Origin of the sequence: Nodularia sp. UHCC 0506, assembly GCF_034931045.1 — a bacterium.
Lineage (GTDB): Bacteria > Cyanobacteriota > Cyanobacteriia > Cyanobacteriales > Nostocaceae > Nodularia.
In genome coordinates this window covers 63,370-121,040 of the sequence record NZ_JAYGHH010000007.1, presented here as the reverse complement: position 1 = coordinate 121,040, position 57,671 = coordinate 63,370, and the positions used below count along the sequence as shown (strand labels likewise).

General features: G+C 41.4%; 49 protein-coding genes and 1 pseudogene (1 of these 50 running past the window's edge). 21 read left to right on the top strand and 29 right to left on the bottom strand.

The window, feature by feature from the left end:
- The 3 genes from polA to VB654_RS07525 form a co-directional block, all read left to right on the top strand.
- On the top strand, positions 1 to 2,754 hold the 3' portion of the coding sequence (polA, locus tag VB654_RS07535; protein WP_323213049.1) for a DNA polymerase I. 162 nt of this gene lie to the left of the window's left edge; only the last 2,754 of its 2,916 coding nucleotides appear in the window; its start codon lies off the left edge, out of view; it ends in the stop codon at positions 2,752 to 2,754.
- Positions 2,755 to 2,894: 140 nt separating this feature from the next.
- A complete protein-coding gene (locus VB654_RS07530; protein WP_323213048.1) occupies positions 2,895 to 3,101 on the top strand; it encodes a hypothetical protein in 207 nt (68 codons plus the stop codon).
- Between the two features lie 135 nt (positions 3,102 to 3,236).
- On the top strand, positions 3,237 to 3,404 hold the full coding sequence (locus tag VB654_RS07525; protein ID WP_323213047.1) for a hypothetical protein: 168 nt from the start codon (positions 3,237 to 3,239) through the stop codon (positions 3,402 to 3,404).
- Here VB654_RS07525 and psb27 read toward each other — a convergent pair.
- Both psb27 and cofH read right to left on the bottom strand, forming a co-directional pair.
- On the bottom strand, positions 3,401 to 3,799 hold the full coding sequence (gene psb27 / locus VB654_RS07520; RefSeq protein WP_323213046.1) for a photosystem II protein Psb27: 399 nt from the start codon (positions 3,797 to 3,799) through the stop codon (positions 3,401 to 3,403). The genes VB654_RS07525 and psb27 overlap by 4 nt on opposite strands.
- 113 nt (positions 3,800 to 3,912) lie before the next feature.
- Positions 3,913 to 5,070, bottom strand: coding sequence for a 7,8-didemethyl-8-hydroxy-5-deazariboflavin synthase subunit CofH (cofH, locus tag VB654_RS07515; protein ID WP_323213045.1), 1,158 nt, complete (start codon positions 5,068 to 5,070; stop codon positions 3,913 to 3,915).
- A 119-nt stretch (positions 5,071 to 5,189) separates the two neighbouring features.
- Between cofH and VB654_RS07510 the strand changes: the two genes are divergently transcribed.
- The 3 genes from VB654_RS07510 (at position 5,190) to VB654_RS07500 (ending at position 8,659) form a co-directional block, all read left to right on the top strand.
- The gene (locus tag VB654_RS07510; protein ID WP_323213044.1) at positions 5,190 to 6,431 is read left to right on the top strand and encodes a glycosyltransferase; all 1,242 of its coding nucleotides are present in this window, start codon (positions 5,190 to 5,192) and stop codon (positions 6,429 to 6,431) included.
- Between the two features lie 193 nt (positions 6,432 to 6,624).
- Positions 6,625 to 6,861 (top strand): hypothetical protein, encoded by a 237-nt coding sequence (locus VB654_RS07505; RefSeq protein WP_323213043.1) that lies wholly within the window; start codon positions 6,625 to 6,627, stop codon positions 6,859 to 6,861.
- An 82-nt stretch (positions 6,862 to 6,943) separates the two neighbouring features.
- A complete protein-coding gene (locus VB654_RS07500; RefSeq protein ID WP_323213042.1) occupies positions 6,944 to 8,659 on the top strand; it encodes a glycosyltransferase in 1,716 nt (571 codons plus the stop codon).
- Here VB654_RS07500 and VB654_RS07495 read toward each other — a convergent pair whose 3' ends face one another.
- Positions 8,660 to 9,265 (bottom strand): DUF3318 domain-containing protein, encoded by a 606-nt coding sequence (locus VB654_RS07495; protein ID WP_323213097.1) that lies wholly within the window; start codon positions 9,263 to 9,265, stop codon positions 8,660 to 8,662.
- A gap of 179 nt (positions 9,266 to 9,444) precedes the next feature.
- Between VB654_RS07495 and VB654_RS07490 the strand changes: the two genes are divergently transcribed.
- The gene (locus VB654_RS07490) at positions 9,445 to 9,705 is read left to right on the top strand and encodes a hypothetical protein (RefSeq protein WP_323213041.1); all 261 of its coding nucleotides are present in this window, start codon (positions 9,445 to 9,447) and stop codon (positions 9,703 to 9,705) included.
- A gap of 65 nt (positions 9,706 to 9,770) precedes the next feature.
- Here VB654_RS07490 and VB654_RS07485 read toward each other — a convergent pair whose 3' ends face one another.
- The 7 genes from VB654_RS07485 to VB654_RS07455 all read right to left on the bottom strand — a co-directional run bounded on the left by VB654_RS07485 (position 9,771) and on the right by VB654_RS07455 (position 17,632).
- Entirely contained in the window at positions 9,771 to 11,369 is a 1,599-nt protein-coding gene (locus VB654_RS07485; RefSeq protein ID WP_323213040.1) for an iron uptake porin, read from the bottom strand.
- Positions 11,370 to 11,506: 137 nt separating this feature from the next.
- Positions 11,507 to 12,112: a Crp/Fnr family transcriptional regulator gene (locus tag VB654_RS07480; RefSeq protein ID WP_323213039.1), complete on the bottom strand. Its 606-nt coding sequence runs from the start codon at positions 12,110 to 12,112 to the stop codon at positions 11,507 to 11,509.
- A gap of 556 nt (positions 12,113 to 12,668) precedes the next feature.
- Positions 12,669 to 13,343, bottom strand: a complete 675-nt coding sequence (gene phoU / locus VB654_RS07475) for a phosphate signaling complex protein PhoU (protein ID WP_323213038.1) — start codon at positions 13,341 to 13,343, stop codon at positions 12,669 to 12,671.
- A 28-nt stretch (positions 13,344 to 13,371) separates the two neighbouring features.
- A complete protein-coding gene (locus tag VB654_RS07470) occupies positions 13,372 to 14,751 on the bottom strand; it encodes a PAS domain-containing sensor histidine kinase (protein WP_323213037.1) in 1,380 nt (459 codons plus the stop codon).
- A 59-nt stretch (positions 14,752 to 14,810) separates the two neighbouring features.
- The gene (locus VB654_RS07465; RefSeq protein WP_323213036.1) at positions 14,811 to 15,563 is read right to left on the bottom strand and encodes a response regulator transcription factor; all 753 of its coding nucleotides are present in this window, start codon (positions 15,561 to 15,563) and stop codon (positions 14,811 to 14,813) included.
- Positions 15,564 to 16,673: 1,110 nt separating this feature from the next.
- A complete protein-coding gene (locus tag VB654_RS07460; protein WP_323213035.1) occupies positions 16,674 to 17,135 on the bottom strand; it encodes a DUF4079 domain-containing protein in 462 nt (153 codons plus the stop codon).
- A 119-nt stretch (positions 17,136 to 17,254) separates the two neighbouring features.
- Positions 17,255 to 17,632 (bottom strand): DUF1830 domain-containing protein, encoded by a 378-nt coding sequence (locus VB654_RS07455; protein WP_323213034.1) that lies wholly within the window; start codon positions 17,630 to 17,632, stop codon positions 17,255 to 17,257.
- A gap of 598 nt (positions 17,633 to 18,230) precedes the next feature.
- Here VB654_RS07455 and VB654_RS07450 point away from each other — a divergent pair.
- The 3 genes from VB654_RS07450 to VB654_RS07440 all read left to right on the top strand — a co-directional run bounded on the left by VB654_RS07450 (position 18,231) and on the right by VB654_RS07440 (position 22,180).
- On the top strand, positions 18,231 to 19,805 hold the full coding sequence (locus VB654_RS07450; protein WP_416235668.1) for a photosystem II high light acclimation radical SAM protein: 1,575 nt from the start codon (positions 18,231 to 18,233) through the stop codon (positions 19,803 to 19,805).
- Positions 19,806 to 19,911: 106 nt separating this feature from the next.
- Positions 19,912 to 21,288 (top strand): DICT sensory domain-containing protein, encoded by a 1,377-nt coding sequence (locus VB654_RS07445; protein WP_323213031.1) that lies wholly within the window; start codon positions 19,912 to 19,914, stop codon positions 21,286 to 21,288.
- Between the two features lie 256 nt (positions 21,289 to 21,544).
- Positions 21,545 to 22,180 carry a pentapeptide repeat-containing protein gene (locus VB654_RS07440; RefSeq protein WP_323213030.1) on the top strand — a complete coding sequence of 212 codons (636 nt, stop codon included), beginning with the start codon at positions 21,545 to 21,547 and terminating at the stop codon, positions 22,178 to 22,180.
- On the opposite strand, the gene VB654_RS07435 is transcribed toward VB654_RS07440, so the two are convergent.
- The gene (locus VB654_RS07435) at positions 22,177 to 23,109 is read right to left on the bottom strand and encodes an AraC family transcriptional regulator (RefSeq protein ID WP_323213028.1); all 933 of its coding nucleotides are present in this window, start codon (positions 23,107 to 23,109) and stop codon (positions 22,177 to 22,179) included. The genes VB654_RS07440 and VB654_RS07435 overlap by 4 nt on opposite strands.
- Before the next feature lie 281 nt (positions 23,110 to 23,390).
- Between VB654_RS07435 and VB654_RS07430 the strand changes: the two genes are divergently transcribed.
- Positions 23,391 to 24,104, top strand: a complete 714-nt coding sequence (locus tag VB654_RS07430; protein ID WP_323213027.1) for a DUF4336 domain-containing protein — start codon at positions 23,391 to 23,393, stop codon at positions 24,102 to 24,104.
- A 24-nt stretch (positions 24,105 to 24,128) separates the two neighbouring features.
- Here VB654_RS07430 and VB654_RS07425 read toward each other — a convergent pair whose 3' ends face one another.
- Both VB654_RS07425 and clpS read right to left on the bottom strand, forming a co-directional pair.
- On the bottom strand, positions 24,129 to 24,965 hold the full coding sequence (locus tag VB654_RS07425) for a type II CAAX endopeptidase family protein (protein ID WP_323213025.1): 837 nt from the start codon (positions 24,963 to 24,965) through the stop codon (positions 24,129 to 24,131).
- 80 nt (positions 24,966 to 25,045) lie between these two features.
- Positions 25,046 to 25,327 (bottom strand): ATP-dependent Clp protease adapter ClpS, encoded by a 282-nt coding sequence (clpS, locus tag VB654_RS07420; protein ID WP_323213023.1) that lies wholly within the window; start codon positions 25,325 to 25,327, stop codon positions 25,046 to 25,048.
- 274 nt (positions 25,328 to 25,601) lie between these two features.
- Between clpS and VB654_RS07415 the strand changes: the two genes are divergently transcribed.
- Positions 25,602 to 25,949, top strand: a complete 348-nt coding sequence (locus VB654_RS07415; RefSeq protein WP_323213022.1) for a hypothetical protein — start codon at positions 25,602 to 25,604, stop codon at positions 25,947 to 25,949.
- Between the two features lie 51 nt (positions 25,950 to 26,000).
- On the opposite strand, the pseudogene VB654_RS07410 reads toward VB654_RS07415, so the two are convergent.
- Together VB654_RS07410 and VB654_RS07405 are read right to left on the bottom strand one after the other, a co-directional pair.
- Positions 26,001 to 26,477, bottom strand: a pseudogene (locus VB654_RS07410) (aminotransferase class I/II-fold pyridoxal phosphate-dependent enzyme); the annotation flags it as partial.
- A 292-nt stretch (positions 26,478 to 26,769) separates the two neighbouring features.
- A complete protein-coding gene (locus tag VB654_RS07405) occupies positions 26,770 to 26,970 on the bottom strand; it encodes a hypothetical protein (RefSeq protein WP_323213021.1) in 201 nt (66 codons plus the stop codon).
- A gap of 328 nt (positions 26,971 to 27,298) precedes the next feature.
- Here VB654_RS07405 and VB654_RS07400 point away from each other — a divergent pair, with 328 nt between their 5' ends.
- Entirely contained in the window at positions 27,299 to 27,475 is a 177-nt protein-coding gene (locus tag VB654_RS07400; protein ID WP_323213020.1) for a hypothetical protein, read from the top strand.
- Positions 27,476 to 27,628: 153 nt separating this feature from the next.
- Positions 27,629 to 30,250 (top strand): TIGR03960 family B12-binding radical SAM protein, encoded by a 2,622-nt coding sequence (locus VB654_RS07395; RefSeq protein ID WP_323213018.1) that lies wholly within the window; start codon positions 27,629 to 27,631, stop codon positions 30,248 to 30,250.
- A 203-nt stretch (positions 30,251 to 30,453) separates the two neighbouring features.
- On the opposite strand, the gene VB654_RS07390 is transcribed toward VB654_RS07395, so the two are convergent.
- Positions 30,454 to 30,630, bottom strand: a complete 177-nt coding sequence (locus tag VB654_RS07390; RefSeq protein ID WP_323213016.1) for a hypothetical protein — start codon at positions 30,628 to 30,630, stop codon at positions 30,454 to 30,456.
- A gap of 353 nt (positions 30,631 to 30,983) precedes the next feature.
- Here VB654_RS07390 and VB654_RS07385 point away from each other — a divergent pair, with 353 nt between their 5' ends.
- Positions 30,984 to 33,146 carry an Rne/Rng family ribonuclease gene (locus tag VB654_RS07385; protein ID WP_323213014.1) on the top strand — a complete coding sequence of 721 codons (2,163 nt, stop codon included), beginning with the start codon at positions 30,984 to 30,986 and terminating at the stop codon, positions 33,144 to 33,146.
- A gap of 7 nt (positions 33,147 to 33,153) precedes the next feature.
- Entirely contained in the window at positions 33,154 to 33,849 is a 696-nt protein-coding gene (locus VB654_RS07380; RefSeq protein ID WP_323213012.1) for a ribonuclease HII, read from the top strand.
- 166 nt (positions 33,850 to 34,015) lie between these two features.
- On the opposite strand, the gene VB654_RS07375 is transcribed toward VB654_RS07380, so the two are convergent.
- The gene (locus VB654_RS07375) at positions 34,016 to 34,615 is read right to left on the bottom strand and encodes a DUF1997 domain-containing protein (protein ID WP_323213010.1); all 600 of its coding nucleotides are present in this window, start codon (positions 34,613 to 34,615) and stop codon (positions 34,016 to 34,018) included.
- Between the two features lie 130 nt (positions 34,616 to 34,745).
- Here VB654_RS07375 and pheA point away from each other — a divergent pair, with 130 nt between their 5' ends.
- Complete coding sequence (gene pheA, locus VB654_RS07370) at positions 34,746 to 35,615, top strand: prephenate dehydratase (protein ID WP_323213009.1); 870 nt, start codon at positions 34,746 to 34,748, stop codon at positions 35,613 to 35,615.
- A 178-nt stretch (positions 35,616 to 35,793) separates the two neighbouring features.
- Here the strand turns inward: pheA and VB654_RS07365 are convergent, their stop codons facing one another.
- The 10 genes from VB654_RS07365 to VB654_RS07320 all read right to left on the bottom strand — a co-directional run bounded on the left by VB654_RS07365 (position 35,794) and on the right by VB654_RS07320 (position 45,571).
- Positions 35,794 to 36,441, bottom strand: a complete 648-nt coding sequence (locus VB654_RS07365) for an LON peptidase substrate-binding domain-containing protein (protein ID WP_323213008.1) — start codon at positions 36,439 to 36,441, stop codon at positions 35,794 to 35,796.
- 24 nt (positions 36,442 to 36,465) lie between these two features.
- Entirely contained in the window at positions 36,466 to 36,654 is a 189-nt protein-coding gene (locus tag VB654_RS07360; protein ID WP_323213007.1) for a hypothetical protein, read from the bottom strand.
- Between the two features lie 220 nt (positions 36,655 to 36,874).
- Complete coding sequence (rpsJ, locus tag VB654_RS07355) at positions 36,875 to 37,192, bottom strand: 30S ribosomal protein S10 (RefSeq protein ID WP_006196404.1); 318 nt, start codon at positions 37,190 to 37,192, stop codon at positions 36,875 to 36,877.
- A gap of 175 nt (positions 37,193 to 37,367) precedes the next feature.
- The gene (gene tuf / locus VB654_RS07350) at positions 37,368 to 38,597 is read right to left on the bottom strand and encodes an elongation factor Tu (protein WP_323213005.1); all 1,230 of its coding nucleotides are present in this window, start codon (positions 38,595 to 38,597) and stop codon (positions 37,368 to 37,370) included.
- 22 nt (positions 38,598 to 38,619) lie between these two features.
- Complete coding sequence (gene fusA / locus VB654_RS07345) at positions 38,620 to 40,698, bottom strand: elongation factor G (protein ID WP_323213004.1); 2,079 nt, start codon at positions 40,696 to 40,698, stop codon at positions 38,620 to 38,622.
- A 143-nt stretch (positions 40,699 to 40,841) separates the two neighbouring features.
- The gene (gene rpsG / locus VB654_RS07340) at positions 40,842 to 41,312 is read right to left on the bottom strand and encodes a 30S ribosomal protein S7 (RefSeq protein WP_089091537.1); all 471 of its coding nucleotides are present in this window, start codon (positions 41,310 to 41,312) and stop codon (positions 40,842 to 40,844) included.
- Between the two features lie 350 nt (positions 41,313 to 41,662).
- Positions 41,663 to 42,046, bottom strand: coding sequence for a 30S ribosomal protein S12 (gene rpsL, locus VB654_RS07335; RefSeq protein WP_006196398.1), 384 nt, complete (start codon positions 42,044 to 42,046; stop codon positions 41,663 to 41,665).
- 99 nt (positions 42,047 to 42,145) lie between these two features.
- A complete protein-coding gene (locus VB654_RS07330) occupies positions 42,146 to 42,484 on the bottom strand; it encodes an iron-sulfur cluster assembly accessory protein (RefSeq protein WP_323213002.1) in 339 nt (112 codons plus the stop codon).
- Between the two features lie 438 nt (positions 42,485 to 42,922).
- Positions 42,923 to 43,342 carry a cupin domain-containing protein gene (locus VB654_RS07325; protein WP_323213000.1) on the bottom strand — a complete coding sequence of 140 codons (420 nt, stop codon included), beginning with the start codon at positions 43,340 to 43,342 and terminating at the stop codon, positions 42,923 to 42,925.
- Between the two features lie 255 nt (positions 43,343 to 43,597).
- A complete protein-coding gene (locus tag VB654_RS07320; RefSeq protein WP_323212999.1) occupies positions 43,598 to 45,571 on the bottom strand; it encodes a phosphodiester glycosidase family protein in 1,974 nt (657 codons plus the stop codon).
- 1,076 nt (positions 45,572 to 46,647) lie between these two features.
- Here VB654_RS07320 and VB654_RS07315 point away from each other — a divergent pair.
- Entirely contained in the window at positions 46,648 to 51,327 is a 4,680-nt protein-coding gene (locus tag VB654_RS07315; protein WP_323212997.1) for a glutamate synthase-related protein, read from the top strand.
- A gap of 77 nt (positions 51,328 to 51,404) precedes the next feature.
- Here the strand turns inward: VB654_RS07315 and VB654_RS07310 are convergent, their stop codons facing one another.
- Complete coding sequence (locus tag VB654_RS07310; protein ID WP_323212996.1) at positions 51,405 to 52,316, bottom strand: polysaccharide deacetylase family protein; 912 nt, start codon at positions 52,314 to 52,316, stop codon at positions 51,405 to 51,407.
- A gap of 1,202 nt (positions 52,317 to 53,518) precedes the next feature.
- Between VB654_RS07310 and VB654_RS07305 the strand changes: the two genes are divergently transcribed.
- The 3 genes from VB654_RS07305 to VB654_RS07295 all read left to right on the top strand — a co-directional run bounded on the left by VB654_RS07305 (position 53,519) and on the right by VB654_RS07295 (position 56,984).
- On the top strand, positions 53,519 to 55,072 hold the full coding sequence (locus VB654_RS07305; protein WP_323212994.1) for a glycosyltransferase family 39 protein: 1,554 nt from the start codon (positions 53,519 to 53,521) through the stop codon (positions 55,070 to 55,072).
- A gap of 123 nt (positions 55,073 to 55,195) precedes the next feature.
- On the top strand, positions 55,196 to 56,404 hold the full coding sequence (gene dxr, locus VB654_RS07300) for a 1-deoxy-D-xylulose-5-phosphate reductoisomerase (protein WP_323212993.1): 1,209 nt from the start codon (positions 55,196 to 55,198) through the stop codon (positions 56,402 to 56,404).
- 394 nt (positions 56,405 to 56,798) lie between these two features.
- On the top strand, positions 56,799 to 56,984 hold the full coding sequence (locus tag VB654_RS07295) for a hypothetical protein (protein ID WP_323212991.1): 186 nt from the start codon (positions 56,799 to 56,801) through the stop codon (positions 56,982 to 56,984).
- A gap of 261 nt (positions 56,985 to 57,245) precedes the next feature.
- Here the strand turns inward: VB654_RS07295 and VB654_RS07290 are convergent.
- Positions 57,246 to 57,671 (bottom strand): thioesterase family protein (locus VB654_RS07290; protein WP_323212989.1); only part of this gene is annotated, 426 nt, incomplete at its 5' end.

The following is a 57,671-nucleotide window of genomic DNA, read 5'->3' as shown; positions in this document are numbered from 1 at the left end:
AAATGTCTGTTAGAAGTCATGGCCACAGAAAAGCCAGAAGCGATCGCGATCGCCTTTGACTTAAATTTGCCTACTTTTCGCCACGAAGCTGACGACACTTATAAAGCTGATCGTCCGGGAACACCAGAAGATTTTGTTCCTGATTTAAAAAATCTCCAAGAATTACTCGCAGGCCTTAACTTACCCATTTTCACAGCCCCAGGTTATGAAGCCGATGATGTTTTAGGAACCCTAGCACAAAAAGCCACTGCCGCAGGGTATAAAGTTAAAATTTTAACAGGCGATAAAGATTTATTTCAACTCATCAACCCTGAGCAAGAAATCACCGTTTTAAATTTTAGTCCCGATGCTTTGAAACGCTCTACAAACAGCATCACTGAATTTAGTACAGAAGAAGTTAAAGCAAAATTAGGTGTATTTCCCACGCAAATTGTTGACTATAAAGCTCTTTGTGGTGATAAATCAGATAATATTCCTGGTGTTAAGGGAATTGGCGAAAAAACAGCCGTACAGCTACTGAATACCTACCCTTCTTTAGCTGATATTTATGCAGCCTTAGATGAAATTAAAGGCGCAATTCAGAAAAAATTACAAGCAGGTAAAGAAGACGCGGAAAAATCCCAATATTTAGCCAGAATTATTGTAGATGTTCCTCTAGAAATTAATTTAGAAAACTGTAAATTAACAGGATTTGATACCAGCCTTCTCATACCTATTTTAGAAAAGTTAGAATTCAATCATTTCTTGGGCAAAATAGACGAACTTCAGCAACGTTTTGGGGGAGAAATTGCTGAAACTTCAACAGTCACAAACATCTCCCACCATGACCAAGATGATGATCTATGGTTTTTCAGTGCTGCTGATACAGCCGCATTACCACAACAACCCGCTTCACCAATTCAACCACAGATTATTAACACCCCGGATAAACTCGCCGAATTAGTGAAACTGTTGCAAACATTCACTAACCCGGACATTCCCGTGGCTTGGGACACAGAAACTACTGATTTAGAACCACGGGATGCGACCTTAGTGGGAATTGGCTGTTGTTGGGGAACCAAACCAGATGAATCAGCTTATATTCCTCTGGCGCATAAATTTGGGGAAAATTTGAGTCAAGATGCGGTTTTCACCGCACTGAGTCCAATTCTTACAAGTGCGGATTATCCCAAGACTTTCCAAAATAGTAAATTTGACCGCTTAGTTTTTCGTTGTCAAGGGATTAAGTTGGCAGGAGTGGTTTTCGACCCCATGTTAGCTAGTTATGTTCTGAATCCAGATACTAGCCATAACCTGAATGATATATCACTGCGTTATTTAGGATTAACCCTCAAAAATTATCTAGATTTAGTTCCCAAAGGCCAAACCATTGCCGATATTAGTATTGCATCTGTAGCATATTATTGCTGTTTACAAGTTTACGCCACGTTTCAACTTGTGCTGAAAATACGTGAGGAACTAGAAAAGTTTCCCGCTTTGCATAAGTTATTAGTGGAAGTAGAACAGCCGCTAGAAAAAGTTTTAGCGGAGATGGAATATACAGGTGTCCGCATTAATTCAGTGTATTTACACGAATTATCGCAGCAATTAGAGATAGATTTAGCCAAGTTACAAGAAACGGCAATCACAATAGCCGGAGAAACATTTAATTTGGGTTCTCCTAAACAATTGAGCCTGATATTATTTGAAAAGTTGGGATTAAGTACCAAATATTCTCGGAAAATGCAAACAGGCTATTCTACAGATGCGGCGACATTAGAAAAACTCCAAGAAGTTGATCAAACTGGGTTTGTTGATGCCATTATTGAGTACCGGACTTTATCTAAATTAAAGTCTACTTATGTCGATGCGTTACCAGCATTAGTTCGTCCAGATACTCAGCGAGTTCATACTAATTTTAATCAAACCGTAACAGCCACGGGTAGATTATCTTCGTCTAATCCCAACTTACAAAATATTCCCATTCGCACAGCTTTTAGTCGTCAGATTCGCAAAGCATTTTTGCCAGAATCAGGGTTTTTAATGGTGGCGGCTGATTACTCACAAATAGAGTTGCGAATTTTGGCTCATTTAAGTCAAGAGCCGATATTATTACAAGCATATCAGCAGAATGAAGATATTCACACCGTTACAGCCCGTTTGGTGTTTGAAAAATCAGATATTACATCAGATGAACGCAGGATAGCCAAAACCATTAATTTTGGTGTGATTTATGGTATGGGTTCACTGAAGTTTTCCCGTTCCACTGGGATAGATAAAACTATTGCTAACGAGTTTATTAAACGGTTTAATGAACGTTACCCGCAAGTTTTTGCATATTTAGAAGGGGTTAAAAAACAAGCAATTTCACAAGGTTATGTAGAAACTATTCTCGGTCGTCGGCGTTATGTTGAGTTTACCAATAATAGTTTACGTAAATTAAAAGACAGCAACCCAGAAGACATTGACTTAAATAAGTTGAAAAATTTAGGCCCTTACGATGCGGGTTTATTACGTTCTGCGGCTAATGCCCCAATTCAAGGTTCAAGTGCTGATATTATCAAAATTGCCATGATTAAACTGCATGAGGTTTTGCAGAACTATCAAGCAAGATTGTTATTACAAGTTCACGATGAATTGGTGTTTGAAGTTCCGCCCCAAGAGTGGGAAGAATTACAACCACAAATTAAGTCTGTCATGGAGAATGCTGTAGATTTGAGTGTACCGTTACTGGTAGATGTTCGTGCTGGTGATAATTGGATGGATGCGAAATAATTACGCAGTTTGTAGTCAGGGCTTTAGCCCTTTGTCAATTGCATACTGTTTGCTGAAAAAGTCATATAAGCTGGTTTTTTTGAGGACTAAAGTCCTCACTACAAACTTTACAAAGTTATTTTACAATTTAACTGGCAAAAATGAACATTGCACCAGCAGAACGCTGTCAAGTTAAGTTTGAATGTTTGCGTCTGTTGGCGACGTTAAAATTAGACCCAGCTAGAATGTGGTTAATTTCCGGTTTTATTGATACTTATTTCCGCCTCAGTCCACAAGAGCAAAAACTTTTACAAGCTGATATTGTTACCAGAGAACCAAGAGAACAGGGGGCAATACGGTTCAGTTAAGGTTCGCACTCTTCGTTTAGGTCATTTTTTTTAACGTTCGCGTAGCGTGCGCGCAGCGCATACCGCCAAGGACACCAAGTTAGGAATGAGAAGAAAGCAATGCTTAATTGAACTGTATTGGAACAGGAGGAAGTTATGCAAATAGTGACAAGTTGGCAGAATTTGCGATCGCTATCATGTTCTGGATTTTGTACTCAGCACGTTGCTATATCTGTAAACAAAGCAGTCAAGAGTCAACGGTCGAGAGTGAATATTGAGGACTCTAGACTTTTGACTCTTAACAATCGAATTGCCAATAGTTAAGCCCCACGCCTCAACGCAGTTTCTACCCGTTGTAACTCTTGCTCTAGACGATTTCTGAGCTTTTGGGGTACAGGACGATTTGGGTAAGAGCTGTAGTGTCCGGCTAGGGAGTTCAGAGCTGTTCGCATGGTTGTAAAGGAACTCAGATTGGAAACAGAGTTATCCCGTTGGTAGCGAGCTGAAAAATCGTTGATTTTTTGACGTGCCTCTGCTTGAATTGCGGCTCTGTCGGGTGAATCTGGTGTCAAATCCAGGGCTTCTTTCATAACATTGACTACAGCCAAGGTGTCTTGACGGTAATCGCCTGTTAAGCTGTCTAGACTGCCAGAACAGCCCATGAGTCCAAAGGCGACAACCAAAACCAAGGCAAGTAGACGCGACCAATAGCGCTTCATATGTCTTCAGTAAATAATACATAAATCAAGGTCTATCCTATCCTGGATTGGTATCCTGGGGATCATTTAGAGTATTGAGAGGTGTTGCGCAAGGGGGCAGGGGGGAGAAGACGTTAACTTCCCAATGACTCATGATTAATGACTTTTTGATATAGAGTATCTCTTTGTTGGTATGGTCTTCCTAAAGAAGCGATCGCACTTTGTAGAGTTTCGACTTCCATACAAGTACCACCCAAGGCTCCTGCCATTGTGGTAATGTGTTCCTCCATTAACGTGCCGCCAATATCGTTGCAACCCCACAATAAAGCTTCAGTAGCACCAGCCAGCCCCAGTTTGACCCAACTTGGTTGATGATTGGGGATGTAATTTCCCAAATAAATTCGCGCTACAGCTGTGAGTAATAAGGCATCATTTAACACTGGTTGATCACGTCCGACACGACGGCGTAATGATTTAGGTGCTTCTTGTCCGACAAATGGCAATGCAATAAATTCGGTAATGCGAGCCGGATATCCGCGATCAATGGCAGTTTTTTGCAGCGATCGCAATTTTTCTAAATGCCCAATTTGTTGTTCTGGCGTTTCAATATGCCCTGATAATATGGTGCTAGTGGTGGGTAAACCTAATTTATGAGCTGTACTCACAATTTCTAACCAAGTGGCTGTATTGATTTTCTCTGGACACAGTACCCGTCTGACTTGATCATCTAAGACCTCAGCTGCTGTTCCTGGCATTGAGCCTACACCAGCATCCCGCAAAGCAGCAATTACATCAGCATATTCAATGCCGTCTATTCTGGCGATAAATTGCACTTCTTGGGGCGAAAAAGCGTGTAAATGTATCTGGGGAAATTCTTGTTTAATGGTTTCTACGAGCTTTAAGTAATAATCTAAAGACTTGCCGTTGATCTGCGCTTGTGGATTTAACCCCCCCTGCATACAGATTTCAGTTGCATCTCTTCGCATCGCATCTGTAGATTTTTCTAAGATTTGCGCCCAATCTAACCAATAAGCACCAGTATCACCATCATCCCGGCGGAAAGCACAAAAACTACAATGTTGCTCGCAAATATTAGTAAAGTTGATATTGCGGTTAATGACATAAGTTACCGTATTGCCTGCTTGACTGTAGCGGAGTTTGTCAGCTGTAGTCCGAATGGCTGCGATCGCCTCTGGGTCAGTTTGTTTTAACAATACCACTCCATCGGCGGGAGATAGATCATACCCCAAAAGGGCATGATCCAAAATACTATCAACAGTTTTACAGGGCATCAGTCATAACCAAGTTACTTTTACTATTTTGGCAGAAATAATCATTAATTTTTCGACTATCATAATTGATGAAATTAATATTAATTAAAAAAAATCATGTATAATTTTTTTCGTCCAATATGAGTGAAAAAGTTCATGTTTTGTTATCTGAAATAACTACCTCATTACAAATTCCAGAACTCCCCCCTCCAAACTCCGGATTTAATCATCAAGCAATTTATTTTTCATTGATAATTCCCACTTATCAAGAGCGTGATAATATTCCAAATCTGCTCAAAATCTTAAGTGAACTGCTCAATGAATTTATACCAGGACAATATGAATTAATTGTAGTTGATGATGACAGTCCTGATCGCACTTGGGAAATAGCAAAATCCCTCATGGGAGAATACCCGCAATTACGAGTAATGCGACGCAAAAAAGAACGAGGGCTGTCTTCAGCCGTAATTCGGGGATGGCAAGTGGCAAAGGGCAATATTTTAGGGGTAATTGATGGAGATTTACAGCATCCACCCGAAATATTAATCCAATTATTGTTGACAATTAAACAAGGTGCAGATTTAGCAGTAGCTAGTCGTCATGTCAAAGGAGGTGGTGTTAGTAGTTGGAATATAATTAGGCGTTTTTTGTCCCGTGGCGCTCAGGTATTAGGGTTGATTTTGTTACCAGGGGTAGTTGGTAGAGTTTCTGACCCTATGAGTGGTTATTTCATAGTGCGACGTACTTGTATTGCAGGTGTCACACTTCATCCAGTGGGATACAAAATACTTTTGGAAGTGATTGGCCGGGGAAATGTCAATCAAATTGCTGAAGTTGGTTATGTATTTTCTGAGCGTCAACAAGGTGAAAGTAAGGTGACATGGAAGCAATATGTAGAATATTTACAGCATTTATTTCGCTTACGATTGTCTACGGGTGTGCTGGGACGAGTCAAGCAAAAAATCAATTTACCCATTGGTAAATTCCTGCGGTTTGGATTAGTGGGACTGAGTGGGGTGTTTGTGGATATGGCTATACTTTATTTACTCAGTGACTCAACTACTTTGGCTTTACCTTTAACTTTGAGTAAAATTATTGCTGGCGAAATTGCCATTTTCAATAATTTCTTGTGGAATGATACTTGGACGTTTGCTGATGTCAGTAGCAAGCAACAGAAATGGCATCAGCGCCTCAAGCGATTTTTGAAATTTAATTTAATTTGCCTGGGTGGATTAGGGTTAAATGTCTTAGTTTTGAATTTGATATTTAGTTTTTTGATTCGTAACAAATACATTGCTAATTTAATCGCGATCGCCATTGTGACTATTTGGAATTTCTGGGTGAATTTAAAACTCAGTTGGCGCGTCACTGACGTGAAATAGCTGCAATTTAAATCAGGAATTATGTAAATTTTTGAAAAAACGTATCGCTAAAGCGAAAGCTCCTCTAAAGCATAGCGCATACAGCCAAGGACACAAAGGACAATAATTCCAGTTTGCATAAGTCCTATAAATCTCAATTTGAGTAAAAAAATAAATATTTTACAACATTAAAAAATTAGATTAATTATCTTTCATGAACTACTATACAAATATAGTCAGTGAATATTTATGGCGTGTTATACAAAGTTTAGCTGTTAATATAAATCTAGAATTGCTCAAAATTTTGCAACAAAAACCTAACTTTATTGTTAAGAAAGAAAATGTATGGTATTTACAAGATCATCCCGAAGCGATCGCTTTACCGGAAACCAAACTAGAAACACAGTATACGCTGTTAAAAAAACATAGAAGCAACGCAAGTTTATCGTAAAATATCTAGTGTTACACAATAATAGAAGCACAAAATAGTTTACTTTCTAGCTTCTGCCAGGAAAAACTCTACTTAAAAATAGATGTACTTATATAAAAATTGGCGCTCTACCGTTTCGGCTCGCTGGTTTCATCCTGTACTATTGCTAATTTGGTTAATCATTGGTATTGGCTTACGTTTAGCTAATTTGACTGGAAAACCTCCTTGGACTGATGAGTTTTCTACCTTAGTATTTAGTTTGGGAAATAGTTTTTTAGCAGTTCCTTTAGATCAAGCGATCGCACCTGATATTTTATTACAACCACTGCAACCACAAGCAACTGCTAATATCCAAGACGTATGGACACACCTAAGTCAAGAAACTAACCATCCTCCGCTTTACTTTTTTCTCGCTCATTGGTGGATGCAGTTATTTCCGACACCAGGGGGTTTAGTTTCTGTATGGGGAGCGCGATCGCTTGCGGCTATTTTGGGTACAGTCTCTATTCCCGCTATCTATACTTTGGGGTGGCTAACTTTTCGCTCTCGATTGGTGAGTCACTTAGCTGCGGCCATGATGACAGTATCACCCTTTGGGATCTTTCTCGCACAGGAAGCGCGTCATTACACTTTGGCTATTTTGTGGGTAATTGCTTCCTTCGCTTGTTTGGTAATTGCTACACGTTATCTTCTAAATTATACTCAATTACCCATTTATCTAGTCATCTCCTGGGTAGTCATTAATGCTTTGGGTATTGCGACTCATTATTTTTTTGCCCTTACCCTGATTACAGAAGCTTTAGTAATAATTTTTTTAGTTAGGCATCAAATCTCGAATCAGGCGAAATGGTCTGTTCTCTTTTCTCCTCTCTGGCAGCGTATTTATATCGTTGCTGCTGCTACTTGTGTGGCAGGATTAGTTTGGCTACCTGTATTTCTACAGAATAGCTATGGAAGTAAATTAACTGAATGGATACAGGAACCACGAGTTGGTTTAGCTTGGATTAGTCCACTTTTTCAAGCTTTTGCAGCCTGGATTACCATGCTTTATTTATTACCAGTAGAATCACCACAGATAGCAATTGTGATTGCATCTGGAGTAGTCATGCTGATATTTTTGATTTGGGCATTACCAATACTCATTCATGGCTTTAAAGTACAACTACAACAACCAGAGAGCCGGTTTATCACTCAGATATTAACTGTTTTAGTTGTGGGAGCGATCGCTTTATTCTTCTTTTTTACTTATTTCTTGGGCATTGATTTGACAAGGGGCGCTCGTTACAACTTTGTCTACTTTCCCGCAGTCATAGTTTTATTAGGAGCCAGCCTCGCAGTTTGTTGGCAGAATGAAAGTATAGGTAGATGGAAAATAACAGGCAAAAAAGCCGTAATTCTGATTTGGCTGATGGGATTTTTTAGTGCTGTGACAGTTGTTTGTAATCTCGGTTATCAAAAATACTACCGCCCTGACCTTTTTGTACAACTGATTCAACAAACATCTCAAGTGCCAGTCCTCATTGCTACTAGCCAAATAACTCATGTACACATTGGCGAAATGATGGGGGTAGCAAGGGAATTTAAAATGCAAAACTTACCCTCTCCTTCCCCTCTGTTTCTTTTAGCGCATCAAGACCAAGACCCCAATACTTCTACTACAGCCCTAAATAAAACCTTACAAGAATTACCAAGACCCTTTGATTTATGGTTAGTCAATTTTCATGCGCCCATAGCAGAAGAAGTTAAATTATGTGACGCAGAAAACCAAAATTTACCAGCAATCAACGGTTATGTGTATGAACTTTATCACTGTAAATAATCATTTTTTATCACCTTTTGGTACACCCACAGGAGATAAACCAGCGATCGCGCGGAGATTTTGACAACGAATTAACTCGCTAAAATTTAGGGTAGAATATTTTTCAATCTGAGCGATCGCTTCAATAGCAGATAATAAATGCTCGGCTGCTTCAGTTTCCGAATAACTCCGACGTTGAGCGATCCGCAGCGCTGCTAAATCGGCGTTTAACTCTGATTCAGAAGATTTGTTAGTTCGCCAAATCCGCACCAAAGCGATCGCACTTAAACCCCCAGCCACAGCTACACCCACCACATCTGACTGTGCTGATTCTAATAATCCCGCCAATAAACCCAGTAAAACCACACCTTGATAAATATCAGGTTTAAACCACTTCACCCCCATCAACCAGCTAACTTTCTGTAATAGCAATAAATCCCGTTGTGGTTTAGTCAACCGTAACCACAAATCAAAATTAATATATATTGGTCGATCCTGATTCCAAGGTAGAGGAAAAGCAGCGTAAATCACCTTTGACTGCTCCGGCTTGCTGACAATTTTAGTAGTCATTCGACTAGAAGCAGGCATTACATCTAACAACCGACGAATTTCAACCCTTGGCTCCATTGGAATAATTCGTAATTCGTAATTCGTAATTCGTAATTCGTAATTCGTAGTTATCATCTAAAATTCTGACTCAGCGTACCTTTGCGCTAACTTAGCGTTCCTCTGCGTTGAAAAATGTATTCTATTACATGAGATAATACTACTTAAATGCTTCAGTACGAAATACGAATTAATACTAAATGGATGCATTTGCTCCCATTCCGCCTAAATGGACAGATCAGGCAGTTCACGCTTATGAGTTTTGCTGTCCTAGTTGTAACGCCAGTAGCCGAGAAGCTTTAGAAGTTTGGATCAATAGGCGATCGCCTGTCATGACAGCAGATCACCGACGCAAATGGCAGGAGTTTTACAATTGTCAATGTGGTTATGTTTGGTGGGCGTGGAGTAGCGATCGCCCAGCAGTCGATATCCCAAATCAACAAGATTATCATTCCACATAATTATTATCCACCAAAAAGCCCGCACTAAGGCGGGCTTCTTATTTAACTTCTAACTAACACCAGTTTTAGAAACTGAAGGTAGTACGTAAAGTACCTACATAAATGGTGTCGTTATTGCTATTGTGTTCAGGGTTAAAAATCACCAATAAACCAGGGGTGACAGCGATATTCTCAGTGAGGCGCATCCTGTAGAGGCCTTCTAAATGATAAGAGGTATCGGATTCGGAATTTACAGAACCACCAGTTACTTTCGGGGGTTGACCAAAGATCACGCCGAGTAAGTTCCCTTCTCTACCAAAGTCTCTGATACCTATATTAGCAGCCCAGTAAAAAATGTCTGCATCAGCATTGGCAACTTCAGATTCTGCTGTGGTGTAACCAACCCAACCGCCTACTGACAATGCCGAACTTGCTTTGAAGTTGGCTTGTATACTATAATTGTTGGCTGAGGTAGCAGTGTTACCAAAAGGTCTATTAGCAAAAGCACTACCTTGGCTACCGAACAGATTTACACCGTTGGCAGGGTTCTGATAAGTACGAGAGTAGGTAAAACCTAAGTTTAAAGCTTGGCTGGGTTTGAAGTCTATTTGACCAAAAAATGCGTTAGCGCCATTCAATAGACCATTATCATCGGTAGGGTCATCAGCGCTGGGTGCCATATAAGCCCCCGTGAAGCTAATAGCTCCTTTGGGATTCAATGTCACAGTTAAACCAGCACCACCAGGAGAGGATGCCCGATATATGGGGCTGAAACGACCGTAGCGAGAGATAGCGCCTGAACCACTACTACTGAAGTTTGGGTTGAATACATTAGTGTTATTCCATATTTCAGCACCAGAAGCATCAACCTTGACTCGGACTGCATCACTCAAGTTGAATTGGTAGTTAACTTTAGAAATTTCAACGTTGTTACCATTGTCACCATCAAAGCCCAAGCGGGTCATGTTGGTACCAGTGACATTTGGTCTTGAGGAGCTTCCGCCGTCTAATTGGGCAATGTTACGAGCTTGCAAACGAATATGCAACCTATCGTTTCCTGTGAAGCTGCTTTCCAAGTTCAAACGAACCCGATTAGCAAAGACAGTGTTATCTTGTATGTCGCCACCGCCTACTCTTTCGTCACCAAAAGCACCAGCTAGAGCAAAAATAGCTTCACCCTTCAACTTGGTGGTGGTAGAAAATTGATTCGCTTCTAATTCAGCAGTCCGGGCTTCTAAGGAATCTACACGACCACGCAGGGTAGCCAATTCAGCCGAAAATTCTTCTTGCAAGCGCTGTAATGTAGCTAGGTCTTGTCTAGTGATTAAATCGGCGGTTGCTGTAGCAATCAGTTCATTAACTCTGTCTAAACAAGCGTTTAAACCAGCCGCAAATTCGTAACGAGTTAAGGCACGATTACCACGGTAAGTAGCGTTGGGATAACCTGCAATACAACCATAACGCTCAACCAAAGACTGTAAAGCTTGAAACGCCCAGTCTGTGGGTTGTACATCCGAGAACTGAGAAACAGATGTTACCTGACCGATGCTGTTAGCCTCTTGGGATAATTGAGCAACGGTTGTTACTTGTTCATTCACTTCAACCGCAAAAGCACTATTAGCAGTCAATAATGTTGCAGCGATCGCTGGGCTAACCTTCAGAGCATTCCAAATTATGTTTTTCATGTCTGTTTTTAATTTCACTCACACCTAAATAATGAAAACCATGAAAGAACTTTTAGTTTTTTCTGGCGGTTTACTTAAACCTTCCGTAATGAATATAGCAAAGTCCAATAATTAGTACAAGTCAATTATCATTTTTTTTATACTATAGATTTAATTAGTTTATTTGATGCCAGAAGAATAATTCGACGCTTGTAGCGTAATAAAGCCCCTTGTTCTTCAAATTGCTGTAGCAGCCGTGTAACTGTAACACGAGTAGTATTTAAGACCTCAGATATTTCCTGGTGAGTAACATTTAGGTCAATTAATTTACCCTGTTCTACATCACGTCCAAATTTTTCACCTAACCACAGCAAGAATTTCCCCAAACGTAACGACATTGGTTTAAGATGCACAATGCTTAAAAGCTCTTCTGAATGTTTAATATGGGACAAAAAAGCATCAATATCTCTATACCAAAGGTGCTGCGGTATGATGCTGGCTTCTACACTAGTTAGGCATTCAATCTGGTAAGGTTGAACTTTCGATAAAGAATAGCCAATCAGATCACCAGCACCCCAATAACCGAGAGTAATAAATATTCCTTCTTCACTCCAGGTTAAGGTACGAACTGCTCCACGCTCAATGCGCCACAGGACATCATTATCAGGAGGAATTAATTCTCTACGAGTAAATAATCTTTGTGGTAAATCTCCACCAAGGGTAGATTCATTTGATACATTTGGGGTAAAACTTGTGAAGGACATTGTGCAAGTACTAATAAGAGTGCAAAATTTAAATTTGTCTGTTGATCAGTCAATGATAAAAGCGTCGAAAAAATTGTCACCTCACAGTGAATATACTTACATATTTAAAATGAAAATTCTTTAGCTAAAGCCATAGTATTTTGCATTTAATAAATCAATGCGGTGAATGTTTAATTTCATGTTTTACATAAACTTTGACAAAAAGTTCAATTTTTATACTTGTAATATTTCCAGATAAATTACAACTACAAATTCCGGTTTTTTATACTGGTTACTTTAGTTACATAAATTGTATTAGTAGGTGAAATAAAAGTAGCTTGTTTACCGCTTGTACGTACTCTAATTGAGAAAGTTTAAGAAGAGGTAAACATTTGGTAAATTGTATGTTAGTTAACAAAATTTAAATTTTTATTCAACCCAAAATTCACACTTTTGATGGTAAACCCTTCAAAAACCTTGCACTTACTTTCGGGTTTATCAGCCTCAAACCTGCAATTTATCTGGATTTTATATGTATTCAGCAAGCTCTAATTAATCGAATATTTCTCAAATCTAATTAAAAACGTTGTCCAGTCACGATGTATGTTACTCTCTGACCGATATTAGTGGCATGATCTGCCATGCGTTCTAAACAACGAATTGCTAGAGCTAACAACAAAATTGGTTCCACTACCCCTGGTACATCTCGTTGCTGGGCTAAAGTCTGATAAACGTAGTCATAAGCATTATCCACAGCATCATCCAGGTGTTGTAAAGCTCGTCCACCAACTTCGTCTAAATCAGCTAATGCCTTTAAGCTAGTTGCTAACATTGCTTGTGCGTGGTGAGACATATTTTCAATGTCTGGCAAAGACGTATGAGGTGGATAAGGAAAAATTTTAACGGCAATATTCGCTAAATCCTCAGCATAATCGCCAATTCGCTCTAAATCTCGCACTAACTGCATAAAAGCACTCAAACAACGTAAATCTTGAGCTGTAGGTGCTTGGAGAGTCATGATTGCTGTACAGTCTGATTCTATTTGTCTATAAAAGCGATCAATTTTTTTATCTAATCGGGGAAGTTCCTCAGCTGCCGTTAAATCACGGGCAAATAGCGCTTGGTGGCTGAGGCGAAAGGACTGTTCTACCAAAGCGCCCATGCGTAATACGTCCCGTTCTAAGCGCCTAATGGCACGTGCCAACTGGGGATTTTTCGGGTTAGGGTTGTGATCATACAAGGCAGCTGCCACACTTATAGGCTCAAAGGTGAAGATATTCTTAACTATAGTCTTGGCTCCGGGAGTTTGCCATAACTTCAGGAAGTTGAAGCTGCATCCAAGCACCACCAGTTTTTGGATCGTTCATAGCTTTGATGGAACCGCCGTGGGCGACAACAATTTGCCGGACGATAGCTAAACCTAAACCATTACCCACAATCGTCCCTAGAGAATTATTTTCTGGCAATGAGGAATGAGTCCGTGCTTTATCTCCCCGATAAAATCGCTCAAAAATATGTGGCAAATCTGTTTCAGAAAAGCCTAGCCCCGAATCAATAAGATTTATTTCCAAAATATTGGCTGAGTGCAAAGCACACACTCCGCGAACGCGATCGCCTCCGGTGGGACGTAACCCATCACTATGATCAATATCTTCTACAGATAATATTTTTGCTTGGACTTGAATAGAAGTACCAGGAGGACTATATTTGATGCTATTATCCAGCAAGTTGAGAAAAACTTGATAAATGCGGGCAGGATCTGCCTTAATCCAGAGGTTTTCTGCTCCAGAATACTCAAGAGACAGATTTTGCTTTTGTGTTAATGGTTCTAATGTTTCCCAAACAGATGTAATTAGCGATCGCACTTCCAAAACTTCTGGATGCAATTGCATAGTTGGGTTGGCTTCCATTTGGGTCAGTTCTAACCAGCTTTGCACCAAGTTAATTAACCGATCAACTTCCTGCATCAGCCGATTTACCCAACGATTTAACGGTGGATCTAAACGGTTTTGTAAAGTTTCCACTACTAAACGAATCGAAGTCAATGGCGTTCTCAGTTCGTGGGCTAAATCAGAAAAAGAGCGATCGCGTTCTTGATTCATGTCCAGTAGCGGTTGGCGATTTTCTAAGAAAACCCCTACTTGTCCATTAGGCAAAGGTAAACTAGACGCTCGCAAAACTAGAGATTTTACGGTTGGCATTTGTGCCACATCATCACAAGATGGATGAAATACCCACTCGTTTGTCTGTGCTTTCTGCCAATCACGAGTTTGTTCAATTAAATGATCAAGTTCATAAGATCGCACCAACTCCAGTAATAAGCGCACCTGTCCTGCTTGCCATCTTTGTAGACACAATATATTTCGCGCTTGTTGATTACACCACAGCAATTGATTTTCTTCATCTACCTGTAAATATCCCAATGGTGCAAAGTCCAGCAGGTCTTGGTAGGTTTTTAGTGACTGGTGCAAATCTTCTCGCTGCTGCTTAATTATTCCGATTTCGCGCTGCAAACGAGGTATTAGCGGTAGGATTACCTTTTGAGAACCAGAGTTTAACGGTTGCAGTATTTGCCCTAAATAGCGTTTCAATTGAACCTGTTGCCAAATCCAAATCCCAATACCTACCGCTAAACCCAGAAAAAATCCTAATAAGAGCATTAGAATGTGAATTGTTAGTTGCTTTATGATTAATCAAAACTAACAACTATTTCTATAAATTACCCAAAGCGATAACCAAAACCTCTGACAGTGACAATGTGTTCTGGGTGGCTAGGATCTTCTTCGAGTTTTTCCCGTAACCAACGGATATGAACATCTACAGTTTTGCTGTCACCAACAAATTCCGGCCCCCAAACCTGATCTAGCAGTTGTTCACGAGACCAAACTCGACGAGCATAACTCATAAACAGCTCTAGCAAACGAAACTCTTTGGGAGACAAATTCACCTCTTGATCCCGCACCAGCACACGGCACTCTTGAGGATTTAAAGTGATATTCTTGTGTTTTAGGACTTGTAGTTGTGGCAAGCTGCTTAAACGTTGGCGACGAAGTAGAGCGCGACACCGAGCTACTAACTCCCTCATGCTAAAAGGTTTCGTCAGGTAATCATCAGCGCCTACTTCTAACCCCAAAACGCGGTCAGTTTCGCTACCTTTAGCACTGAGAATCAAAATTGGGACTGGGTTTCCTTGATGACGCAGCAAACGGCAGATATCTAGCCCATTAATATGAGGTAGCATCAAATCAAGAATTATCAAGTCAAAAGGAGGTTCCCCTGAGTTGGGGTCACAATTTTTGAGATATTCCACAGCTGACCGCCCATCAGGAGCAGTTATTACGCCAAAACCTTCTTCTTCCAATGCTACAGCTAACATTTCTTGGATTAATTCTTCATCTTCTACCACTAAAATTCGGCTCGTTTGTCCGATTTCTGCTCTGGTAGAGTACTTGATTGATTCACTGGTATACATTGATATCACAAAAATCTAGGTTTGTGGTTGTATCAATTAACATTTTGGAATTAATTATCTAATCTCAGTAGATTTATCTTTCTACCGCAGTGAATTTATTTTGCCAAAAGTAACATATATAACAATACATTATAAATACCTGTAATTGCAAGCTGCTAATAGAATTTTTAGCACCCTAACTTAGAAAATTTGGTCATAAATGCAACTAATTCTTAATAAGGAACTTCTGATCAATAAATTATCCAATTAAAGGTATCACTAAAGCGAAAGCTCTGTTAAGGCGTAGCGCATACCACAGAGACACTGAGTTATGAGAGTTTGAGAAGTTTTGTGCGTTAAGTGATTGAGTATTTTTTTTATTTGGAAGTCCCTAACAATGAATGAGAAAGAGCGTTTATTTTATTTGATAATTACTATTAAGTTGTAAGATGCGAGTATACTAAAACTTACGCAAGATGATGAAAGCACAAACCACAGACGGCTAAAAAGTCTAGAGGAATGCATTTTCACAGGTTTCCTGCGTAAGTCTTAGAGGATGTTTTAAAAGTTCTAGGCGAATATAACTCGCTATTACACAAACTAACTTCCTTTAGGTTCGCCAGTCGCTGGGGAATTGCTCAATTTTCCACAGCGCTGCATTCACTACCTGCGCGGAAAACTTCAAAAATTAAGGGTTTTTATCCACGCAGGTGGTCTTCCTTTGAGTAATACGCGTAGTGTTTTATCTGTATAGCCGCGACTGACCATTGCCGAGGCTAATGTGAATTGATACTTTACAAACATCCTTGTCACTGATGTATTAATCGCACTTAGTGGTCTGTTTTTTCGGGTCTGCCATTATTCACAGGTCTTTTTTGCTCATTTTTGGCGGTTTCATTGAGTTTTTTGTTAGATTGTTGGTTGGAATTGTATTGTTGGTTAGTCATAAATCAGCCTTCATTTGAAAATCAACTACACATCTAAATACAGCGAAGATACTAGCAATTCCAGAAAAAAGTCAAAATAATCACAAAAATAAAAATACTTAGAAACTTGTATATTTGCTGACTAGTACATAGAAACTACTCAAATCATCATACTCATATCGGGTTAATTGATTTTTGGTGTTACTCAAGGGAGATATTTTTGTACTACTATCCAGCCTGTAAGGGATACCCAAGCAAAACCTCCAAATAAAATCACATTGACACCAATGTGTAAAGGTCTAGCCCAAGAACGCCTAATGCTAATTTGTGTGGCGCTGAAAGCAGATAGCAAGACCAAGGCCACTACGATTAACCCAGCTATCAAGTGTGATGAGTGTCCCAAGGAACCAAAGTGACCTAAAGTGCCTACAATGCCGATGGCTAGTAGTAGCAACACTAAACTGACCATAGTGATGCCAATTATATAGTGCAGCGATCGCATCTGCCTACGTCCACCAATAAACCACGGGAAACTAGGAAAATATTGCGAATTTCTCTCTTGAAACATCCAAATCCCCGTAAGTGCTAGGAGCAAATATGCCAATAGAGACAACCCCATCGACCATGCGGCGATTTTCCACAACCAAATAAAAGAAGGCAAATTCATAACATTGATTGTAAACCGGAACGAGAAAAGATTACGGTTGACTAATGACTAAATAAAAAGGGCTGCTGAATTTCGCAACCCTAAAATCATATAAAATTGTTTTTTTAATCAATGGATTATCAGCCTGCAATTTTTAAGGGTTGTGTTGTATTTTCAATTTTTGTATTAATTGACTGCACCATTGGTTTTGTACTGATAGTGTCGATGCCTATTGAGTCTGTATGAAACTCACTACTGCGAGGCTCGTTAATCGCAAGGCGATCGCACGCAATTGTATCAGACAAAATTGCACTGGCCATCATACCCGTATGAATCTCCATTTGCGCTGCTAGTGGAGCTTCAAACACCAAGCGCTGTCCGGGAAAAACAACTCTTTCAAAGTACCAGTTGGCAATATTGCAGATGCGAGCTATCTGGATTTTGCTCGTAGCATTAACGTAACAACAAAGGAGATTCCCAGATTGCTCCGGTGGTAGAGGATCTAATATTTGAGCCATAACTGCGGAGGAGCTTTACGCCACAATTTTACATTACACCAGCTAAACTAACATTGCTTGATCCCCAGATGCTGTAACTCCGACTACCAACTGAAATTTTCTACGCTATTTCTATCTAAATATATGTTAAATATATGTTCAAGTTATGAAATTTTCACCAAAAAGTGTATACCCACGAAAATAATATACTGCGCTAGGAGAATTTGAGATTTTTCTTGAAGAATAAAAGCATTAGATGTTGCTCTCATCAAATTAAGTCTGGCAATTATTCTCTGACATCTCCTCAACTGTAAGGGAAGGTTTGTTTGTTTCATCTATCCTCAGACTTACAGACAGGGACTATAGCTTAATAGTCAAACTCAATGTTATGGTAAAGATATATAACAATTCTTCTCATAAAATTTATTTATTTCGTCTGATACAGAGCAAATTCAACTATCCCCACAATTGTTAGCACAGGCTAAACTGACCCAGCAATTGGCTTAAATGCCAATCATAAACTGCGAAAAACACAGAAAACTAAAACGAACAGCTTTAAACTGCATCACGTGTCTCTATATATTTCATCAACAACTACAAGATGGAAATTCAACAATCCATGATCGAAAATCGTATCCTCTACGTTCGCCTTCCGTGTAACCCCATCTTTCCCATTGGGGTTGTATATCTTTCAGATCATGTCCACAAGCTATTTCCTGGTACAGCACAGCGAATCTTTGATTTAGGAACAGTACCACCATTAGATTACGCCTCCGCCCTAGATACCTGTATCGATGAATTTAAACCCACACTCCTAGTATTTTCTTGGCGTGATATTCAAATTTATGCCCCCGTAGGTGGACGCGGTGGAAATCCATTACAAAACGCCTTTGAATTTTATTACGCCAAGAATCCTCTGATTAAGTTACGTGGTGCATTAGGCGGGTTACGAATTTTCATTGCTTACTATGTAGAATTGTGGCGCAACCAGGGATTAGTTAAACGCGGTTTACGACGCGCCCAGAAATATCATGCTGATGCCCGTGCCGTTGTTGGCGGCGGCGCAGTCAGCGTATTTTATGAACAATTGGGTAAAACTTTACCCCAAGGTACAATTATTTCCGTGGGTGAAGGTGAAACTCTCTTAGAAAAACTTCTCAGTGGCAGAGAAATTCTCGATGAACGTTGCTATATAGTCGGAGAAACTCAACCACGGCAACGAATGATTCATGAACAACCCACGCCCCTAGAGAAAACGGCCTGTAACTACGACTATATAGAAAGCATTTGGCCAGAATTTAACTTTTACCTACAAGAACAAGACTTTTATATAGGAGTCCAAACCAAGCGCGGTTGTCCCCACAACTGTTGTTATTGCGTCTACACCGTCGTTGAAGGCAAACAAGTACGCATCAACCCAGCAGACGAAGTAGTTGCCGAGATTCGCCAATTATACGATCGCGGCATTCGCAATTTCTGGTTTACTGATGCTCAATTTATCCCCGCCCGTAAATTTATCGACGATGCTGTAGAACTTTTGCAAAAAATCGTTGATTCTGGGATGACAGATATTCACTGGGCAGCATACATCAGAGCCGACAACCTCACACCAGAGTTGTGTGATTTAATGGCTAAAACCGGGATGAACTACTTTGAAATCGGGATTACCAGTGGTTCTCAGGAACTTGTGCGGAAAATGCGGATGGGTTACAACTTACGCACTGTTTTACAAAACTGTCGTGACTTAAAAGCAGCTGGTTTTAACGATTTAGTTTCCGTCAACTACTCCTTTAACGTCATTGACGAACGTCCCGAAACCATTCGCCAAACCATCGCCTACCACCGCGAATTAGAAAAGATTTTTGGCGCAGATAAAGTTGAACCTGCCATTTTCTTTATTGGACTGCAACCCCACACCCATTTAGAAGAATATGCCTTTAAAGAAGGTATTCTCAAACCAGGGTATGACCCCATGAGCCTGATGCCGTGGACAGCTAAAAAACTCCTCTGGAATCCTGAACCCCTTGGTTCTTTCTTTGGAGAAGTCTGCTTACAAGCTTGGCAACAAAACCCCAATGACTTCGGACGCGAAGTGATGAAAATTCTAGAAGAAAAATTGGGTTGTGCCGAATTAGAAGCAGCACTTTCTGCACCTATGGAAAAGAAAGATAAACAGTTGGCTGGCATCTCATAACATCCAGGAAATAGGGATTGAGGACTGGGGACTTGAGGACAAACCCTCAATTACTAGAATCTCACCCTCATCCCTAACAACTACGAATTACGAATTATGAAAGCCTATGTTAGAAGGATCAATACTACAAAAACTGGAAACAGCACACCGTAATACTACCAGACAAATTCGATTTGGGGTGTATTATAAAAACACTTTAGTTTCTCTGTGCCATGCTCTAGAAGACCATATTTTAACTCAAGATAATACACCCTTAGTCATCACAGCCTTTCAACAGGGTAAATGGTATCTGCAAGAAGCCGAAAGATATGCAGATATCGCTAAGTGTAGCCGCGAAATTCTGATTATGGCAGCATCGGATGCCAGCTTTGCAGAACATCCCACAAGCCAACTCCCTAACGTGGATTTAGTGGCATTAAATTCCGATGATCCAGTGGCACAAGAATGGCATTTAATTATCTTGTCATCTGAATACACAGCAATGGTACTTTGTCAAGAGTTGTCAGAGGCTGATTATGGTGCAGCCGGAATACCAGCTTCAGATGTAGAACGTAAATTTTATGGCTTATGGACATTTGAACCAGACTTAGTGCAAGAAACAGTAAAATTAGCGATCGCTCACATTGAGAAATACAATCCACAACTAGCACAAAAACTTACAAATCATAAAAATGCCATAAAGTCAAGTCTAGTCACACCGGAACATTTCAATGCAGTCGTTTCTCGCGTCGTCGATTATCTCCAGACAGGACAGGATAATTTATCCATCCCCACAGCCTTGCGTCAACAAGCCTTAGACCGCAACTTGATGTCTAACGAAATCCAGGCATTTTTGCGAATGGCGCAGTTAATGGATATGGCAGATGTCAACAATCCCATGGCCGCCGCCGAAGTAGTAGCACTTTCTGAGATGATGGGGCAACTTTTAGAACTACCCGCATGGCAGATTAAAAGATTGAGATTAGCAGGTTTTTTACATCGTATAGACCCATTGCAAAAAGCCGAAAGCGTCCTCACTCCCGGTACATCCACCCGCTACGAGGAACAAGCCCCCCATTGTCCCTTAACTTGTCCCCTAATTCCAGGAGCGCAAGTATTACGAACCATGCCCAGACTGCGGGCCATTGCCCAAATTATCACCCACCAAAGCGAATGGTGGAATGGTACAGGAGAACCAGCAAGTTTAGCTGGGGATGAAATTCCCTTAGAATCGAGAATTTTGGCCTTAGTTGCGGATTTCCAATGGCGAGTCAATAACATCAAATCACCCCAAAAAACTCGCACCGAAATCTTTGGTCAAGCTTTAGATGAATGCAGACAACAACAGTCAACACGCTTTGACCCCAAACTTGTAGATGCTCTAACTTTATTAGTTATGGGTTTACAGCAAGGACTAGACTTACCTCTGATGTCACCAAAACTCAGCACCGGCGTATGGCTACTTGACTCTCAATGGGATAGCTACAGCAAGGCAAAGTGCTGAGTATAAAGCCAGTGACTTTAAGGCTTTGAACCTCATTTGAAAACCGCCATAGTACAGCACAACGTAAATAAGGCAACTATTAAAACAGAACATAGCATTTCTCAGTTAAGTGAGATAAAAGTTCTGAGTTTCCTAATTACGAATTACGAATTACGAATTACGTTAGCGAAGCTCCTCTGAAAGAGGCATTACGAATTACGTTAGCGAAGCTCCTCTGAAAGAGGCATTACGAATTACAAATTACGAATTACCCCAAATGAATATTGAAGCCATTAAATCAGGAAAACTCACACAACTCCCAGGCGCAAATTTAGAAGATGAGGAACTCTCTCAAGTTGATTTAAGCCGTATCAATCTTGCAGGCGCTACCCTTGTCGGGACTAATTTTATCGGTTCCAAACTCGAAGGCGCGCATTTTGAGGGCGCGAACTTAATGGGAGCAAACCTGCAAAAAACCGACTTGCGAGCGAACCTGATGGGAGCGAACTTGATGCAAGCAGACTTAACAAGTGCTGACTTGCGCGGTAGTAATTTACGTGGTGCTAACTTGATGGGGGCGAGACTCAGCGATGTCTCTTTGGCTGGCGCTTTTTTGAGTGGTGCAAACTTAATGAACGTCAATTTACAAGGTGTTGACTTACGCAGTGCTGACTTGCGTGGTGCAAACCTTACAGGGGCAAATCTCAAAGGTGCTGACATGACTCGCGCCGATTTGCAAGGGGCTTTGTTCAGTGAAGCCAATTTAGAAGAAGCTGATTTACGTGGGGCAAATTTAGCTGGGGCGAACTTTAGCGGCGCAAATTTACTTTGTGCAGAGTTAGAAGGAGCAAATTTAAGCGGGGTAAATTTAGATAAAGCTTGCTTGGTGGGTACAGTAATTGCAATTCCTTAGTGGTGAAAATAACCTTGATCATGTAGGTCTAAAATCCCACTTTCTTGCCGATAATGCTTGGGGGTTGTATTGAGCATTCGTCGAAACACAGATGTCATGTGACTCTGGTTGCCAAATCCCGTTTCTACCGCTATTTCTACCAGGGATTTACTTTGATTTTGTAAGAGTTGTTGGGCAAGTTGCAACCGACATCTGAGGACATATTGATAAGGCGATAATCCAGTTGTAGCTTTGAATGCTCTGGCAAAATGGTAAGGGCTGAATCCTACCTTGCTGGCTATGTGATTTAGGCTCAGTGCTTGTGGAAGATGCGCTCTAATATATTCAATAGCAAACTTTAATATATTTGGGTCTAAATACTCTGGGGGACGTTTTAGCTGTCCCGATAAATTTGAACGTCGGTAAATTATTTTTCCCAGCACCGCAGTTGCCACCGATTCTAAATAAAATACACCCCCTAATTGTCCATTATCAAAGAATTCTTGCATAGCGATCGCTACATTCAAACCCCAATGGGTTTTAGGAATTTGGCCAGGTTGTAACTCAATCATCTGTCCTTCTGCTTCTACTTTGACTATGCGGGATAGAAAAGATGGGGAATATCCAAACACTACAAAACAAGAAGCATCTTCCACAGAACTATAGGTACTTCCTTGAGGCACAATATCAAAACCTCCTGGTAGCGCTTGGTAAGGTTGTAGCCGGTCAGTATTAAAAGCGGCAACTCCACTGCTGACACCAAAACTTGTTACCACAAGGTTAAGTGGTGAGCGAAGATTGACTTCTAACTTTCCTGGTGGAATTATTGCTACCATCATCTCCGGTGTTTCTATCCAGCGTCCCCATTGCGGTAAAACTTCTAATGGAGGCTGATCAAGAGGAATTTTATACTCTGGAGGATTAAATAAAAATTCTTGTAGCAGATTCATTGGTAGAGGCGATGTTTCAATCCCTATTGTCTCAAAAAATAGATTTTTATATTCCGCAAGAATTGAAAAGACAAGAACCCTGAAAGCACAGTATTTTCAAGGTAACATTCTGACATTAGCTCGCATTGCCCATGCTTGGGGATTAATACAGACTTACGGGTCATCAACTGGTAGAGCAATCGGTTTTTTCGGAACTTGGCTAGTTTATATCGTCGGCAGTTTGGCTTGTTTATACTACAGCGTGCAGCAATTTTTATCATCTAAATTTCAAAAGTAATACAATGCTCAGAAAAATTGACACTAACCTTTGGGTTGCTGAACAACCTCTAAAATATTTTGGCTTGGAAGTCGGGACGAGAATGACTGTGATTCGTTTGATCAATAGTAAATTAATGGTTATCTCGCCTATTAGCATGGATGACGCAATCATTCATCAATTAAATCAATTGGGAGAAGTGGCTTACATAATCGTTCTCAACTTGTATCATCATCTATTTGTTGCTGACTTCAAGCTGTGCTATCCCCATGCAGAACTATGGACAGTATCTGGTATGGAGCGTAAACGAGCAGATTTGCAGATAGATCAAATTATTACAGAGGGCAGGAATTTTCTCATTGATGAAGTTGAGTATGTCTTGGTGCAAGGATTCAACACATTGGATATTAAGGGATACTCACCGCTTAATGAATGCGTCTTTTTTCATCCTAAAAGCCGGACTTTAATTGTCACGGATATAGTTTTTCATATTAATAACCAATTTGCTTCACCAAGCATCAAGTTACTAGCTAGACTTCTAGGTGCTTACAATCAACTGCGTCCAACATTATTGGAAAAATTTGCTACCCAAGATCAAGCCAAAGTTAAATTTTCCATTCAACAGATTCTTAAATGGGACTTTGAACGAGTCATTATGGCGCATGGAAGTATTATTGAAAAAAATGGGAAATCTCAGTTTAAAGCTGGTTATGAGTGGTTTTTAGAACTATCTTTGTAATTAAAAACTAGTCTCATTTAAAATTTATACACTTTGAGATTTGGTATTTGCTCGCCACCGCATCCACAAAGCCAATATACCCATAAACCCTACACCCATGACTCCTTGTAGGGGATTCTGATTTACACCAGTTATCCAATCAGGAACTTGACCAGAATATTCAATTAATCCCCCCACATTAATTATGTAATAGCCCCAAACTAAACCACCATGCAAACCAATTGGTAAACCCAAGCGTCCCCTACGCCAACGCTTTCCCCATACCTGCGTTAACCCTAGCAATACTAAAGCTGGGAATTGTGGTAGTGTCTGAATAATTGCCTCTAAAGGCTTAATAAAGTGCAAGACAGCAAAGGCCACAGCATCTATCCAAAGTGCCACACCCGGACTGTAGTCCCGTTCTAACTCATCCAGTAACCAACCTCGAAATAATAGCTCTTCAGCAAACCCGATACCCAAAGAGACAATTAAACCCTCTAAAATTATTCTGAACAAGAAACCCTGTGGTTGTTGCCACACTAGCCAACCCATGTAACCTTGTAGCCCAAACACTATCAGAATGCTAATTATGCCAATAGCTAAACCAATCAGCAAATCCACAGCGTTTATCCGCGTGATTTCTAAGCCATACTGCTTGAATATTTGGGGTTGCTGATAGACATTTTTCCCCCATAGCTGCAAGAGAAAAATAAATTCTGCATATAACAGCACCATTGTCAAGATACTTTCTAAATTAGAATCACTGACTAACAAGTAAATTGGTACTGCGAAGGGTAGCCATAGCAGCAATAAAGCGGCTACAAAATAGCCCAGCCTGATATGAACAGGGCGTTGGGCTAAACGAATGAGGTTTATTTTCATGCGAAATTGAGGAAGAGGAGAAAATAAAAGTCGCTGACAATATCTTTGTCTTGTCTTCCTTTACTAGACAATATTTTTATTTATTCATCAGGTTCAATTGTGCTACTTAAACCATGACTTTTTAATGTTTCGCAATAAAACTCAGCGTGTTCTTGAGCGCAAGTAATTACTAAAGCCAGACCATTAGTATGAGCTTCCATCATAATACTTACAGCTTGGGGCTGAGTTAGGCTCGGTACTGTGGTTATTAATGACTTTACTACATGCTCCATAGAATTGTAGTCGTCATTATGGAGCAAAACGCGATACCGAGGCGCGAGCTTGCGGGACGTGGAAGGCTTTTCAATAGTTTCGACTGACACGGCTCTTTGCTCTTTCTTCGATGATTTACTACAACGGAATAACTGTTTAGCATTGACTTAACAGTTATTTACTTATGCTATAACATTCCCATACAAACCTGATGGCGGGGGAATGCTTTTGTGCTGAAGTAGTTTCGCTTAAAAGTCCCAATACCTTACAGGCGTAAGAGTAGTAGTCTAATTTTAAGGTATTTTTGTTTCAGGATAGCGCATTCTCGCTTTTAAAATAAAAGAAACTGCAAAAATTTCTGGACACTGCCCTAACTGCGTGAACATGAGCCTAGACTTTCAACCAGGACAAATTGTGTCTTTAGACCATAGTGACAGGAATCTGTTTGCAGAAGTCATCCAAGTAGTGGTTTCTCGTCAGTTGTGCTGGGTACGTCCCTTGCTGCTTGTTAGCTTTACCGAAGAATCACCCCTTGTGACTGATATGCGAGATGCGTCAGATTTGCTTTGGCCTGTTAATTTATTTCGACCAGCTTTAGATACAGAAGTAATTACCTTATTGAGCCAAGTTTTGGCAAAAGAACCAAAAACTGAACCTGACTCAGCTGCTAAACTGCTATTTAATCAATTTATTCACCAAATTTGGCACGAGTATGAAAAAGCAAGGGACTAGGGAGCAGGGGAGAGAAGATGGTAACTTCCCAATGACCAATGACCAATGACTAATCAAGTTTAAGTCAGGTAAAAAATTGTTTTCTGCCTTCAAAGGCATAGTATAAGGTTCACCACCAGCAAAAATTGTGGCAGTCTGATACACAGGATAACCAGGGTCTGGGATTAGGGTGTAGTCTCCCGCTTCGACAAAAGCTAAGAAGGTGTTATGTATTGCTTCTTTGGAACCAATGGAAGAAATGACTTCTGTATCTATATTTAACCCTGTGACTCCAAACCGACGTTCCATCCAATTCACCGCCGCCGCCCGAAATTCTGTAGTCCCCTGATAAGGTGGGTAGTTATGGGTGGAAGCATCATCAACTGCTGCGTGCATAGCCTGAAGAATGTGAGCAGGAGTTTGTTGATCTGGATCGCCTAGTGCCAAATTAATGATATCAATTCCCTGCGCCAGAAGTTGTTCCCGTTTGCGGTTAATTTCAGCAAATAAATAGGGAGGAATTTTTTCTAAACGTTTAGCGGGCTGCATGGCGGTTTACTACTAACGCAAATTGTTGATGCTCATTAGCACAGTTTACGCCACACAGGATAGAGAAATACTAAAATTAACGAAGAAATATCACCAATCATATCGTGGCTGGTATCAGCACTGCTGTTAATCTATCTTTAAAGCTTAATTTTGATATTTACGGTCAAAGTTGATTATATATCCGTAGTCAGATATGCGAAAACAGTGTTGATTACTCAAAGCTATTAAGCAACTGGTCTTAGACTCAGCGCAGCCATGTCCCCAGGGCTTTACAGTACTTTGTTAGTCAGAATTAATATCCCCAAGTAGGTACTAACTTGACTCGACCAGCATCCATTTCTGCCATCAATAACTCTAAGGCTTCATAGTCAACATCAGAAATATGACCCATTTGAGTCAGTTCCGAATTAATTTCATTTTCGATTTCGGGGGTTAATTTTTGAATATAAAGTGCTTTTTCTACCAATTGCCGAATAACGTACTGAGTTCTCATAATTAATTAACCAGTTATATTGTGATAATAATTATCCAAGATAGTGTTTGGTATAAAATATGATCTAAATTCCCATGCTTATGTGATCTATATCACTAAGAAATCGGCTAAAAAATTGGTCGTCAACCCTGATATGCAACTCTAGTCAGCATGAAAATAAAGTCGTTAAATCTACGCCTACGATTTGGCTAAATTAGCTGATTTATCTACTTAGTAAGCTTTGTCAGCAAAGCTACGGTTGATTTTTCGGCTCTATGGCTGTCTATGTAGATTGTTTGAGAACTGGGTTAGAAAAAAAGTATATATGAATACATTTTATCCTGTATTTATGACAATCTTTAAACAGACCCATGAAAGTGATAAAGATTCAGCAAAGACACCGGAAAAATTTAGTCAATGTCAGAAAAAAAAGTTTATCTTCAAAGAAATCTCGGCTGGAAGATTGAATAACTCTGATGAGATTGGGTGTCAATATGCCAATAGTCCAGAAGTGTCTGAAAAATAAATTTCCCCTTTAGCACATCATGTGTATCAACAGTCGAAAAGTAAATTTGTGTAAAAGAGTTGTAATTTGCAGCGATAAACTCTACTTAAAGGCCTAAATAAATGCTAAGTTAGAACTGATAAGCTGTAATTAAGGTAGCTAGAAGATAGCATAGTGGCTGTTGCAGTTGAAAAATTAATCACACCGGATATTTTAAAGCCAGCGCGTTACTTGGGTAACGAACGCCTAGCAGTACATAAACCTTGGGATACGGCAACAATACGTTGGGCGTTAACCTACCCAGAAGTATATGAAGTCGGATCTTCCAACTTAGGGCATATCATTCTCTATAACATTTTGAATGCCCAGCCCCAGCAGTTATGCGATCGCTCTTATCTACCAGGTGCTGACCTGGCGGCTAAACTAAGGGCTACTAATACCCCCTTATTTGCCGTAGAATCGCAGCGATCGCTCAAAGAATTTGACATTTTGGGTTTTAGTCTCAGTTACGAACTGGGAGCAACTAATATCCTAGAAATGTTAGATTTGGCGAAAATTCCCCTTACATGGCAAGAAAGAGCCGGGGGTAACTACCCGTTAATTTTTGCCGGGGGACAAACAGCAACATCAAACCCTGAACCGTATGCTGATTTCTTTGACTTTTTCGCCCTCGGAGATGGGGAAGAATTACTGCCAGAAGTGGGTTTAGTATTGTCAGAAGGCAAACAAGCAAAACTGAACCGGGAAAATTTGCTCCTGGATTTGGCACAAATACCAGGCGTATATGTTCCTCAGTTTTATAATATGGCGGCTGATGGCTCAGTTCATCCTCTCCACCCAGAAGTCCCCAAACGGATTTTGCGCCGGGTAGCAACCCCAATTCCCGCTTATTCTATTGGGTTAGTTCCTTACGTGGAAACGGTACATGACCGCTTGACGCTGGAAATTCGCCGGGGTTGTACTCGTGGTTGTCGTTTTTGTCAACCAGGAATGCTCACCCGACCAGCTAGGGATGTGGAACCAGAGCAAGTAGTGACAGCCATTGAGTCAGGAATGCGGGCGACTGGTTACAATGAGTTTTCTCTATTATCCCTGAGTTGTTCTGATTATTTGTCCTTACCAGCAGTAGGGATGGAAATCAAAAATCGGTTAAAAAACGAAAATATTTCCCTGACTCTTCCCAGTCAACGGGTAGATAGATTTGATGAAAATATTGCTAATATTCTGGGTGGGACTCGGCAAGGTGGACTAACTTTTGCACCAGAAGCAGGCACCCAAAGAATGCGGGACATTGTAAATAAAGGTTTAACTAATGAAGAATTACTAAGAGGTGTTAAAACTGCCTGGGAACAAGGCTGGGATAAGATTAAGTTATATTTCATGATTGGTTTGCCAGGTGAAACTGATACTGATGTTGTGGGTATTGCAGAAACAGTTAGCTGGTTACAACGAGAATGTCGGGGTAGAGGGAGAAAACCTTTAAACTTTAACTTAACGATTTCTAACTTTACACCTAAGCCTCATACTCCTTTTCAGTGGCATTCCGTGTCTACTACAGAGTTTAAACGGAAACAAAGCCTGCTCAGGCAAGAATTTCGCCGCATTAGAGGAGTAAAGGTGAATTTCACCGATGTCCGCATTTCGGCAATGGAAGACTTTGTAGGTAGAGGCGATCGCACTTTAGGAAAAGTCGTCCGTCGCGCCTGGGAGTTGGGTGCAGGAATGGATTCCTGGTACGAAAATTTAGATGCAGCCTTTGGTGCTTGGGAGTCAGCCATAGCCGAAGCTGGTTTAGATGGGAAATACCGTCTGGTAGAAGCAGCAGGGGAGCAGGAAGCAGGGAGCGGGGGAGATTCGTTAAATCAACCTTTACCTTGGGACCACATTGACACCGGCATCGATAAAAAATGGCTCCAGTCAGACTTAAACCGGGCGTTAGCAGCCGCAATAGTACCTGATTGTTCTTTTGAAGGTTGCTCTCATTGCGGTGTCTGCGGCACTGATTTTGGACACAATATTGTGATTCCGCCGCCGGCAATACCAGAATTTGCTGGTAACTTTGTGCCTAACACCACTAAAACTCAAAGATTGCGTGTCTGGTTTGGCAAGCAAGGATCAATGGCTTTAGTCAGTCACTTGGATTTGATGCGTCTGTTTGATCGAGTCATCCGCAGAGCAGGCTTACCAATTGCTTTTACTGGTGGATTTCATCCTAGTCCCCGAATTGCGATCGCCAGTGCTTTAGCTCTAGGAGCTACCAGCAGTGGAGAAATTGTAGATTTTGAGTTAACCCAGTCAGTGGAAGTTGAAACCTTCCGGCAACAACTAATTCAGGAACTGCCCACAGACATCCCTGTATATAATGTGGCGCAGATAGATTTAAAAGCTCAAGCAGCTAACCAAGTCATGGAGGCAGCAGATTATTTAATTACCGTGGCCACACCCACAGAGGTGACAGATGTACAATGGCAAGACTGGATTGATCAGATCAAAACCAAAAATGAGCTGTGGTGGGAAAAAACAACCAAATCAGGCAAAACCCAATTAATAAATCTGCGCGATCGCTTATTTGAACTGGAATTAGTAGAAACTGACACCAATGTTGCAGAGTCTACAGCTATCCTGCGTTATTTAGGTAGTTGTCGCCATGATGGTGTGATATTGCGTCCTGAACAAATCCTGTCTATGCTAGAAATAGTCGCAGGATCTGGAGACTGCGGCATGAGCGCTCAGTCAAATAGTGGAGAATTTCAACTCCTACACATTCACCGCAATCATCTAGTTTTAGGGGTATAATCGCTGATAGTAGAGCATGGCGTAAAGCCGAGCTATAGGGTAAGTTGCTAGTAGTTCTGCCTAAAGTAAAGCATCATCATGGGAATTGATTCCCTAGGTTGCGTTAGAATCAGATCAAGAGAATTTTCTGGCGCTGCATGAGATGGGCTGGTTCACATCCCTGTTCATCAGGGAGCAAAAGCGAAGATATGAGAGCGTGTCTTCTAGGATTGTATCCCAGGCAAGGCTTTGCTTTGCAACACCAAAGGCGGACGTAATGCCAAAGGTGCAACGACATATGTCTTCGCCATCCAAGCTATCGACTCAGAGAAGTCGAAGTCTGAACGGCGAGGCAGATTAAAGAACCACCTCTGTCTATAGCTATCTTGTGAACTAGTCACCTAAAAACAGGCTCCGTCAGCAACTACTTCTCTATGCTTTTTAAACAACTGCTAAATACCTCATCCCTAGATGGTAATGGTACTGCATAAAAAATCAACCACGGATGGCTGATTTATTTGCTTAAACAATATGCAGGCGTTTTGGAATAATCAGGCGTATAAACGTCACTCTTTAGTCAATAGCTCTTCCATTTTGAGCAAAGAAGTCACAATTTTTATAATCAGCAGCGCCTTTTGGGAAGAGGAGCGAAAAGGGATAACATCTCGACTGAGCGTTCGCGGAGCGTGTCGTAGACAAGCCGAAGTCAACCTCCATAGCTCTCGTTGGTGCTGCCAATTTTTGAGGAAATTGAATGCCAAAGCAAATTATCATAGCAGAACAGCATCAAATTGCTGCCGTCTTTTCTGAAGATCAAATACAAGAACTCGTTGTTGCTACTGGTCATCACCAAATCGGTGATGTCTACTTAGGTGTAGTCGAAAACGTATTACCTGGAATAGATGCAGCTTTTGTCAATATCGGCGACCCAGAGCGTAACGGTTTTATCCATGTAACTGATTTGGGTCCATTGAAGCTCAAGCGCACAGCAGCAGCCATCACAGAACTCTTAGCACCACAGCAAAAAGTGTTAGTGCAAGTGATGAAGGAACCCACAGGTTCAAAAGGTCCAAGGCTCACAGGTAACATCACCTCACCTGGACGCTATGTAGTATTGATGCCCTATGGTAGAGGTGTCAATTTATCCCGCCGGATTAAAAGTGAAAGTGAGCGTAATCGCTTGCGAGCATTAGCAATTTTGATCAAACCGGCGGGAATGGGTTTGTTAGTGCGTACAGAAGCCGAAGGCAAACCAGAAGAAGCAATTATTGAAGATTTGGAACTGTTGCAAAAGCAATGGGATGCCATTCAGCAAGAAGCACATTCTACACGTGCGCCGGCGCTACTGAATCGAGATGATGACTTTATCCAGCGTGTACTGCGGGATATGTACGGTGCTGATGTGAATCGGATTGTCGTGGATTCTAGTACTGGTTTGAAACGAGTCAAACATTACTTGCAGAATTGGAGTGGAGGACAAACACCACAAGGTGTATTAATCGACCATCACCGCGATCGCTCTCCAATTTTAGAGTACTTCCGCATCAGTGCAGCCATTAAAGAAGCCCTAAAACCCAGAGTAGACTTACCTTCTGGGGGCTATATTATTATTGAACCCACAGAAGCATTAACAGTAGTAGATGTCAACTCTGGTTCCTTTACTCGCTCGGCCACAGCTAGAGAAACCGTTTTGTGGACAAACTGTGAAGCCGCAACAGAAATTGCCCGTCAGTTACGTCTGCGAAATATTGCCGGAGTAATTGTCGTTGATTTCATTGATATGGAATCACGGCGGGACCAATTACAAGTTCTAGAACACTTCAATAAGGCACTGAAGGCAGACAAAGCTCGTCCTCAGATTGCCCAACTAACTGAATTAGGACTGGTAGAACTTACCCGTAAGCGCCAAGGCCAAAATATTTACGAATTGTTTGGTCATACTTGCCCAACCTGTGGAGGTTTGGGACATATTATGCATCTGCCGGGAGACACAGAACCCAGATTGCCAACAACCGCAGAATTACCAGATCGGTTTGTATCCTCAACTCATAAAGAACCACGTCTGCCAACGGCTCGCATTACAGAACCACGGGAAGCTTATGATAGCTTTGGCGAAATATTCGATGGAGACTCTGACATCAGTCCCTTGGATTTAATTAATCATCCCAGCTATCAAGAACCAAGCGACAGCAAGCGTCGTACCCGTGTGCGTCGTAATCGGACTGGTATCAACGGCAGCAATGGCAAAGAGGATAGCTTGCGTGGCGAAGTTATTGGTCGTGTGACTCCTCTTCCACTAGGTTTTGACAATGAACCAGATTTAGAATCAGATATTGACGTTGAACTGGAAAGATCCATACCAGAAATCCCTTCCCCTACCTTGGGTAAATCAGGTTGGCATGAAAGAGCAGAACGCACCTCCTCCTTTGCCTCTCCTCAGTCGAACACTCCACTCAGTCGAACGACGAAAGTAACCAAGGTAGAGCCAGTTAAACCAGTGGTAGAACCACCGGAAATTAGAAATGTAGAAATGACCCTAGAGGAACAAGATGTGTTCGCATTGATGGGAGTTTCTCCTTTAGTAAAGCTAGACCAGGAAGTTAAAAGTCCTAAGTCTGTAATTATTAACATTATTGGACCCGATGCAGTTAGAACTAAATCAACTCAATCAACATCCGACTCAACTATCATCAAAACAGTCAGCAATGAAGTAAACACTGAAGTCCATAGATCACAAATTGAGCTAGAACAGAAATCTTTGAGCGTAGTTGAAGAATCGAAAGATACAGCTGAGTCAATGGATGTGGACGAAAAATTCACAGAAACTCCAGTCAACAAAATCTCCACCGGTAATCGTCGTCGCCGTCGTCGTTCCTCAGCTCTAGAGTCAGATTCTTCCACGGCAGAGGATAATTAACTGTTTTATGGTCAAGACAGCGCCAACTACCGCAGATATTTGTTCGCCAACACTTCTAGACCAGCCGATTTGGTTGGAGTTATCTCCAAACCTGCGACTAAGTTCAGGAACAACTCTATCTGGGATGACCGGGTTAGTTGCAGGTATAGATGAGGTTGGGCGAGGTGCGCTATTTGGCCCTGTAGTGGCGGCGGCGGTGATTTTGCCTGCTTGTGCTTTGCCAAAACTGATTGCAGTGGGCATTAAAGACAGTAAAAAATTGTCTAGTTCTCGGAGAACTCAGCTAGCACAGCAAATTTGTGGGTTAGCGACAGACTGGAAAATTGGTTTTGCTTCCACTACTGAAATTGATCAAATTAATATTTTGCAGGCAACGTTGTTAGCCATGAAGCGGGCTGTACTGAAACTGAAGGTACAGCCTCAGCTATGCTTGGTTGATGGTAATCAACTGATTAAGGATTTGAGAATACCGCAAGAAACAATAGTGAAGGGGGATGAGCGATCGCTGACCATTGCAGCTGCTAGTATTGTTGCTAAAGTTTGGCGCGATGACTTAATCATGCGTCTAGCATTAAAGTATCCCCTATATAATTTAGACAAGAACAAGGGCTATGGTAGCCAAAAGCATTTGGTGGCGCTGCAACAACATGGGCCATCACCACTGCATCGCAAATCCTTTCGTCCTTGTCAAATTAAGTGCTGAGTTTTGAGTGCTGAGTGCTGAGTTTTGAGTGCTGAGTTTTGAGTGCTGAGTATAAACCCAGTAGCTTCCAGCCAGCTATTCATATTGTTTTAAGCGTCTTAGCGGTTGTTATAGTTACTGGTGGGCTAAATTTTTTATAACTAATGTGGCACAATTGGGGAAAATGCTAATAGTTAGGGTTTGCTGATTCACCGATGGATAAGTCCCCAGTGTCATGATATAGCACGTTTTCTGACATTTGTGATGTTACCCAACAGCGATAGTCAGCTAAAAGTTGATGTAGTAAGCGTTGTTTAACTGTCATCAGTACACTTTTGAGCAAACCATTGCCAGTTGCTTCTAAAATTGCCCTGGGAGTAAAAGAAAATGGTGGTGGTATCTCCACCTGCACTTCTAAATCGGCTCTTCCTTGTAGGCTAGTAACGCTATTTATTTGCTGCAAAGACAAATTTCCTTGTAAATTTAACGCAAAGCGCTGGTTAATATACTCAAAGCCGAGAATCTTACAACCTAGCGATCGCAAATTAATTGTGCCATTTGGTTCTGCCCAAATTCTCAGGTCTACAGTGGGCTGAATACTCAAGGACATAAAGCTTAGAGGTCGCATTTTTAAACGAAATACTTCTTCTGAAAGTTGATCTATCCGGCTATTATCAGCTAAAGCATTCACTAGACGTTGAGGTTGACGCAAATAGTATTGAATAGGAATAGGTTGTGGTGGAACATTAATTTTGACAGTTTGGCAAGCAGTAAACTGGGTAGCCATGAACTAAAAGACCCTAATTGTTGAATACTTCTATTATTGATTAAATTGATTAAATTTATGAAATGATTGATCAAAGCCACTAAACAAGGTTTTTTCGCTAAATCACAAAAATGATTAAGGACTAAACACTGTGACGATATCCATTGCCCATTTAGGCCCTCCTGGTACTTACGCAGAGCAAGCCACTATTTTTTATGCAAACTGGCTAACTAGTAACACAGAACTCACAACTATGTTATGTCCCTATTCCAGTATTGCTCAATCACTCCAAGCCGTTGCTAGTGGACAAACCCAGTTAGCTGTTGTGCCAGTAGAAAATTCTATTGAAGGGAGTGTTACTATGACAATGGATACAATGTGGCAATTAGAGAGTTTACGCGTTCAGTTAGCTTTAGTTATGCCCATTGCTCATGCTTTTATTTCTTGTGCCAATAATTTAGATAGTATTCAAACTGTTTATTCTCACCCACAAGCTTTGGCGCAATGTCAAGGATGGTTGGGGGAATTTCTCCCAACTGTGCAGTTAATACCCAGTAATTCCACGACTGAAGCACTACAGCAACTCGATCAGGACTTAACAACCGCCGCGATCGCATCCAGCCGGGCGGCTCAAATTTATAACCTACCTATATTAGCCAGTAATATTAACGACTATCCAGAAAACTGTACTCGCTTTTGGGTGGTAAGTCAAAGCCAAGACGATTTAATCAATACATCAGCTAGTGCAAGTCACACTTCCCTAGCCTTCAGTGTACCTGCAAATTTACCGGGGGCGCTACTCAAATCGCTACAGGCATTTGCTGAACTAGGAATTAATCTCAGCCGAATTGAATCTAGACCCACAAAGCGATCGCTAGGAGAATACTTGTTTTTTCTCGACATAGAAGCAGATGCCAAACAACCACAAATGCAATCCGCTTTAGCACAATTAACCACACACGCAGAAATAATCAAGATTTTTGGCAGCTATCATATCCTACCAATCACCATTGAACCATAACCCATAATTACGAATTACGTAAAGCCTGGGGCATAGCTGCGCTTAGAGCGAAGCTCCTCCGTTCGCGTAGCGTTCCGCAGGAAAGGAGGCATTACGAACTACGAACTACGAATTACGAACTACGAATTACGTTAGCGTAGCTCTCCCGTTCGCGTAGCGTTCCGCAGGAAAGGGAGCATTACGAATTATTAAAAGTGTCTTTGAGAACAGCACGCGCTGCTAAATGATTGCGAGTAGAAGTTAAAATTTCTGCTTCTCTCTCCAGGCGAAGTACAGTATCCTGGGTTTCTAATAATGCCTGTTGCTCTGATGCCACGCCATAGAGGTTACTTGCCACCCAATAAGAAAGTTCTGTGGGTAGGCCGGGTAATTCTTCGGGCAGTTCCATATTTTGTTCGGTTAACTTGGCTGAAAGACGCACTACATCACGCAGCAGTTGTTCAACTTCTGTAGCCAAAGGACGTAAATCTTTAGTTGGTGGTTGGTCTTCTAACCACTCCACTAAGCCCACACGGTAAGGTTTTTCACGAACATACTCTAAGACCCGAAATCTTTGTTGTCCTAAAGTCAACATTTTCATACGGTCATCTGGCATTCGTTGGTAATGAATGATTTCTGCACAACAACCAACATTGGCAATTGTACCTTCAACTGGATCGACCATTAACACACCGAACCTGCGATCGCTTTCCAAAATCGTGTTCATCATGATTCGGTAGCGAAATTCAAAGACGTGTAGAGGTAATGGCCTAGTAGGAAATAGAACTACTTCAGGTAACGGGAACAAAGGTAGTTCGCGAACTGCAATTTTATTCGAGGATGTCATTGTTACCTTGGTATAAATTTAATTTTAAAATTTATTATTCTCAGATTTTCCCGTACTTTGTCTATATTCTATCATTTGTTTTCCAGGCAATAAAAAGCCCTGAGATAAATTTTTCAGGGTTAAGAAAATTTTTATAGAAATGAGTTTAATACCTCCTACGTCCATCAAAATATGACCAAAGCGGCAGGGAGCAGGAAGCGGTAAGATTGACAAGTCTTCTGCTCAAAGGGTTATGAGCTATTTAGTTATGCTCAAAGGAAAAATATTTATTACTCGTAGAGAAGCCGTGCCACTTCTACCAGATGCAAGAACACAGAAATAATGTGTCATTGTTTCAGAGCAAATACATTTATGTATGGGTTCTTTTCCCGTACCCTCGCCCCTGCACTTTCCGCTACTTTGGCCCAGGACTAATGAATAACCAATAACTAAATTATAGTTTTACTTCAATGTCCACACCAGAAGGCAAATCTAGTTTCATCAGAGCATCAATAGTTTTAGATGAAGGTTGATAAATATCAATAATCCGGCGATGGGTGCGGGTTTCAAAGTGTTCCCGTGCATCCTTATCTACGTGAGGCGATCGCAGCACACAATAGATTTTGCGTTTTGTTGGTAAAGGAATTGGGCCTATAGCTGTAGCGTTAGTCCTGTTTGCCGTATCTACAATCTTCTCGCAAGATGTGTCTAATAAACGACGGTCAAAAGCCTGTAAACGAATTCTAATTTTCTGCTGCTGTAGAGTTGCCATCTTTAATTTTCCAGGTTCTGATGAGTATTTGTGATTTTTTTTGACAATTTTGGGGGATTTTGTGGTGATAGACCAGATTTTAGTCAACCGTAATTTTACATAATCCCAGCCGGAAGAGAAAGGAGCAGAGAGGAATTGTATCATCTCTGCTCCTTAGTTATGGGACAAAAAGGTGTTACTTCAGAATTTTAGAGACGACACCAGCACCAATAGTGCGTCCACCTTCACGAATTGCGAAGCGCATTCCTTGCTCAATCGCGATCGCGTTGATCAGTTCTACTGTCATTTTGATGCGATCGCCTGGCATCACCATTTCTGCTTCACTACCATCATCGGAAGTAAAGGCTTTAATTGTGCCAGTTACATCAGTTGTCCGCACATAAAACTGAGGACGGTAGCCAGAGAAAAATGGAGTCTTACGACCACCTTCTTTTTCTGTCAGGACGTACACTTCACCTTCAAATTGAGTGTGAGGAGTGATAGAACCTGGTTTGGCGATTACCATACCGCGTTCAATATCAGTCTTTTGGATACCGCGCAGAAGTACACCCGCGTTATCTCCAGCCATACCTTCTTCGAGACTCTTCTTGAACATCTCGATCCCAGTTACAGTGGTGTTGCGAGTATCTCTAATGCCCACCAGTTCAACGTTATCGCCGACTTTGACCTTCCCACGTTCAATCCGACCAGTGGCAACAGTACCACGGCCTGTGATGGAGAACACGTCTTCCACAGCCATCAGGAAGGGCTTATCTATAGCACGATCAGGAGTTGGAATGTAAGAATCTACTGCTTCCATCAGGGCGTAGATTTTGTCTACCCAGGGATCTTCACCCTTTTGAGTTTTGGGGTTAGCAGTCATTTTTTCCAGTGCTTTAAGACCGGAGCCTGTAACGATGGGGATGTCGTCGCCAGGAAAATCATAGCTAGATAATAGCTCCCGGACTTCCAATTCCACCAACTCTAGTAGTTCTGCGTCGTCTACCATATCTTCCTTGTTCAAGAAGACAACTAGACTGGGAACACCTACTTGCTTTGCCAACAAGATATGTTCACGGGTTTGGGGCATGGGGCCATCAGCAGCCGAAACTACAAGAATACCACCATCCATTTGAGCCGCACCAGTGATCATGTTTTTAACATAATCCGCGTGTCCTGGGCAATCTACGTGAGCATAGTGCCGCTCGCCGGTTTCATACTCAACGTGAGCCGTATTGATGGTGATACCCCGTGCCTTTTCTTCAGGGGCGTTATCAATTTGGTCATAGCCTTTACCTGTAGCTTGACCCATAGCGGCCAAAGTCATGGTAATGGCGGCTGTTAAAGTGGTTTTACCATGATCAACGTGGCCAACTGTACCGATATTAACGTGGGGTTTAGTCCTTTCAAATTTTGCGCGTGCCATGAATGCTCGTTTCCTTTTTTAATTAAGCGTTCCCTTTGCTTTTCGCTATGATTGCTTCAGCCACGTTGCGAGGTACTTCTTCGTAGTGGCTAAATTCCATTGAGAAGATGCCCCGACCTTGGGTCTTTGAGCGGATATCAGTAGCGTAGCCAAACATTTCTGCCAATGGGACTTTAGCAGTTACTTTGGCAAGACCATCATCAGATCCCATACCTTCAATTTGCCCACGACGGGAATTCAGGTCGCCCATTACATCCCCAAGGTAGTTTTCGGGAACTTCAACCTCAACTTTCATCATAGGTTCTAAAAGTACAGGTGAAGCTTTCAACACTGCCTCTTTCATTGCCATTGAGCCAGCAATTTTGAAAGCCATTTCTGAAGAGTCTACATCGTGGTATGACCCATCAATCAAAGTTGCTTTTATATCAATCAATGGATATCCAGCCAAAATACCGGATTCACAACTTTCCTTCATTCCTTGTTCTGCGGGGCTAATGTACTCTTTGGGTACAGTACCGCCGACAATCTTAGAAACAAATTCAAAGCCCGTACCAGGTTCGCCTGGCTCCAAATTGATCACAACGTGACCATATTGACCTTTACCACCACTTTGGCGAATGAATTTCCCTTCAATTTTGGAGACTTGTTTACGAATTGTTTCGCGGTAAGCTACTTGCGGCGCACCGACGTTTGCTTCTACTTTGAATTCTCGTAACATCCGGTCTACCAGAATTTCCAGGTGTAGTTCTCCCATGCCGGCAATCACGGTTTGATTCGTTTCTGGATCAACATGAACGCGGAAGGTGGGATCTTCTTCTGAAAGAGATTGCAGAGCTTTGGAGAGCTTGTCCATGTCATTCTTGGTTTTGGGTTCAACCGCTACCGAGATCACAGGCTCAGGAATGAATAGAGATTCCAAAATTACTGGTGATCCTTCATCAGTGATAGTATCACCTGTTAAGGTATCTTTTAATCCCAAGGCTGCTCCCAAATCACCAGCCCGCATTTCGTCAACGTCCATGCGTTCATCTGCTTTCAAAATCACCAGACGGGAAATGCGTTCTTTCTTGTTCTTGGTAGCATTAAGAACGTAGCTACCTTTCTTTAGAACACCAGAATAAACACGAACAAAGGTGAGACGACCATAAGGGTCGGCCATAATCTTGAACGCTAGAGCTGATAGCGGTTCATTGTCATCAGCTCTGCGCTCCACAGCTTCCCCAGTTGGTAATGTACCTTGGATTGCTGGGACTTCAGTTGGTGCTGGTAGATAATCTACCACTGCATCCAGCATCAACTGCACGCCTTTGTTTTTAAATGCCGAACCGCAAAGTACTGGCACAATCTTATTGGCAATTGTACCTTTACGCAGGGCTGTACGAATTTCTGCTTCTGTAAGTTCTTCTCCCTCGAAGTACTTATTCATCAGAACATCGTTGGTTTCAGCCACAGCTTCTATCAGCTTGGTGCGATATTCTGCTGCCTTTTCTTGCATTTCGGCGGGGATATCTGTTTCTTCGATATCTGTTCCTTCGTCGTTGTTATAAATATAGGCACGTTGCCGTACCAGATCAACGATGCCGCGAAATTCAGTTTCACTACCAATTGGCAGTTGAATGGCAATAGCATTAGCCCGCAAGCGATCGCACATTTGGTCGTGAACTCTATAGAAGTTCGCCCCTGTGCGATCCATTTTGTTGATGAAGGCGATTCGAGGTACTTTGTAGCGGTCCGCTTGTCGCCATACCGTTTCCGACTGTGGTTGCACGCCACCTACTGAACAAAATACTGCGATTACGCCATCTAACACGCGCATGGAACGTTCTACTTCAATTGTGAAGTCAACGTGTCCTGGAGTATCGATAATGTTAATTTGATGATCTTTCCAACTGGTACTGATTGCAGCAGCTGTGATGGTAATTCCCCGCTCACGCTCTTGAGCCATCCAGTCGGTGACGGCAGTTCCTTCATGAACTTCGCCAATTTTATGAATTATGCCAGAGTAAAACAATATTCTCTCGGTCGTCGTTGTCTTACCCGCATCTATATGCGCCGCAATACCGATATTGCGTACTTTCTCTAGCGGGATGGTACGTGCCACAGTAGCCTCCTATTATAGTTTTTGCCTCATGATAGCTTGTATATTACTCTTTGTTAAGATTCTATACTTCTACGGAAAACCGTATCTGTCTTTCTGAGTCCGCGATATACCGCTTTTATATCCACGATATACCGCCGCTTTTCTTAGTAACGATAGTGTGCAAAAGCTTTGTTAGCTTCTGCCATCCGGTGTGTTTCTTCGCGCTTACGAATTGCATTTCCGGTTTCGTTGGCAGCATCCATTAACTCATTGGCTAATTTACTTGCCATTGTCCGGCCGGGTCTAGAACGGGAGAAATTTACTAGCCAGCGTAATGCTAGAGTTGTACCTCTGTCTGAGCGCACTTCCATCGGTACTTGGTAGGTTGCTCCACCAACTCGTCGAGCTTTTACTTCCACCAAAGGTGTGGCGTTTCGCACTGCTCTTTCAAAGGTTTCCAAAGGAGCAGCACCAGTGCGTTCTTCTATAGTTTTCATGGCATCATAAACCAGCCTTGCAGCCAGTGATTTCTTGCCATGACGCATCACCCGCCGGATGATCATGCTTACCAGGCGACTGTTATATACGGAATCAGGCGGAACTGGACGCCTTTGAATAACACCACGACGAGACATACTTTACCTTTAATTCGGATTTGGCAACGAAATTATATGCTATCAGACACTGGATATAGACGGAAAAAGCCGCCGTTCAAACTTTGTCTTTTTTTCTGTACGGTTGCAGGGAGACTGACTGATTGATTTGCTCACTACAACTAGAAAAGGCGATGACATCATAAATTTTAATATTTAGATGCAACCGCTGCGATCACTTTGCTGGATACTGCTTAAAATTACTTACTATTGCCAGCTTCATCAGGTTTTAGTGAGATTTAAAATAAGCAAGCACCGCTATTTTTTCTGTGTTTTGGCTCTTTCTACCGAAACAGTTTAATCGTCATCTCATACGATTAATCGCTTATTGCCTATTTTTTCGCTTCTTTCGGGCGTTTAGTTCCATACTTGGAACGCCCTTGTTTACGGTCTTTGACTCCAGCTGTATCTAAGGTTCCACGGATAATGTGGTATCTGACACCCGGTAAGTCTTTTACCCGACCACCGCGAATCATGACTACTGAGTGTTCTTGCAAGTTGTGACCAATACCTGGAATGTAAGCTGTGACTTCAAATCCAGAGGTTAGTCTGACTCTTGCTACTTTACGTAAAGCTGAGTTAGGCTTTTTAGGTGTGGTTGTGTACACTCTTGTACAAACGCCCCGACGTTGTGGGCATTGCTTCAGAGCAGGAGATTTGGTTTTCTGACGCGCTTTTTCGCGTTCAGTACGGATGAGTTGCTGTATTGTTGGCATGAGTTACAGCGCGTAAAGCTGCTTAGAGGTCTAAGTTTTAACAAATCCTGATTATATCTTTTTTCTGGCTTTTATGTCAAACTTATAGATTTTTTTTAGTTAAACATGGCTTGCCGTAGCAATAGAGAAAGAATTACCACAGCCGCAGGTAGCGATCGCTTGAGGGTTGTGAAAGCGAAAACCCCCACCCATTAAATCTTCTGAATAATCCAATGCCAACCCATTTACATAATTAAAGCTTTTGTCATCTACGACAACTTTAATAGTGCTTAAGTCAAAGACGCGATCGTTAGCTTTTACAGTTTCATCGAAAGACAGATCATAAAACCAACCAGAACAGCCACCTAGCTTAATCGTTAATCTCAACAAAGCATTTGGCTGCTGTTTTAACTGTAATCGTCCAATTTCACTGATGGCTGCTTGACTCAGATGAATCATGGAATTTATTTTTTCAATAAAAAACCCCATCTTATGAGTGGTATAGACGGGTAAAGTACAAAAATCAAACTTGACCAAAAATCTTTTATTATTTAAGCATATCACTATATCAGTGCTAGTTTCCACCTAAATTTTGATAGGGATTGAAGAGGCAAGGAGGAGGGGAAGTCAAAAGTCAAAAGTCAAGAGTCAAAAGTATTAAATCCCTTCGCAACGAAGTAAAACCAACACATTTTTTTATTTGGCTAAAATCCTTGCTGTCTAAGGGTTGTAGAATGTGTTGATTAGGAGTTTGTACTTATTACTTATCTACCTTTTCTTTTTTTTATGCTTCCCTACCCCCTTTGTTCTTTGACGTAGTGATTTCAGGCGGTTTGCAGAAATAGTTCAGTATATTAGCTTTGAAATTATTACACCCTGAATAGCACTATTACGGTGTTAGACTTTGGTACGGGCATAGTCATCTTGGTAACGAATAATATCATCTTCACCCAAGTATTCGCCATTTTGGACTTCAATTAACACTAAAGGAATCACGCCAGGATTCTCTAAACGATGGGATGTACATTGGGGAACATAGGTTGACTCATTGTTGCTAAGTAGGACTTCTTGCTCACCACAAACGACTCTAGCTGTACCAGAGACAACAATCCAGTGTTCGCTGCGGTGATGGTGCATTTGCAGACTGAGGCGATGTCCAGGCTTGACTTCGATACGCTTAATTTTATATCCTCGTCCTTCTTCCAAAACTGTAAAAGAACCCCAAGGACGCAGCTCAGTTGCAGCAACGCCTTTATTAGCGATCGCGACGGGTAGAGGCAGAGTGTTAGTTTGTGTGGTTTCTTGAAGTTGAGCCATATTTACCTCATTGATCGACATAACAAACCGTTATTACTCTTAATTAATGGAAAAGTTGGGCGTAGTTTTACAACCGTAAAACTCATTAATTTAATTACACCTTGCTAAACATAGCAAAATTCAACTTCAATGTGTAAAGGATTACTGCCAAAACTGACATATCTATAATAAGTCTTCATCCAATAAATGGCAGCTTATCCTTAACTTTAAAATTGGTCATTGGTCATTGGGAAGTTTTTTCCGTCCACTCCCTGATTACTGTTGTTGCAGGAAAACTCCAATACCGTTGTGTACACGAGCGGCAGTATTTGGGGAACGGTCGAGTAGTTGTCCTCCCAGATAAAGGCTAGTTGAACTACCACCATCTAAATTGAGGGCGTTCACACAACCAATATTCTTCATTAATTGGGCGTGTTCCGCTAAAGTTGGCCCTAGTCCGCCAGCCCGATTGTGTACAGCCGCAATCATTAAGGAGCCGCTTGCTGTTGTACAAATGCCACTGCGAACAGCTTTTTGTCTACTAAAAGCTTTACTGAATTTTTCGCTTTGGGCATCAAGGACAATTTGATTGTTTTTTACCAACAGTGGACCGGCTCCCATAATGTGGGGATAACGGTTAAACTCAGCTGAATTAGTAGTGCTAGTAATGCTGACTGCTGTCCCAATAGGCAGTTGTGATGCAGTATTAGTTGCATTGGCACGTAAAGTTAAGAGGTAGCCATCTTGGGGAATGGGAACGGCTGTTTGACCAGCTTTTCCGCCTGGTAGCTGATTTGTCACTCGGTTGTTTTGGACAATAACCAGAATTTCGTTGTCAGTTAAAGGGGTGTAGCTAGTTCCCCAACTTGAGGTGTAACGAGCTATACCACTTTGAACGTAGCCACTATTGAGGAATAGAATTGGTAATCTCTGATTATTAGCGGCGATTAAAGTTTCTTGTAAGGTGAGACGACCGAAGTAAAATTGGCCAGAATCATTCCAAGCGATCGCTCCCCGGTTGAGAATTGGCCCTGATAACCACTGACCATCCCGACGAATTGCCCCCAAAGGTAATCTGTTATTCCGGTTGAAATAACCACCGTTAATTGCTGCTACAACAGAAGATTGCTGTGCCATTTGAATTAATGGGGCAGTACCAGTCTGAGTATTGGTTTCTGAGCTAATGGGTTTTAAGGTTAACCCAGCTTGGCGGGGATTAATATCTAACCAAACTATAGGAAAACGTTCTGTACCTAAATTGACTAATTGCTGTCGCCAGCGCAATCCAGCAGCCCAATTAATATCTCGTTGTACCAGGGCATCAGGACGCAGGTCAATTACCAAGCGGTTAGGGTTGGGTAAGGTGATGATCTGGGGAGACATCCCAAAAGGCACACTCAGACTAATAAGTGTGCGGTTGTTGACTACCTGCAATTGTCTAATTAGTGGTTCTAATTGTTTGGGTAAATTTGGTCGTGACCTTGGCGGCGCGTATTGTTGGATTAAAGCAGGGTCAGCTGTGCCTTCTAATATCACTACCCACTCCCTATTGAGTGGTGTGGTTGCTTGGGTGGTTGGCCCGTCAGAGTCAACAGGTCTATTTATGGGTAAACCTTGGGAAAGTTGCCAAGGCACTGGGCGGTCTAAATCTAAGACAATGCGAGCTGATCGGAACGGAGGATGACTTACGCCTGATGGTTGCTGACTTTGACGAATATTTTTTACTTGGGCTGGTGGAATAGCGATCGCCAAAATATTACCATTGGCTTGTAATTGCCAACCTGCTGTTTGGGCAAAATTAGTAATGTCCAGATAGCGATGCCCTTTTAATAGCCTTGTAGCTAAAACCAGTGCTTGATTTGATGAAAACCACTCTATTGGTTGTCTAGCGGCATCATTGCTGCTTAAAAAATCTACTCCAATAAACTGCCTAATAGCCCCATCACTCAAATGAGTTTTTACCTGACCATCTGTTCCGCGTTCCTGCAACCAAGCCCCTGACAAGGTACGACCGTTGAGGGTAATTTGATTCCCAGACGCTAACGCTGCGGCAGTCATGGTGCGTGACTGACCAATCAACTCTGGATGCGGTTGAGTGTTAATTAGGGAATTCTGGGCGCTAGTAGCCCAAGTAGCAGATGCAGATAATATCGTCATTGTCACGATTATGGGTATTGTCAATCGAAACAACCGTTGTTTAGCCTTTTTGCTAATAGCGCTGTCATGTTTTCTGATGCGGCGATTTGACATTTTTATCATATTTCTCTATGCACTTTTGAAAACTATAGCCACAGTCTCATAAGTTAGAACAGTTTTGATTGTTTAGAGCCTTTGTACAGACGCAATTGATCGCTTCTGTGGATTTGGCCATATCACCGAAGAGGTAGAGGCGAGTTAGAAGTTACTTTCAGCTTCCAGTTACTTAAAAACCCTTCCTCTTCTGCCCTACACCATGCTCCCTTGCCTCTTTTGACCGAAGCAATTAAGAGACTTCCAAATAAAAAAATATCCCGTCGTTTTGAGAGCAGGGGGGCAGGGAGCGGGGAGCAGGGGGAGGAAAGGTCATTTTAGTTGCAGAAATTTGGATCAACTGTTTTGTGGAGTTCTCTAAATAACTAATTGTGAGGAAATCTTAAAAAATGGCGATTTAATTTTGGCACAGATGTGATACTCTATATATTGGCTCTCTGTCTCTTATAAAATTCAAAAAGTAATCATACCACTAAAAGCACTGTTAGTAAGTGTTTTAACTATCACTTGTTGCAGTCGGACTATACAGAGTAGTTTGGGTGCTTAAAGCTGGGTGAGAACATTGAATCCTCATCAATGGATGCTATCTAAGTGAGGTATGTCTTGTAGCAATACAGATATATTGACCAGCAAACGACAATGGATGTTTCTAGGAATTGTCAAATGGTCATGTTGTGTAATACGCTGATTTTGTCAATGAATCGGGATTATTTCGGTCTTCAAAATTAAGTCGTATTGTTTGTAAGCCAAACACATTTCATTTGAAAGCTAATATTAGTCTAGAAATAGGGAATTGAGCAAAAAAATAGCTATGGCTTAAAGCCATGCGGCGCTATCACGCTCTCAATGAAAGACTGTGAGGGCAAAGGTAATTTGTCTAACATATCATTCTTCAGAACAAGAGTATAAAAAAATACTAAAGTGATTTTAACAAGGTTAACGAAGAAAAGAAATCTGGAGTTAAAATTTTTTTCACTAGATTTCGGTTGTTTATGTATTTTTTAGGGAACCAACCTTAGCAAATTTTTCTCACAAATACTGGCAAGATTTGTGACTAACCATCTCAGGAACAGGCTATGAAAGATAAAGCGATGCATCAATCACAAGAAATGAATTTTTCGGATATGAACTCTCAGGAGAATTATCAGGGACAAAGGTGGTTAGTAGAAGAACGAGATGCCTGTGGTGTAGGTTTTATTGCTCATCGCCAGAATTATGCCAGCCACGAAATTGTCACAAAAGCCTTAACTGCTTTGACTTGCTTAGAACACCGGGGTGGTTGTAGCGCTGACCAAGATTCTGGTGATGGTGCAGGAATATTGACAGCTATCCCTTGGGAATTGTTCCAAAAAGACTATACTGCGGGAAATATAGCAGTAGGAATGTTATTTTTACCCCAAAATCCCGAAATAGCGGCAAAAGCTAAAGCCACTATTGAACAAATAGCCGCAGAAGAAAAATTAACTGTACTGGGTTGGCGAGTAGTGCCAGTGCAACCTAACTTACTGGGGAGACAAGCTAGAGAAAATCAACCCCAAATAGAACAAGTTTTTCTTGCATCAACCGATAAAAGTGGTGAAGAACTGGAACGAGAACTATACATCACCCGCAGAAGAATTTTCAAAGCTACCAAAAATATTTCCGAAGAATTCTATATTTGCTCCTTGTCCAGTCGCACAATTGTTTATAAAGGCATGGTGCGTTCTGCGATATTGGGAGATTTTTATCTAGATTTAAAAAACCCAGCTTATAAGAGTGCTTTTGCTGTTTATCACCGCCGCTTTAGTACTAACACCCTGCCTAAGTGGCCTTTAGCCCAACCAATGCGGCTATTGGGTCACAATGGTGAAATTAATACTTTATTGGGTAACATCAACTGGATGACGGCACGAGAAGCCAGCCTGAATCATCCAGTATGGGGAAATCGCTGCGATGAATTCAAGCCTTTGGTTCACATTGATAATAGTGATTCAGCGACTTTAGATAACGTCCTAGAATTAATGGTGCGTTCTGGACGCAGCCCCTTGGAAGCCTTAATGATGATGGTTCCAGAAGCATACCAAAATCAGCCTTCTTTGGCTAAATATCCAGAAATTGTTGATTTTTATGAATATTACAGTGGACTGCAAGAAGCATGGGACGGCCCAGCGCTTTTAGTATTTAGTGATGGGGCAAAAGTTGGTGCGACCTTAGACCGGAATGGTTTAAGACCAGCCCGTTACGTCATTACTAAAGATGATTATATTGTTGTGGCTTCTGAAGCAGGTGTAGTTGACATCCCAGCAGCCAACATTGTGGAAAAAGGCAGACTTGGCCCAGGACAAATGATTGCTGTGGATTTAGTCAGTCATGAAGTACTGAAAAATTGGGAAATTAAACAGCGTATCGCCAAGCAGCATCCTTATGGAGAATGGTTAAAACAGTATCGTCAAGAACTGAAACATCTTGTTGATCAGCCTTTATCAGTGAATGGTAATGGTAAGAGTCATTCTCCCACAAACACAATTGTTAACACTGAGCGAAGTCGAAGTGATAAACAAACCTTACTGCGTCATCAATTAGCCTTTGGCTACACCACAGAAGATGTAGAAATGGTAATTCAGCCAATGGCGGCTGAGGGTAAAGAGGCGACTTTCTGCATGGGGGATGATATTCCTTTGGCGGTGCTGTCAGAAAAACCCCACTTGCTATATGACTATTTCAAACAACGTTTTGCACAAGTGACTAACCCAGCTATTGACCCGCTACGGGAAAAGTTGGTGATGTCGCTGAATGTGGAACTGGGTGAACGGGGTAACTTACTGGAAGTGAAGCCAGAACACGCCCGGAAACTGAAATTAGAATCGCCTGTATTGACTGAAACAGAATTGGAGGCGATTCGGTTATCAGGATTTGCGACGGCGGAATTATCAACTTTGTTTGCTATTGCTAACGGCCCCGATGGTTTGAAAGATGCTGTAGAGTCTTTGCAATCACAAGCTGCGGAATCTGTCAAGGCAGGGGCAAAAATTTTAATTTTGAGTGACCGTCACCTGGACGGAGAAAATGGTATCAATACAGAACATACTTATATTCCGCCTTTGTTAGCCGCAGGTGCTGTACATCATTATTTAATTCGCCAAGGATTGCGAACCAAAACTTCGCTGATTGTGAATACAGCCCAGTGCTGGAGTACACATCATTTTGCTTGTCTGATTGGCTATGGTGTGGATGCTGTTTGTCCTTACACAGCTTTGGATACTGTCCGCAATTGGTGGTTTGAACCCAAAACTCAAAGCTTCATGGAACGGGGTAAAATTGCTACTCTAACTTTAGATGAAGCTATCGGAAATTACCGCAAAGCCATAAATTCCGGGTTACTGAAAATTCTCTCTAAAATGGGAATTTCTCTGCTTTCCAGCTATCAAGCAGCACAAATTTTTGAAGCTATTGGTATCGGTGGGGATTTATTAAAACTGGGATTCTATGGCACAACTTCCCGCATTGGTGGGTTGAGTGTAAGGGAATTGGCGCAAGAGGTATTGTCTTTCCATAGCAAGGCTTTTCCCGAACTGACTGCGAAGAAGTTAGAGAATTTGGGTTTTGTGCAGTGTCTTCCCAAGGGTGAATACCACATGAATAACCCGGAATTGGCTAAGGCGCTGCATAAAGCTGTGGATGGGAAGCAATATGATCACTATGAGGTTTACAAACAGCATCTGCAAGGCCGACCGGTGACAGCTTTGCGTGATTTGTTGGATTTTGCAAGCGATCGCCAGCCCATTCCTTTAGACGAAGTAGAATCAGTCAGTGAGATTCTCAAACGTTTCTGTACTGGTGGAATGTCTTTAGGCGCGTTGTCACGAGAAGCCCATGAAACTTTAGCGATCGCCATGAACCGCATTGGCGGAAAATCTAACTCAGGGGAAGGCGGCGAAGATCCAGTGCGGTATAAAGTTCTCAATGATGTAGACGCAGCAGGTAAATCTCCAACTCTGCCCCATTTACATGGATTGCGGAATGGTGATACAGCTTCTAGTGCCATTAAACAAGTCGCATCGGGACGCTTTGGTGTCACACCAGGATATTTAAGCAGCGCTAGACAAATTGAAATCAAAATTGCCCAAGGTGCAAAACCAGGGGAGGGTGGACAACTACCAGGGCCAAAAGTTAGTCCTTACATTGCGATGTTAAGGCGTTCTAAGCCCGGTGTTACCCTGATTTCACCACCACCGCACCATGATATTTACTCCATTGAAGATTTAGCACAGTTGATTTTTGACCTGCACCAAATTAACCCCAAAGCCCAGGTATCTGTGAAGCTGGTGGCAGAAATTGGCATTGGGACGATTGCGGCGGGTGTAGCCAAAGCCAACGCCGACATCATTCAAATATCTGGTCATGATGGTGGTACTGGTGCATCACCTCTAAGTTCCATTAAACACGCTGGTTCACCGTGGGAACTGGGTTTAAGTGAAGTACATCGAGTTTTAATGCAAAACGGCCTGCGGGACAGAGTAATTTTGCGTGTAGACGGTGGGCTAAAAAGTGGTTGGGATGTGGTAATAGGTGCATTAATGGGTGGTGAGGAATTCGGTTTTGGTTCCATCGCCATGATTGCGGAAGGCTGTATTATGGCGCGGATTTGCCACACGAATAACTGCCCTGTGGGTGTGGCTTCTCAGAAGGAAGAACTCCGCAAACGGTTCACAGGAATGCCGGAACACGTTGTAAATTTCTTCTGCTTTATTGCTGAGGAAGTGCGTCATCTTTTAGCTAGACTCGGATACCGTTCTTTGTTGGATATCGTCGGTCGTGCTGATTTGTTGACCACACGCGCCGAGGCCAAAGTTACCAAAACCCAAGGACTCAACCTTGACTGTTTACTTCAGTTACCAGATGCCAAAAATGATCGTAGCTGGTTGGTACATGAAGAAGTCCACAGCAACGGTGCAGTGATTGATGATCAATTGCTGGCTGATGCCGAAATTCAAGCGGCTATTAGTAATCAATCGACTGTTAGCAAAACCTTACCCATAGTCAATACTGACAGAACAGTGGGCGCAAGGTTGGCAGGGGCGATCGCTACCCAATATGGTGACAGTGGTTTTGAAGGACAAATTAACCTCAATTTCCAAGGTAGTGTGGGGCAGAGTTTTGGTGCTTTCAACCTTCCTGGGATGATTCTCACATTAGAAGGAGAAGCCAACGACTATGTAGGTAAGGGGATGCACGGTGGTGAAATCATCATCAAACCACCAGCTGATGCCACATACAACCCAGCACAAAATGTCATAGTTGGCAATACCTGTCTTTATGGTTCTACCGGTGGTGTATTGTTTGCCAACGGTTTAGCCGGAGAACGCTTTGCTGTACGCAACTCCAAAGGTATGGCAGTGATTGAAGGGGCTGGAGATCATTGCTGCGAGTACATGACTGGTGGCGTAATTGTTGTTCTGGGCAAAGTTGGGCGTAACGTCGGCGCAGGGATGACCGGTGGATTGGCATACTTCTTAGATGAAGATAATTCATTCCCGGAATTAGTTAATCCCGAAATTGTCAAAATCCAGCGAGTGCTGACACAAGCCGGTGCAAAACAACTCCAAGAATTAATTAAAACTCATTGCGATCGCACTGGTTCACCAAAAGCGAAAATGATTCTGCAAAATTGGTCAGAATATTTGCCTAAATTCTGGCAATTAGTACCACCTTCTGAAGCTGATAGTCCTGAAGCAAATCCCCAAGCTGTTCTAGAAAAACAGTTGAGTTCAGTTTAATTGCCAAAAACAAGATCCCCGATTTTTATAAAAAGTCGGGGAACTGAACTTTTTAGGATTCAAAAATATAATAAATATTATTTTTCATTTACTAACAATCTTTGTTCCTTATCTTTCATTGTTAAAAGTTCTGGAACAGTCACAAAACTATAACCTTGCTGGCGAAACCTCCGAATAATTTCTGGTAATGCTTGGACAGTTTGAGAACGATTGCCACCACCATCATGCAATAATACAATCCCACCAGGTTCTGCATTCCTAAACACATTATTCACTAAGTTGGGGACACTAGGGCGTGAATAGTCTAATGAGTCGGATGACCACATAATGATCGCATATTTGCTACTTCTAGCATAGGCAGCCACCCCATTATGCATGATCCCGCCAGGTGGTCGAAACAAATTTGTTTTTACACCAGTAGTTTGATAAATCAAATTATTGGTGTGATCAACTTCATAACCAGCTACCTGTTGATTCATGAAATGATACCAATGATGCCAAGTATGATTACCAATGGCGTGACCCTCAGCAACTACCCGCTTCACTAAGCTAGGATAATTTTTAACATTCTGTCCAACGACAAAAAATGTACCTTTAATATTATTGGTTTTAAGAATATCCAGTACTTGTGCAGTGGTTTCAGGCCAAGGCCCATCATCAAAAGTGAGGGCAATTACCTTCTTATTTGTACTAAGTTTTACTGCCTTAACAGTTGCTCCTTGAAAGCGTGGTGGTGCAGCAGAAGCCAAACCCTTAATATTTGCTTCTTCCTGCCAACTGGTGAGCATTACCGTCTTTAATCCCTCAAGCCGTTGCTGAGTTCCAACTGTAGCACTAGATAAATTATTGATATCTATAGTTTGTTTGTTCTGAGCATCAGAAGCGTCAGGCTTGATGAGTAACATTAAGCTAATGCTTAATATCGCACTCAAAGCAACCAACGCCACTAATATTCCTTGTGGCCAGAGAAACGACTTACTGTTTTCCACTTCATAGCTCCTTCAAGGTACTATATAGCACACTTGCTTCTAAATATTAGATACACAAATTTTTACTGCTAATCCAGAATTTTTGGATACAGATTCACCGAAATTAAAAAATATGGGCTATGGCTGATAAGGCTTCAACTGTAAACTAAATAATCTGATTTTGAATGAATAATACACATACAATTTTTGTGGTATTTGATACTAAGACATAGCTGTAATAACCAATATTTTTTTGAGGTTTGAGTTATTCCAGTAGTTAGGGCTGGCTGAATAAATGTAACACCCAGATAAATCAAAGGTTTGAGGCTGATAAACCCGAAAGTAGGTGCAAGGTTTTTGTAGGGTGTACCATCAAAAGTGTGAATTTTGGGTTGAATAAATTAGAAAATTTGGGGATGACAGATAACTGTTCCCTGTTCCCTACCCTCACAAATAACTTTTATGCCTAACGGCACGCTACGCGAACAGCAAGCCCTACTTAAGTAGAATTTAGCACTTACTCGCATTAATTATTTTTAAAGAAAAAGTTAAAATTTTAACTGACTGACTGCCACATTTTAACTGCTTTGAAGTAGACGGACGATAATCAACTGCATATAGTTTCCCATTATTCAGGTCAACTCAGCCGTTACTCTCTATACTGTTTACGCATTGATTTTGCATAATTTTGATCAGCATTTAAGTTATTTTATAGATGCTGAGGTTTCAGTTGACTTATAGCTGAAGTTAGTCTCAATTCCCAGAATATTTTCACTTCCTAATTACCTTAGCAAGTTAATTCTGGATCATACATTATTAGTATAAAAACTTTAATGTTTATGGTTATAGTGTAAACACGTAAATTATTGATTGCTTAATAACTTAATCACAGGATTTACGCAAAATCTTGAAAAAACGTTTCGCTAAAGTTTTGCTTTAAGCGCAGCTATGCCGTAGGCTTTACGGGTAGCGCATACCACGAAAAACGCGTTGGCGCTAGTATCTCCCTTGGGGCTATGGTGTACACACAAGTAATCAAATTTAATCAAGCCCTCTCAAATCGCCCCCTATCCCCCCATTTTGGGGGAACAAGAATTTTAAAAGTCCTCATGACTTGGGGGATTTAAAATGCAGACAGATAGGACTTGTGTGTATAAGGTAGTTCCCTTTGGGCGAAAGCTATTATCTAAATCATTGTCAAAAAATTATTGTAATTTTCAGTTATGCATCCATTCCGAGCAAAAACATGGCTATTTAGCTTAGTTGTGCTATCTCTGGTTCTCTGGCTAATATTTTTGGGAAACTTACCTTTACGTGATTGGGATGAGGGTACTGTAGCACAGGTTGCCCGTGAAATTTGGCGCGCCCCAGTTGGTTCAATGCGTTGGCTTTACCCTATTTTAGGAGGAGAACCGTATCACAATAAACCACCCCTGCTGCATTTGCTAATTGCTGGGGCTTACTCTTTAGGAGGTGTGAATGAATGGACAACACGCTTACCAAGTGCAATTTTAACTGCTTTGGGAGTTCCTATTCTGTATTTAGTAGGAGGTTTGGTTTTTCAACAAAATTTGCCAGCTTTGTTTGCTGCTTTGGTTTACTTAACAATGTTGCCTGTAGTACGTCACGGTAGATTAGCAATGCTAGATGGCGTGAGTATTTCTTTTTTTTTATTATTATTATTTTTTTTATTGAAATCGCGTAAAAATCAACACTATGCTCTAGGTGTGGGTGTTTGCCTGGGGTTAATTACTCTGACAAAGGGGATGCTAGTTTTATTGCTAGGTGCGATCGCTTGTTTATTTGCGATCGCTCAGGGACAATGGACTTTAGGAAAAAACCCCTATTTTTGGATGGGAATGTTTTTCGGCACGGCTGTACCCTTAGCTTGGTATGTTGCCCAATGGCAATATTATGGCAATAATTTTTTACAAATAAATTTTCAAACACAAACCTTTAACCGTCTTGTGCAGTCTGTAGAAGGTCACAGTGGCCCTCCTTGGTACTATTTAATTGAGTTAATTAAATATGGTTTTCCCTGGCTGATATTTTTGCCGGGAGGTTTACATCTAGCTATAAAAAAACCTCATACTACCTGGGCGCGCCTAGTTCTCATCGGGACAATTGTTTATTTTTTCACCATTTCTGTGATGAAAACAAAACTCCCCTGGTATATCATGCCCATTTATCCTTTTTTAGCTTTAGCAGTTGGGGCCAAACTCAGCGAAATTTGGCAGCACCACAATTTAATTAACAAATATTGGGCAGTAATTTTGGCTATTATTGCTTTCGCAGGTGTTGGAGGATGTATTTACTTTACTGTTGCAGATCCTCAGCCTGTATTGATAGCCATGAGTCTAGTTTTGGTAATCAGTATGAGTTTAGCAGCATGGCTAATTAAACAGCGAAATCGTTTGTTTATTCCCGTGGTATTTTCGGGGATGTATTTAGTTTTAGGACTATTAATGAGTTCGCAATCCTGGATTTGGGAATTAAACGAAACGTTCCCAGTCAAACCAGTGGCGACATTAATCCGGGAAAATGTTTCACCAGGAACCAAAGTTTATACTTCTTTTGCTTATGGTCGTCCTAGTTTAGATTTTTACTGTGATTGTCAAGTCATTCCTACAGATATCACTGCTTTACAAAAAATGTGGACAGATAAATCTTATTTACTTTTAGATGATGCCAGTTTACAGAATTTAAATTTATCTGGGGGTCTAGTTTTAGGCACGTCTGGAGAACTTACTCTCATTTCGCCATCACCATCAATTTAATAATTTTTCTCGGATGTTACTGATGAGGAAAACTCAAAGAGACAATGTTGAGTCTCAGAATCATCCGCCATCTGGGGCGGGAGAGTGTCAAACTGGAAGTTGTTTGTAAATTTTAAAGCAATTGTGAAAGCTATTACTCTTGTTGGTTCTACTGGCTCAATCGGTACTCAAACTTTAGATATCGTCACTCAGTATCCAGATCAGTTTCGGATTGTCGGATTAGCAGCTGGGAGCAATGTGGAGATGTTGGCGGCTCAAATTCGGCAATTTCGACCAAGTATAGCGGCGATTTCGGCTGAGGAGAAATTACCAGAACTCCAAGAAGCTATCAAAGACCTTGATCCCCAACCAATTCTACTAGCTGGTATTTCTGGGGTGATAGAAGTCGCCCGTTATGGTGATGCAGAAACTGTTGTTACGGGGATTGTAGGTTGTGCTGGTTTATTACCCACCATCGCGGCCATTGAAGCTGGGAAAGATATCGCCTTGGCGAATAAAGAAACTTTGATTGCTGGTGGCCCTGTGGTTCTACCTCTAGTAGAAAAGCATGGTGTAAAATTATTACCGGCTGATTCTGAGCATTCCGCCATATTTCAATGCCTTCAAGGTATTCCCCAGGGTGGTTTACGGCGAATTTTACTCACGGCTTCTGGTGGGGCTTTCCGAGATTGGGATGTAGCAAAGTTAGCTCAGGTGACGGTTGCTGATGCGTTGAAGCATCCTAACTGGTCGATGGGGCGGAAAATTACCGTGGACTCAGCCACTTTGATGAATAAGGGTCTGGAAGTAATTGAGGCGCATTTTCTGTTTGGTTTGGATTATGAAGATATTGATATTGTCATTCATCCCCAAAGTATTATTCACTCGCTGATTGAGTTGCAAGATACATCTGTTTTAGCTCAACTTGGTTGGCCGGATATGCGCTTACCTTTACTTTATGCTTTGTCTTGGCCTGAGCGCATCTACACTGATTGGGAAAGGCTGGATCTGGTGAAAGCTGGTAATTTAACTTTCCGTGAACCAGACCACCAGAAGTATCCTTGTATGCAGTTGGCTTATGCGGCTGGTAGGGCTGGGGGTTCCATGCCGGCGGTGTTAAATGCTGCTAATGAGCAGGTTGTGGCGTTATTTTTAGAGGAGAAAATTAAATTTTTAGATATTCCCCGATGTATTGAATTAGTATGCGATCGCCATCAAAATGATAACTGTACAAATCCGACTTTAGATGACATTTTGGCGGCAGATAAATGGGCAAGACAAGAAGTTTTAATGGCGGCTAACAAGTTAGAATCTGCTTCACAAGTAATTTCGCTACACAAAACAACTCGATAGATCATAACATTAGTGAGGATGGTTCTTTCAATCCCACCTCCTCACTAGCGTCGCCCTTTAATCAAAAATCTTATTAGATCAAATCGGCTGTTCATTGGTTTCAAATAGTTGTATTATTTCCGCCGACTTGTACTGGTTTTAGAGGTTGGTTCTATATATTCTTAACAATACAACCAAAAAAATTTACTAAATTCTTATAGAGAAGTATTTTTTAGCCAGAAATTGTTAAATTTTTGTAGTATACTTAGTGAATAGCAATTACTTAAAAAAATACGAGAAATTTGTAATATTTATCATTTATTGGGTGCAACAAATTTTACAAAAGTAATTGTTTGACGGTTAAATAATTGACTTTAACCCTTAAATAACAAATATCTTTAAGGAATTTATATTGATGATTCCTACCCTAATTATTGCTTGGATAGTATTTGTCATATTGTTCAAAATTCTTAAAACCACTTTAAAGAATGCCTTAACAATAGCGGCAATACTGGTTTTGTTAAATATTGGTTTTGGGATTACACCTCAAGATATTTGGCATCAAATTATGCATTTTGCTCAAACAATTTCGCCGAACTGAGACGCGAATAAGACATAATTAGGGCTTGCTGAATAAATATAAAACCCAGATAAATCGAAGGTTTGAGGCTGATCAACCCGAAAGTAGGTGCAAGGCTTCGCCGTGAGCGTCAGCCGAACGGTTTTTGAAGGGTGTACCATCAAAAGCGTGAATTTCGGGTTGAATAAATTAGAAAATTTGGGGATGACAGATAACTGAAGCTGTTCCCTATCCTCACAAATAACTTTTATGCCTAACTGCACGCGACGAGAACAGCAAGCCCTAATTATTGTATAGAGTTGAAATTCTAGCTAACGCCTCTTTAACAGTTGGAGGTAGTTGACGCATTATTTTACCTCTTTCACGATCCAATCCGACTAATGTCACTTTGGCCGTAGTATATAATTCTTGTCCATCAGTTGAGACAATTCCATAATCCCAGTTCATACGGACACCAGTTACCTCAGTGATCCGGATTTTGACAATCACTGCCATTCCTAAATGAATAGCACGGTGATAGCGGATTGAAAGTTCTACAACTGGTAAATCGCAGCCTAACGCTACTAAATCAGCAAAATCAATGCCGATGGATCTTAAACATTCTACCCGTGCTTCTTCCATCCACGCGATATAAGTACCATGCCAGACAATACCAGCATAGTCAGTATGATGGGGTTGCACTCTTACAGGATATTCAAACCAACTCTC

What these genes read in the sequence shown, in the direction of transcription:
- VB654_RS07530 (WP_323213048.1), top strand. Translation starts at nt 2,895, where the DNA reads ATGAACATTGCACCAGCAGAACGCTGTCAAGTTAAGTTTGAATGTTTG.
- VB654_RS07525 (WP_323213047.1), top strand. Translation starts at nt 3,237, where the DNA reads ATGCAAATAGTGACAAGTTGGCAGAATTTGCGATCGCTATCATGTTCT.
- psb27 (WP_323213046.1), bottom strand. Translation starts at nt 3,799, where the DNA reads ATGAAGCGCTATTGGTCGCGTCTACTTGCCTTGGTTTTGGTTGTCGCC.
- cofH (WP_323213045.1), bottom strand. Translation starts at nt 5,070, where the DNA reads ATGCCCTGTAAAACTGTTGATAGTATTTTGGATCATGCCCTTTTGGGG.
- VB654_RS07510 (WP_323213044.1), top strand. Translation starts at nt 5,190, where the DNA reads ATGAGTGAAAAAGTTCATGTTTTGTTATCTGAAATAACTACCTCATTA.
- VB654_RS07505 (WP_323213043.1), top strand. Translation starts at nt 6,625, where the DNA reads ATGAACTACTATACAAATATAGTCAGTGAATATTTATGGCGTGTTATA.
- VB654_RS07500 (WP_323213042.1), top strand. Translation starts at nt 6,944, where the DNA reads ATGTACTTATATAAAAATTGGCGCTCTACCGTTTCGGCTCGCTGGTTT.
- VB654_RS07495 (WP_323213097.1), bottom strand. Translation starts at nt 9,265, where the DNA reads ATGGAGCCAAGGGTTGAAATTCGTCGGTTGTTAGATGTAATGCCTGCT.
- VB654_RS07490 (WP_323213041.1), top strand. Translation starts at nt 9,445, where the DNA reads ATGGATGCATTTGCTCCCATTCCGCCTAAATGGACAGATCAGGCAGTT.
- VB654_RS07485 (WP_323213040.1), bottom strand. Translation starts at nt 11,369, where the DNA reads ATGAAAAACATAATTTGGAATGCTCTGAAGGTTAGCCCAGCGATCGCT.
- VB654_RS07480 (WP_323213039.1), bottom strand. Translation starts at nt 12,112, where the DNA reads ATGTCCTTCACAAGTTTTACCCCAAATGTATCAAATGAATCTACCCTT.
- VB654_RS07470 (WP_323213037.1), bottom strand. Translation starts at nt 14,751, where the DNA reads ATGCTCTTATTAGGATTTTTTCTGGGTTTAGCGGTAGGTATTGGGATT.
- VB654_RS07465 (WP_323213036.1), bottom strand. Translation starts at nt 15,563, where the DNA reads ATGTATACCAGTGAATCAATCAAGTACTCTACCAGAGCAGAAATCGGA.
- VB654_RS07460 (WP_323213035.1), bottom strand. Translation starts at nt 17,135, where the DNA reads ATGAATTTGCCTTCTTTTATTTGGTTGTGGAAAATCGCCGCATGGTCG.
- VB654_RS07455 (WP_323213034.1), bottom strand. Translation starts at nt 17,632, where the DNA reads ATGGCTCAAATATTAGATCCTCTACCACCGGAGCAATCTGGGAATCTC.
- VB654_RS07450 (WP_416235668.1), top strand. Translation starts at nt 18,231, where the DNA reads ATGATCGAAAATCGTATCCTCTACGTTCGCCTTCCGTGTAACCCCATC.
- VB654_RS07445 (WP_323213031.1), top strand. Translation starts at nt 19,912, where the DNA reads ATGTTAGAAGGATCAATACTACAAAAACTGGAAACAGCACACCGTAAT.
- VB654_RS07440 (WP_323213030.1), top strand. Translation starts at nt 21,545, where the DNA reads ATGAATATTGAAGCCATTAAATCAGGAAAACTCACACAACTCCCAGGC.
- VB654_RS07435 (WP_323213028.1), bottom strand. Translation starts at nt 23,109, where the DNA reads ATGAATCTGCTACAAGAATTTTTATTTAATCCTCCAGAGTATAAAATT.
- VB654_RS07430 (WP_323213027.1), top strand. Translation starts at nt 23,391, where the DNA reads ATGCTCAGAAAAATTGACACTAACCTTTGGGTTGCTGAACAACCTCTA.
- VB654_RS07425 (WP_323213025.1), bottom strand. Translation starts at nt 24,965, where the DNA reads ATGAAAATAAACCTCATTCGTTTAGCCCAACGCCCTGTTCATATCAGG.
- VB654_RS07415 (WP_323213022.1), top strand. Translation starts at nt 25,602, where the DNA reads ATGAGCCTAGACTTTCAACCAGGACAAATTGTGTCTTTAGACCATAGT.
- VB654_RS07405 (WP_323213021.1), bottom strand. Translation starts at nt 26,970, where the DNA reads ATGAGAACTCAGTACGTTATTCGGCAATTGGTAGAAAAAGCACTTTAT.
- VB654_RS07400 (WP_323213020.1), top strand. Translation starts at nt 27,299, where the DNA reads ATGACAATCTTTAAACAGACCCATGAAAGTGATAAAGATTCAGCAAAG.
- VB654_RS07385 (WP_323213014.1), top strand. Translation starts at nt 30,984, where the DNA reads ATGCCAAAGCAAATTATCATAGCAGAACAGCATCAAATTGCTGCCGTC.
- VB654_RS07380 (WP_323213012.1), top strand. Translation starts at nt 33,154, where the DNA reads ATGGTCAAGACAGCGCCAACTACCGCAGATATTTGTTCGCCAACACTT.
- VB654_RS07375 (WP_323213010.1), bottom strand. Translation starts at nt 34,615, where the DNA reads ATGGCTACCCAGTTTACTGCTTGCCAAACTGTCAAAATTAATGTTCCA.
- VB654_RS07365 (WP_323213008.1), bottom strand. Translation starts at nt 36,441, where the DNA reads ATGACATCCTCGAATAAAATTGCAGTTCGCGAACTACCTTTGTTCCCG.
- rpsJ (WP_006196404.1), bottom strand. Translation starts at nt 37,192, where the DNA reads ATGGCAACTCTACAGCAGCAGAAAATTAGAATTCGTTTACAGGCTTTT.
- tuf (WP_323213005.1), bottom strand. Translation starts at nt 38,597, where the DNA reads ATGGCACGCGCAAAATTTGAAAGGACTAAACCCCACGTTAATATCGGT.
- rpsG (WP_089091537.1), bottom strand. Translation starts at nt 41,312, where the DNA reads ATGTCTCGTCGTGGTGTTATTCAAAGGCGTCCAGTTCCGCCTGATTCC.
- rpsL (WP_006196398.1), bottom strand. Translation starts at nt 42,046, where the DNA reads ATGCCAACAATACAGCAACTCATCCGTACTGAACGCGAAAAAGCGCGT.
- VB654_RS07330 (WP_323213002.1), bottom strand. Translation starts at nt 42,484, where the DNA reads ATGATTCATCTGAGTCAAGCAGCCATCAGTGAAATTGGACGATTACAG.
- VB654_RS07325 (WP_323213000.1), bottom strand. Translation starts at nt 43,342, where the DNA reads ATGGCTCAACTTCAAGAAACCACACAAACTAACACTCTGCCTCTACCC.
- VB654_RS07320 (WP_323212999.1), bottom strand. Translation starts at nt 45,571, where the DNA reads ATGTCAAATCGCCGCATCAGAAAACATGACAGCGCTATTAGCAAAAAG.
- VB654_RS07315 (WP_323212997.1), top strand. Translation starts at nt 46,648, where the DNA reads ATGAAAGATAAAGCGATGCATCAATCACAAGAAATGAATTTTTCGGAT.
- VB654_RS07305 (WP_323212994.1), top strand. Translation starts at nt 53,519, where the DNA reads ATGCATCCATTCCGAGCAAAAACATGGCTATTTAGCTTAGTTGTGCTA.
- VB654_RS07295 (WP_323212991.1), top strand. Translation starts at nt 56,799, where the DNA reads ATGATTCCTACCCTAATTATTGCTTGGATAGTATTTGTCATATTGTTC.